This window comes from Shuttleworthella sp. (assembly GCF_057251025.1).
This window is the reverse complement of sequence record NZ_DBHIDN010000006.1, coordinates 1-57,671: the sequence shown is the minus strand read 5'-3', so window position 1 is coordinate 57,671 and position 57,671 is coordinate 1. Positions and strand designations below refer to the sequence as shown.

General features: G+C 56.2%; 50 protein-coding genes, 2 tRNA genes and 1 pseudogene (1 of these 53 running past the window's edge). 3 read left to right on the top strand and 50 right to left on the bottom strand.

What is annotated here, in order from left to right:
- The 37 genes from ACO5R6_RS02790 to ACO5R6_RS02610 all read right to left on the bottom strand — a co-directional run.
- A protein-coding gene (locus ACO5R6_RS02790) for an alpha-galactosidase (protein ID WP_485625666.1) crosses the window boundary here: on the bottom strand, window positions 1-1,592 show its 5' portion. The gene continues 847 nt to the left of window position 1, outside the view; 1,592 of the gene's 2,439 nt are visible here — the first part of the coding sequence; its start codon is at window positions 1,590-1,592; its stop codon lies off the left edge, out of view.
- Window positions 1,589-3,022 carry a glycoside-pentoside-hexuronide (GPH):cation symporter gene (locus ACO5R6_RS02785; protein WP_485625665.1) on the bottom strand — a complete coding sequence of 478 codons (1,434 nt, stop codon included), beginning with the start codon at window positions 3,020-3,022 and terminating at the stop codon, window positions 1,589-1,591. Before ACO5R6_RS02785 ends, ACO5R6_RS02790 begins: the two co-directional genes overlap by 4 nt.
- A 12-nt stretch (window positions 3,023-3,034) precedes the next feature.
- A complete protein-coding gene (locus ACO5R6_RS02780; RefSeq protein WP_485625688.1) occupies window positions 3,035-4,546 on the bottom strand; it encodes a DUF6937 domain-containing protein in 1,512 nt (503 codons plus the stop codon).
- The gene (locus ACO5R6_RS02775; RefSeq protein WP_485625664.1) at window positions 4,512-5,135 is read right to left on the bottom strand and encodes a TetR/AcrR family transcriptional regulator; all 624 of its coding nucleotides are present in this window, start codon (window positions 5,133-5,135) and stop codon (window positions 4,512-4,514) included. Before ACO5R6_RS02775 ends, ACO5R6_RS02780 begins: the two co-directional genes overlap by 35 nt.
- Window positions 5,136-5,569: 434 nt before the next feature.
- Entirely contained in the window at window positions 5,570-7,723 is a 2,154-nt protein-coding gene (locus ACO5R6_RS02770; RefSeq protein ID WP_485625663.1) for a hypothetical protein, read from the bottom strand.
- Window positions 7,695-8,600 (bottom strand): ABC transporter ATP-binding protein, encoded by a 906-nt coding sequence (locus ACO5R6_RS02765; RefSeq protein WP_485625662.1) that lies wholly within the window; start codon window positions 8,598-8,600, stop codon window positions 7,695-7,697. Before ACO5R6_RS02765 ends, ACO5R6_RS02770 begins: the two co-directional genes overlap by 29 nt.
- Entirely contained in the window at window positions 8,593-8,973 is a 381-nt protein-coding gene (locus tag ACO5R6_RS02760) for a GntR family transcriptional regulator (protein ID WP_485625661.1), read from the bottom strand. The genes ACO5R6_RS02765 and ACO5R6_RS02760 overlap by 8 nt, the downstream gene beginning before the upstream one ends.
- Before the next feature lie 194 nt (window positions 8,974-9,167).
- Window positions 9,168-9,317, bottom strand: a complete 150-nt coding sequence (locus tag ACO5R6_RS02755; RefSeq protein WP_485625660.1) for a hypothetical protein — start codon at window positions 9,315-9,317, stop codon at window positions 9,168-9,170.
- Entirely contained in the window at window positions 9,298-10,488 is a 1,191-nt protein-coding gene (gene dltD / locus ACO5R6_RS02750) for a D-alanyl-lipoteichoic acid biosynthesis protein DltD (protein WP_485625659.1), read from the bottom strand. The genes ACO5R6_RS02755 and dltD overlap by 20 nt, the downstream gene beginning before the upstream one ends.
- Complete coding sequence (dltC, locus tag ACO5R6_RS02745; RefSeq protein WP_485625658.1) at window positions 10,485-10,724, bottom strand: D-alanine--poly(phosphoribitol) ligase subunit DltC; 240 nt, start codon at window positions 10,722-10,724, stop codon at window positions 10,485-10,487. Before dltC ends, dltD begins: the two co-directional genes overlap by 4 nt.
- A 46-nt stretch (window positions 10,725-10,770) precedes the next feature.
- Window positions 10,771-11,937, bottom strand: coding sequence for a D-alanyl-lipoteichoic acid biosynthesis protein DltB (dltB, locus tag ACO5R6_RS02740; protein ID WP_485625657.1), 1,167 nt, complete (start codon window positions 11,935-11,937; stop codon window positions 10,771-10,773).
- Window positions 11,937-13,445, bottom strand: a complete 1,509-nt coding sequence (dltA, locus tag ACO5R6_RS02735; RefSeq protein ID WP_485625656.1) for a D-alanine--poly(phosphoribitol) ligase subunit DltA — start codon at window positions 13,443-13,445, stop codon at window positions 11,937-11,939. Before dltA ends, dltB begins: the two co-directional genes overlap by 1 nt.
- 259 nt (window positions 13,446-13,704) lie before the next feature.
- On the bottom strand, window positions 13,705-16,335 hold the full coding sequence (gene ppdK, locus ACO5R6_RS02730; RefSeq protein WP_485625655.1) for a pyruvate, phosphate dikinase: 2,631 nt from the start codon (window positions 16,333-16,335) through the stop codon (window positions 13,705-13,707).
- Between the two features lie 227 nt (window positions 16,336-16,562).
- The gene (locus ACO5R6_RS02725) at window positions 16,563-16,799 is read right to left on the bottom strand and encodes a PF20097 family protein (RefSeq protein ID WP_485625654.1); all 237 of its coding nucleotides are present in this window, start codon (window positions 16,797-16,799) and stop codon (window positions 16,563-16,565) included.
- A gap of 303 nt (window positions 16,800-17,102) precedes the next feature.
- Window positions 17,103-17,690, bottom strand: a complete 588-nt coding sequence (locus ACO5R6_RS02720) for a VanZ family protein (protein ID WP_485625653.1) — start codon at window positions 17,688-17,690, stop codon at window positions 17,103-17,105.
- Between the two features lie 106 nt (window positions 17,691-17,796).
- Entirely contained in the window at window positions 17,797-19,194 is a 1,398-nt protein-coding gene (locus tag ACO5R6_RS02715; protein WP_485625652.1) for a glycine--tRNA ligase, read from the bottom strand.
- A gap of 94 nt (window positions 19,195-19,288) precedes the next feature.
- Entirely contained in the window at window positions 19,289-20,020 is a 732-nt protein-coding gene (gene recO, locus ACO5R6_RS02710; RefSeq protein WP_485625651.1) for a DNA repair protein RecO, read from the bottom strand.
- Window positions 20,017-20,931, bottom strand: a complete 915-nt coding sequence (era, locus tag ACO5R6_RS02705) for a GTPase Era (RefSeq protein WP_485625650.1) — start codon at window positions 20,929-20,931, stop codon at window positions 20,017-20,019. Before era ends, recO begins: the two co-directional genes overlap by 4 nt.
- 11 nt (window positions 20,932-20,942) lie before the next feature.
- Window positions 20,943-23,855, bottom strand: a complete 2,913-nt coding sequence (locus tag ACO5R6_RS02700) for an insulinase family protein (RefSeq protein ID WP_485625649.1) — start codon at window positions 23,853-23,855, stop codon at window positions 20,943-20,945.
- 25 nt (window positions 23,856-23,880) lie between these two features.
- Window positions 23,881-24,729 (bottom strand): mechanosensitive ion channel family protein, encoded by an 849-nt coding sequence (locus tag ACO5R6_RS02695; protein ID WP_485625648.1) that lies wholly within the window; start codon window positions 24,727-24,729, stop codon window positions 23,881-23,883.
- A 186-nt stretch (window positions 24,730-24,915) separates the two neighbouring features.
- A complete protein-coding gene (locus tag ACO5R6_RS02690) occupies window positions 24,916-26,079 on the bottom strand; it encodes a phosphoglycerate dehydrogenase (RefSeq protein WP_485625647.1) in 1,164 nt (387 codons plus the stop codon).
- 51 nt (window positions 26,080-26,130) lie between these two features.
- Complete coding sequence (gene serC / locus ACO5R6_RS02685) at window positions 26,131-27,213, bottom strand: 3-phosphoserine/phosphohydroxythreonine transaminase (RefSeq protein WP_485625645.1); 1,083 nt, start codon at window positions 27,211-27,213, stop codon at window positions 26,131-26,133.
- Window positions 27,214-27,254: 41 nt separating this feature from the next.
- Entirely contained in the window at window positions 27,255-28,943 is a 1,689-nt protein-coding gene (gene ilvB / locus ACO5R6_RS02680) for a biosynthetic-type acetolactate synthase large subunit (protein ID WP_485625644.1), read from the bottom strand.
- Between the two features lie 94 nt (window positions 28,944-29,037).
- Window positions 29,038-30,723 (bottom strand): dihydroxy-acid dehydratase, encoded by a 1,686-nt coding sequence (gene ilvD, locus ACO5R6_RS02675; protein WP_485625643.1) that lies wholly within the window; start codon window positions 30,721-30,723, stop codon window positions 29,038-29,040.
- A 2-nt stretch (window positions 30,724-30,725) separates the two neighbouring features.
- Complete coding sequence (leuB, locus tag ACO5R6_RS02670; RefSeq protein ID WP_485625642.1) at window positions 30,726-31,835, bottom strand: 3-isopropylmalate dehydrogenase; 1,110 nt, start codon at window positions 31,833-31,835, stop codon at window positions 30,726-30,728.
- Window positions 31,836-32,009: 174 nt separating this feature from the next.
- The gene (locus tag ACO5R6_RS02665) at window positions 32,010-32,831 is read right to left on the bottom strand and encodes a Cof-type HAD-IIB family hydrolase (protein WP_485625641.1); all 822 of its coding nucleotides are present in this window, start codon (window positions 32,829-32,831) and stop codon (window positions 32,010-32,012) included.
- Window positions 32,832-33,010: 179 nt separating this feature from the next.
- On the bottom strand, window positions 33,011-33,301 hold the full coding sequence (locus ACO5R6_RS02660; protein ID WP_485625640.1) for a hypothetical protein: 291 nt from the start codon (window positions 33,299-33,301) through the stop codon (window positions 33,011-33,013).
- Window positions 33,302-33,433: 132 nt separating this feature from the next.
- Window positions 33,434-34,300, bottom strand: a complete 867-nt coding sequence (locus ACO5R6_RS02655) for an adaptor protein MecA (RefSeq protein ID WP_485625639.1) — start codon at window positions 34,298-34,300, stop codon at window positions 33,434-33,436.
- A 180-nt stretch (window positions 34,301-34,480) separates the two neighbouring features.
- A tRNA-Leu gene (locus tag ACO5R6_RS02650) sits at window positions 34,481-34,563 on the bottom strand.
- A gap of 123 nt (window positions 34,564-34,686) precedes the next feature.
- Window positions 34,687-35,970, bottom strand: coding sequence for a diaminopimelate decarboxylase (locus ACO5R6_RS02645; protein WP_485625637.1), 1,284 nt, complete (start codon window positions 35,968-35,970; stop codon window positions 34,687-34,689).
- 127 nt (window positions 35,971-36,097) lie between these two features.
- Window positions 36,098-36,170 (bottom strand) — tRNA-Thr (locus tag ACO5R6_RS02640).
- Between the two features lie 106 nt (window positions 36,171-36,276).
- Entirely contained in the window at window positions 36,277-36,834 is a 558-nt protein-coding gene (efp, locus tag ACO5R6_RS02635) for an elongation factor P (protein WP_485625636.1), read from the bottom strand.
- A 137-nt stretch (window positions 36,835-36,971) separates the two neighbouring features.
- Complete coding sequence (gene rpiB / locus ACO5R6_RS02630; RefSeq protein WP_485625687.1) at window positions 36,972-37,433, bottom strand: ribose 5-phosphate isomerase B; 462 nt, start codon at window positions 37,431-37,433, stop codon at window positions 36,972-36,974.
- Between the two features lie 40 nt (window positions 37,434-37,473).
- Entirely contained in the window at window positions 37,474-37,935 is a 462-nt protein-coding gene (gene nrdR, locus ACO5R6_RS02625; RefSeq protein ID WP_485625635.1) for a transcriptional regulator NrdR, read from the bottom strand.
- Between the two features lie 45 nt (window positions 37,936-37,980).
- Window positions 37,981-39,078 (bottom strand): redox-regulated ATPase YchF, encoded by a 1,098-nt coding sequence (ychF, locus tag ACO5R6_RS02620; protein ID WP_485625634.1) that lies wholly within the window; start codon window positions 39,076-39,078, stop codon window positions 37,981-37,983.
- Between the two features lie 277 nt (window positions 39,079-39,355).
- Entirely contained in the window at window positions 39,356-39,907 is a 552-nt protein-coding gene (locus ACO5R6_RS02615; RefSeq protein ID WP_485625633.1) for a DUF3793 family protein, read from the bottom strand.
- 168 nt (window positions 39,908-40,075) lie between these two features.
- Window positions 40,076-40,489: a hypothetical protein gene (locus ACO5R6_RS02610; RefSeq protein ID WP_485625632.1), complete on the bottom strand. Its 414-nt coding sequence runs from the start codon at window positions 40,487-40,489 to the stop codon at window positions 40,076-40,078.
- A 21-nt stretch (window positions 40,490-40,510) separates the two neighbouring features.
- Here ACO5R6_RS02610 and ACO5R6_RS02605 point away from each other — a divergent pair, with 21 nt between their 5' ends.
- From ACO5R6_RS02605 to ACO5R6_RS02595, 3 genes are all read left to right on the top strand, one after another.
- Entirely contained in the window at window positions 40,511-41,143 is a 633-nt protein-coding gene (locus tag ACO5R6_RS02605; protein WP_485625631.1) for a YdcF family protein, read from the top strand.
- 92 nt (window positions 41,144-41,235) lie between these two features.
- Window positions 41,236-41,571 carry a DUF6110 family protein gene (locus ACO5R6_RS02600; protein ID WP_485625630.1) on the top strand — a complete coding sequence of 112 codons (336 nt, stop codon included), beginning with the start codon at window positions 41,236-41,238 and terminating at the stop codon, window positions 41,569-41,571.
- 3 nt (window positions 41,572-41,574) lie between these two features.
- Window positions 41,575-43,662: a heavy metal translocating P-type ATPase gene (locus ACO5R6_RS02595; RefSeq protein ID WP_485625629.1), complete on the top strand. Its 2,088-nt coding sequence runs from the start codon at window positions 41,575-41,577 to the stop codon at window positions 43,660-43,662.
- Window positions 43,663-43,930: 268 nt separating this feature from the next.
- Here ACO5R6_RS02595 and ACO5R6_RS02590 read toward each other — a convergent pair whose 3' ends face one another.
- The 13 genes and pseudogenes from ACO5R6_RS02590 to ACO5R6_RS02530 form a co-directional block, all read right to left on the bottom strand.
- Window positions 43,931-44,770 carry a patatin-like phospholipase family protein gene (locus ACO5R6_RS02590; protein WP_485625628.1) on the bottom strand — a complete coding sequence of 280 codons (840 nt, stop codon included), beginning with the start codon at window positions 44,768-44,770 and terminating at the stop codon, window positions 43,931-43,933.
- 30 nt (window positions 44,771-44,800) lie between these two features.
- Window positions 44,801-45,586, bottom strand: a complete 786-nt coding sequence (locus ACO5R6_RS02585) for a thiamine diphosphokinase (RefSeq protein WP_485625627.1) — start codon at window positions 45,584-45,586, stop codon at window positions 44,801-44,803.
- A gap of 10 nt (window positions 45,587-45,596) precedes the next feature.
- Window positions 45,597-46,247 (bottom strand): ribulose-phosphate 3-epimerase, encoded by a 651-nt coding sequence (gene rpe / locus ACO5R6_RS02580; protein ID WP_485625626.1) that lies wholly within the window; start codon window positions 46,245-46,247, stop codon window positions 45,597-45,599.
- Window positions 46,248-46,274: 27 nt separating this feature from the next.
- Window positions 46,275-47,363 carry a ribosome small subunit-dependent GTPase A gene (rsgA, locus tag ACO5R6_RS02575; RefSeq protein ID WP_485625625.1) on the bottom strand — a complete coding sequence of 363 codons (1,089 nt, stop codon included), beginning with the start codon at window positions 47,361-47,363 and terminating at the stop codon, window positions 46,275-46,277.
- A 57-nt stretch (window positions 47,364-47,420) separates the two neighbouring features.
- The gene (gene pknB, locus ACO5R6_RS02570) at window positions 47,421-49,403 is read right to left on the bottom strand and encodes a Stk1 family PASTA domain-containing Ser/Thr kinase (RefSeq protein WP_485625624.1); all 1,983 of its coding nucleotides are present in this window, start codon (window positions 49,401-49,403) and stop codon (window positions 47,421-47,423) included.
- 3 nt (window positions 49,404-49,406) lie between these two features.
- On the bottom strand, window positions 49,407-50,150 hold the full coding sequence (locus tag ACO5R6_RS02565) for a Stp1/IreP family PP2C-type Ser/Thr phosphatase (protein WP_485625623.1): 744 nt from the start codon (window positions 50,148-50,150) through the stop codon (window positions 49,407-49,409).
- A gap of 43 nt (window positions 50,151-50,193) precedes the next feature.
- Window positions 50,194-51,234: a dual-specificity RNA methyltransferase RlmN gene (rlmN, locus tag ACO5R6_RS02560; RefSeq protein WP_485625622.1), complete on the bottom strand. Its 1,041-nt coding sequence runs from the start codon at window positions 51,232-51,234 to the stop codon at window positions 50,194-50,196.
- An 18-nt stretch (window positions 51,235-51,252) separates the two neighbouring features.
- A complete protein-coding gene (gene rsmB, locus ACO5R6_RS02555) occupies window positions 51,253-52,596 on the bottom strand; it encodes a 16S rRNA (cytosine(967)-C(5))-methyltransferase RsmB (protein WP_485625686.1) in 1,344 nt (447 codons plus the stop codon).
- Window positions 52,597-52,660: 64 nt separating this feature from the next.
- Complete coding sequence (gene fmt, locus ACO5R6_RS02550; RefSeq protein ID WP_485625621.1) at window positions 52,661-53,683, bottom strand: methionyl-tRNA formyltransferase; 1,023 nt, start codon at window positions 53,681-53,683, stop codon at window positions 52,661-52,663.
- On the bottom strand, window positions 53,680-54,162 hold the full coding sequence (gene def, locus ACO5R6_RS02545) for a peptide deformylase (RefSeq protein WP_485625620.1): 483 nt from the start codon (window positions 54,160-54,162) through the stop codon (window positions 53,680-53,682). Before def ends, fmt begins: the two co-directional genes overlap by 4 nt.
- Window positions 54,163-54,258: 96 nt before the next feature.
- On the bottom strand, window positions 54,259-56,505 hold the full coding sequence (gene priA, locus ACO5R6_RS02540) for a replication restart helicase PriA (RefSeq protein ID WP_485625619.1): 2,247 nt from the start codon (window positions 56,503-56,505) through the stop codon (window positions 54,259-54,261).
- A gap of 2 nt (window positions 56,506-56,507) precedes the next feature.
- A complete protein-coding gene (locus ACO5R6_RS02535) occupies window positions 56,508-56,948 on the bottom strand; it encodes an aspartate carbamoyltransferase regulatory subunit (RefSeq protein ID WP_485625618.1) in 441 nt (146 codons plus the stop codon).
- Window positions 56,949-57,150: 202 nt separating this feature from the next.
- Window positions 57,151-57,671: pseudogene (locus ACO5R6_RS02530) on the bottom strand (aspartate carbamoyltransferase); the annotation flags it as partial.

Below are 57,671 nucleotides of genomic sequence, written 5' to 3'. Positions count from 1 at the left end.
GCGCAGCCCTCGAAGAGAATGTCCGGAAAAGACTCCGTCAGCTCCCGCATCATCCGATAGAGGCCCAGGACATAGCGGTGAGCCGTCTCCTGCTGCCGCGCCGCCGGCAGGGAAGGAGAGTATACGTCCGAGAAGATCCGGTTCATATCCCACTTGACATAATTGATATCGGCAGAGGAGAAGACCTCCTTCATCCGCCGGATCATCTCCCCGACAAGCTCGGGGTTGGCAAGATCCAGGATACGCTGGTTCCTTCCCTCTGCCTGGCTCTCCTTATTCCAGGGCAGTTCCATGGTCCAGTCCGGATGGTCCCGGTAGAAGTCGGAGTTGACATTGACCATCTCCGGTTCCACCCAGATGCCGAAGGCAAGGCCCAGGCCATGAATCTTGTCGGCCAGGGACCTGAGTCCGCCCGGAAGCTTCTTTTGGTCAGCAACCCAGTCCCCCAGCGACCGGTGGTCATCGGTCCGGCCCTTGAACCAGCCGTCGTCCATCACCAGAAGCTCTATGCCGAGATCTGCCGCCTCCTTGCCCAGACGGACCAGTTTCTTCTCGGAGATGTCGAAATAATTAGCCTCCCAGCTATTGAGCAGAACCGGTCTGTCTTTCTTGGCCCAGCTGCCCCTTAGGATATGGTCCCGCACAAAAGTGTGCATATTGACGCTGATTCCGTTGAAGCCCCGGTCACTGTAGGTCATGACCGCCTCCGGACTCTCGAAGCGTTCCCCCGCCGACAGCTGCCAGGAGAAGTCCTCCGGGCTGATCCCCGCGACCACCCGCACCGATCCCGCCGGTGCCCGCTCGACTGCCGCATAGTGGTTGCCGGAATAGATCAGATTGAAGGCATAGGCCTCTCCCCGATCCTCTCCGCAGTCCGGGGTCGAGAGCATAAAGAAGGGATTGCAGCGGCTGGACGAAGTGCCTGTCCGGCTGGTCATAGACCATTTCCCCACGAGCAGGGCCTGGCGCTTCTTGTTCATCTCATGGGCCCATCCGCCGTCGAAGGATACCAGGTCCAGATCGCCCGCCCGCAGGTCCAGCCCATAGCTCATGAGGCGGCGGATGCGGACTTCCTCTGCCCCCTCATTGGTCAGAACCGCCCGGCGGCTGATGACATCCTCCTCGGGGAAAACACTGTAGAATAAGTCCAGCCGATTCCCGGACAGGCCGTCTCTTAGGACAATCCGAAGTTCCTCCTCGTCCCGGCCCAGGGCGCATGGCATGGTCTCCATGAGACTCTTCTCGGGGAGGATCTCATGGGACGCATAGACCCAGTCCCCGCTGCGGTTTCCCCTGGCATCCACAAGTTCTATGACAGGCTCTCTCGGATCCCCCTTGCCCGGGGAAGTCCACTCCAGGCAGACGGATTCCAGGGAGAATCCCGGTCTCTCATTGTCATAGAGGATCGTGTTGCCCGGCGCGAAGACCCGCCTGGGAATCAGGGGATAGAGGTCTGCTTCCTCCTCAATCCGAAGGCGCCTTCCATAGTAGAGGTGCTCCAGCTGGCCTGTCTCTAAGAGGCGGAAGATATAAGAGGTCCGTCTCCCCTCCAGGATAAAAAACGGCTTTTTATCTCCAATCACTCGGATCATAGCTGCTCCTTTGCTCGCAACTGCTCACTGATCTCATCCAGCTTGGCATCGGTCAGAATATACTTCCTGCGAAACCACAGGAAGGCCAGGATCAGGCCCGCCATGGGGATCAGGGTCATCACCATGCGAAGTCCCATCTTGGAGGCTGTGGCAACTTGCGCAGAGAAATCCACCGTCTGGTCTGTGGCGCTTGTAGCCGTGGAACTCAGGCCGAAGGCCTGCAGGGCCATCGAGGCAATGAAAGCAGCCAGGCCGGATGCCAGCTTCACGACGAAGGTCTGCATGGAGAAGATGACGGACTCATCTCTCCTCCCCCTGACCAGTTGCCCATAGTCAACCGTATTGGCCAGGAAAATGGTGGTCAGGACATTATTCATCCCGCTCGCGGCCATGATCAGGACCCCGGGAATCAAGAGGAGGGCCAGAGTATTCTTCCCCAGGCTTGCGATGCCAAAGAGAAGCAGGTAGCCGAGCATGGACATGGCCAGGCTGATATAGAAGATCCGGATGGAACTGACAAAACGGCGAAGCAGGGGGTAGAGGGCCATCATGGCCAGGATCTGCGTCGCGCCGGCCACCAGGTTAAAGCCGGTATAGGACTGATACCAGTTGCTGCCACCGAAATCGTATTTGAAGAAATAAATCACCAGATTGGACGTGATGTAGAGGGCGGAGTTGACCAGGACAATAGTGACGACCACGCACATGGCCTGATCATTTGAGATCAGGGTCCGGAACATCTGGCGCACCCCTGCGGTCTCCATGTCCACCGTGGACTTCTCCTTCACAGCCAGGCAGGTGATGGCAATAAAGACCACGAAGAGAATGGCGACGATGAGAGCGAATACCTGAAAGCCGATCCGCTCGATCTCTCTGGGACTGCTCCCGTGCCCCAGAGCACTGCCTATGGCATGCACCAGGATCATGGTGAAGATCGTGACAAGGGCGCTGCCGACTCCGGAGCAGGACCGGGCCAAGGTGGTCAGCCCCTCCCTCTCTCTCCCCCCCTTGGTAAAGGCGGGAATCATGGACCAGAAGGGAATATCCATCATCGTATAGGTCACGCCCCAGAGGATATAAGTGACTGCCGCATAGGCGACCAGGCCGGCTCCGTCCAGGGTCGGCGGAGCGGCAAACATCAGAAAGAGAACCACGGCATTGGTCAGGGTCCCCAGGAACATCCAGGGACGGAACTTGCCCCAGCGTGTCCTGGTCCTTGCCACAATCAACCCCATGACCGGATCATTGAAGGCGTCAAATACCCGGGCTGCCAGCAGAATTACTCCCATAGCCGCGGCGGAAACCCCCATAATGTCCTTAAAATAATAGAGGACGTAGGAGGCGGACAGCATGTAGACCATGTCCTTGCCGACAGCTCCCAGTCCATAGGAGGCCTTCTCCCGGCCGGTCAAATTCCTTGTGTTTTCCATTGTTTATCTCCCTTATCTTGCTTGCTGCTTATCTCTTAGCTGCATGGCCAGTTCGACCACCCGGTAGGCCCCGTCATACAGCCCGCTTGCCCGATTCCTCCGGATGCTTTCGCACATACCAAAGAGCTCCCGGCTGTCGTCCAAAAAGAGGTCTGTCATCTGGAGAATATGGGGAATATCGCGGCACTCCAGGCTCCCGTCTCCCATCTCGGCGGAGTGAATTGCCCCCCACATCTCGTGCTTTCCCACCCGGCGGATGAAGAGCTTGGGTACCGGGTAGAAGGCGAGTTCTGATGGTTTCGTCACCAGGACGTCACAGGACCGCATCAGGAGATTCGTGATATAGACCGCCTCGAAGATATTCTTGTGGCAGAAGGCGTGCACTCCCTCGACATGGGCCGTCAGAGCCCGGTCGGCAAATGCCGCCGCCCGGTCAAAGTCCTCAAAGTGCTCCTCGGCATGCTTCCTCAGCTCTGGAATATCGGCGGTCAGGTCCTCCCAGACATTCCGATAGTCCCCCACGTTGACATAGAGGGCCGCCCTCCTGTCCCGAATCGAGGGCAGGAGGTGGCGGATGATGGCGGCAAAGAGCTCTCTCTGGGCTCCGGCTCCTCCGAGCGAGAGAAGGAAGCGCATGGGCTCTCCCTTTTCCTTCCTCTTAAGTCTGGCCCTGCAGTCCTCATCCACATGCGCGACCAGTTCATGATCGATATAGTGGCCCGTGCAGCAGAGCTGGTCCGGCGGGATGGGCCTTAAGACCTTGCTCCCGGCGAAACCGTTTAGGATCCGGTAGCCCTGATAAGCGTACTTGCACTGGACGGTGTGAAGGCTTCCCTCCGCCAGATGCAGGGCCATGGGCCAGTTGTCAGGGATCGCGTTGACCACATACCGCATCCCCCCGTGCAGGGCCGCCTGTGCCGGCCAAACGTGAGTGGCAATCAGGGGGATGTCCTTTGGGATCTCCCGAAAGAGGGGCGCCATCAGCTCCGCGTTCTTCTGGTCTGTGGCATTGTAAGTCAGAGCCCGAAAGCCCTCGTAGTTCATGGGCTCCCAGACCAATTTATTGAAAATCCCGAAGCGGGACAGGCGAGAGCCCAGGGAGTAGAGCTCATTCTGAGCCTGAATGATCTTGGTCGCCGTCGTCTGCGGGTAAGAATTCAGATCCATCCAGTAGGGGCTGTAGCCCAGGGCATGGGCGGCAGAAGCCATGGCCATGGAGATGCGATAGTGGCCGAAGCCCATGCGGATATTGCCGACAATCAGTCCCCTGTCCCGGTCAAAGGCGACCTTCCCGGCTCCTTCCCCCATCCGTCCTCTCTCTCGGATTCCGGCAGCCGCTTCCAGGCGGATGTCTCTCACGCCAAAGCGCTGGCCGAGCACCGGATTTTCCTCCAACCGAACCTGATAGAGCGTCTTCCTGTCATCGCCGAATTTCCCCGCGAATTTCCTCTTGGACCGCAGGGCCCTCCTGTAATCCCGACCGGCAATCTCATTGCCGAAGATCCTTCTGGAACGATCCACCATTGCCTCCTCCCGCCTGTCTCTCTTCATTTCTGATTCCATGGATGATGACAGCTGCCATCTCCTCCAGCGCCTCATTGTAATCAAGATCTATCTCCGCCAGGTTTCGCCCGTAGAGCAGGCTCTCAATCGCCGACTCATAGATGATCTTGATCACATGCGGGTTGACAGGGCGAATGCTCCCCTCATTGATCCCCTCATGGATGAGCCTGAAGGTGGGCTCCCAGTTGCTCTCAATGCGGGCCTCGATCCGCTCATAGGGCTTGGGGTACTTGCCCCGGTAGCAGAAAAGGTCTGCAAAATTGATCCCTCTGGCCTCAGCCGGGAGTACGCAGAAGATCCCCTCGAGCTTCCCCAGCGTGGACAGGTTCCGGTCACATAGAATCATCTCCTGTTCCCTGGCCACCCGGTCGAAGACATCGTCGACTAAGTCCGCCAGAATCGACTCCTTGTCCGGGAAGATCCTGTAAATGGTCTTCTTGCTCATAGACAGGTATCGGGCCAGCTCATCCATCGTAAATCTGGCTCCCCTGGTCTTGAGCGTCACGAGGCTTCCCGCCAGAATCTTGCTTCTTACTTGCTCCGTGTTCATCCTTCCCGCCCTCGTTTTGGAAACAATCTTTGTTGTTTTCGTTTCCTCTATTGTATCATCAAAAGAACATCTGTCCCCTGTAATTTCATACAAAAAAAATGACAGCAAATTGTGAAATTTGCTGTCGAAAGGGGGGTATTCAAAGTTGGCTGCGGAAAAAGAACTTTATTGAAGGGGGGGTGTCATAAAGGAAGGGAAACTCCGCAACCGGGGGAATGTCTCTTTGATTCCGAAAGGTCCTTGCCCTTCGGAACAATTGCATCATACCCCCTTTTCCTGTCATTGTCAACAGTTTTGTTCGCGTATTTTTGTGAATATCTTACAGGAAATTTCCTTACTTAGGATTTATTCCTTTTTCTGCCTTTCTTGAACCCGAAATAATATACAATTTATGCTCTTTTGATTTGTGTATTATCCCGAGTCCCTCCCAGCTGTCACCTGTCTCTCTGTTCCATGGCCCGAAGCACACAGGCCGGGGCCCGGTCCCTCAGGAGATAGCGGTCGTTACTCTTATGGTCGGTCTCCCCTCCTTCCCGATAGATCAGCTGTACCGAGTAGACCTTATCGTCGCTGATCCTATGAATGCGGGACCAGAGGGATTCCATCCTCATACTCTCGGACCGGTCCAGGATCTCCTGGATCTCTTTCTGCGAATAGAACTCCGCGCTTCGCTCAATCCCATTCTCCCGGCCCTTCCGGTTGCTGCCGATGACGATCACTTTCTCAATCCGGTCCGCCTGGAGCCTCTCATTGGGATCAAACCCATGCTCCTTCAGCAGAGCCAGGCTCTTCTGGTAGGAGGCGTAGATGGGATAGGTATTGACCCATTCTCTTTCGCCTGTCTTGTCATAGATATGAACGGTTACTTCCGCGAGAATTCGATCCCGCAGGACCATACTGTAGTTATAAGACTTCAGGTCCTCCCGATAGGCCTGATAGAAGTCCCCGTAATTGAGCTGTGTCTCAATATTTGCGGACTCCGTATTCCCTGTCACATAGATGCCCACATTCCCCCTTCTTAGCAAAGAGTCCGGCTTCGGAAGAGGGAAGCTCGCCTCCTTGAACTCTTCTGAGCTTGTGATGGGATCTAAGAGAGAGGCTTTCATGTCATACGGAATATGAACCTTCCGCAGGCAAACCCTACCGCTCCTCAGGCGATACTTGATTCGCAGGGTCCAGGCATCGGAAGACAGGCGGTCCTTGTGGTCCGCCGCCCAGGCATTTGCCGCCTTAACCATGGCCAGAAGATCCTCCTTGTTGGTCAGTGCCATGGCCGGTCCGCCGACCTGACTCGGATCCCCCTCCCTAAGTCCCGAGTCCCCTTGATTACCGTAGAAGAAGCTCCCGCCGTAGGAGCTATTGAGCAGGATATCATCATCCCTGGGAAGGAGGCGTTCGTCATAGAGCGCATAGGAACGGATCCGGTCTGGTCCCGGCTGGCTCCTGTCGTATCCCAGAAGATCAAAGCGAAAGACCAGGAATACCAGAAGAACCAGACCCACGCTGATGGCTGCCTCCCAGGGCCGATGTCCCATCGCCTTGATATTCATGGAGAGAAGGGCCTCGGTCAGGGTTGCGATCAGGGTCGTCATCAGAAAGACAAAGAGGACATATAAAAGCTGATTGATCCCCGATCCTCTCACGAGCAGGATCTGATCCAGAACCACGGCCACCATGAGGCCGCAGAGACTGGTCCCTGTGATCTTAACGAGAACCCGGACCCAGTTGAAGACAACCGCGCATCCCGCCATCTCCGCTCCTCTTTTTCGGTAGGCCAGATAGGCCAGACCACCGGCGAGAATGGCCAGAACCAGATTGGCAACCAGTCCCCATCGAAGTCCCCAAAAGCACAAAGTAACTTCTCTTAGGTTCTCAAATGCATCGATTCGATATACGGTCCCCAGTCCCCTGATCCAGTAGGCGATGGGGGAGCTGAACATTCGCGTCTGCTGCCCGACATAGGTCATAAGATAGCGGCCCGCGAAGAAATTGAGAATGGCCCTGAGCAGAGGTTCGAAGGCGAAGAAATAGGCTGCCATCATGAGGCTGACCAGGATCCTTCCGGTCAAGATCTTGGCCAGGACCGTTATGCTGTAGACCGCCGCAAAGAGTCCGATCATGATCACCAATTCCAGGAGACTCTCAAGCACAAGCGTTCCCGTCATAGCCCCTGTTGCGCCGGCGATCAGAAGGCTGATTGCCAGGTTGACCAGATAGGAGACAAGCCAGATCAGAAGACTGCCCAGGTAGATATTTCGAAAGCGCCTGCCCCGGTATACCGGCTGACTCTCATAGAAGTCCAGCTTCCTCTTATCGTCCAGATAGGCGAAGCTCTCAAGTCCCATGAAGATCGCAAGCAAGATCGTGATCACGGCGAAACCGACCTGTCTGAAGCCCAGAATACGGCTGAACATCTCCGACAGATGAAGGTGGATATCTGCCGGACTTGCCCCGACGAATTCCATCCTCCCGGAGCTGACCATGAGCAGGCAAAGGACAGGGAAATAGAGAAAAGAAAGAATGGCGCAGATCACTGCAACCCAGAGTCTGCTTGAGCGCTTAAGCTTGGATAAACTTGCCGACATCATAGCCCACAACCTCCATTTCGCTGATGAATAATTCCTCCAGAGACAAATAGAGCCGCTCTACATAGATGGTCCGGCACTTGGACAGGGTTTCCTCCAATGCTTCTTTTGTCCCCTCTATGGTGTAGACCATCATATGTCCCTGCCGCCTTGCCAGAAGGACCTTGACCCCGGACTCAAAGCGCTTCCGGTCTTCCTCGGAGGCAAAGACAAGCTGAATCTTCTGCCGCTTCTGCCGCAGGAATTCCAGGTTCTCAGCCAGTAGAATTCCCCCCTCGTGGAGAATCCCGATCTGATCGCTCACATCCTCAAGCTCTCGCAGATTGTGGGATGAGATCACCACCGCAAGCCCCCTCTCTTCCATCTCTGCGGCAAAGATGGACTTGGCCAGCTGCCGGGCAGCCGGGTCCAGGCCGTCGAAGGCCTCATCACAGAAGAGATAGGGACTCTTGGCCGCAAGGCCCAGGATCAGGGCCAGCTGCTTCTTCATCCCCTTGGAGAGGGTCGATATCTTGCGGTTCTTCCCCAGGGAGAAAGACTCCATCAGTCTGCAGAAGAAACTCATATCGAAGTTCGGGTAGAGGCCCCGGTAGTAGAGAGCCATCTCCTCTCCCGTCGAATTCGGCAGGAAATAGAAATCATCCGAGACGAAGAAGATCTTCACCTTGGCAAGCGGATTGTCATAAATGTTCTCCTGGTCAATCCGGATGATCCCCCGGTCCGCCCGGAGGACCCCGCTCATCATGCGAAGAAGGGTTGATTTGCCGGCCCCATTGGTTCCGACCAGACCGAAGATGGTCTTCTCCTTGATATAGAGAGTCACATCTCGCACTGCCCTGATCGGGCCGAAGGACTTGCTGACACTTCGTATCTCAATCATACTTGCCTCCTCTGTTCTTCTGACCAAAACAGGTCTCCCGCCATATCTGTTCGGGGTCAAAGCCCAGGGTCTCCACCTCTTTCACCCAGAGCAAGAGTTCTCCCGCCAGTTCCTCCTTGCGCCGAAGAAGCAGGTCTTCTCTTGGACGGACGAAATTCCCCCGTCCCGGCACACTGTAGATATACCGGTCTCTCTCCAGCTGGGCATAGGCCTTCTGCACGGTATTGGGATTCGTGGCCAGGTCCACGGCCAGTTGTCGGACTGAGGGCATCTGCTCATCCCTCTGAAGAACCCCAAGGAGAATCAGCCTCTTGTACTTGTCCACGATCTGCTCGTAGATGGGCCTTGCGTCTTTTAGATCTAAACGGATCAAGCAGCCCCTCCTTTCCTCTCTTTCATCCGGTCAAGTGTCCCTTTTCTGACCTCTTAGGATGGATTGTTTTATTCGTACTAGTTCAACTAATACAGTTATTATACAAAGGAAGGAGACACCTGTCAACAGACGCCTCCTCTCCCATCTCTTTTGCTCTTCAGGCTCTCCGAGAATCAGAAAATCAGGAAATACGGTCAGAAGGCCGCATAGGTGAAGCCCGGCGTCGCCAGACCGCTCCCCAGGATCGCAAAGAGGTAGAGAATAATCATCAACGCCAGGTAACTTCCCGTGTACTTCCAGAATTTCCGGTCTCTAAGGACCTCTTTAAGTCTTGTAAAAATCATAAATCGCCTCATTGATATAAGTCCATCCCAGAGACCAGGGATGGTAGACATCCGCCATAAAGTAGGGCGTGTACTCATGCTGACTCAAGTCCATGCATCGGGCCCCATAGCTGGCCGCGCAGCTTGCGATTTCCCGGTAGACCCGGTCCCGGTTGGCTCGTGGCATGCCGGTCGCATCGTACCAGTAGCCGTTGACCGGGAGGATGATGACCTGGGTCTTGATCCCAAGCTCCTTGGCCACCCTGAGGAAGAGATCTAAGTCCTCCTTCTCATCGCTCGCGGTCCATTGCTCGTCCTTGTGCACCTGGTCCTTGTCCTGATAATTCTTCTGATAGCTCTTCTTCCAGGTCTCATTCATCACATAGAGCGGGTTGTCCGATTGCCCGACGGTATCCGCCCTTGCCTGTTCCCTCATTTTCTCCCAGTCTACGCTCTGGTCCTCTCTCAGATAAGATCGAATGGTCGCGTCAGACATCTCTACATTCCGGTCCGCCTTCCGGGCATTCTTCATCTTGAGAACAGCGGCCGCGAATTTCTCCTGGTCTCCCCGATTGGCCCCCAGAAGGTCTGCCGCAAGCCTCTCGGCTTCGGAGGAATCCTCCCCGGCATATGCCTTGTTGTAGATCCGCACCCGGGTCGCCAGGTCCGGATCCGAGGCCGAGAGGGCATTGACCCGGCGGATGATCTGATCCCTGGTCTCCCTCGAGAGCCTGCGGTTCTTGAGCAGGGCCAGATAGGCTGTATCGGAGAAGTGCTGCTTGAAAGCGGCCGCCGTTATCCCTGTCCCGGAGAACCACGTGGGGGAGGCAAGGAGGGTCACCTTCTTGGGAGACCGATCCCCGGAGAGCGCCGCAAGACTGATGGCATCCTGGAGCGACTGCACATTCGGATAGCCCACAGTCGTGGAGTTCACCTGCTGTCTGGTAAACATATGACTGATGTGATAAGGTTCATCGGCCCAGAAACCCAGTTCCGAAGACCCGAAAATCGGCATGGTGTCCTCATCCATGTTCTCGGTCAGAGCCGGCAGGCACTTGTTTCGAAAATCGCTGTAGAAGAAACGAAAGCCATCGCCCCCCCGCAAGTCGACCCTCTGCATCAATAGATGAAAGCTGCCCAGAAAGACGATAAAGAGCACCAGAGCCATCAAGAAAGCCTGTATTCGTCTCATGCCTGCTCCATCTTTGACTTGACTATGGCTATAATCTTGGCCGGTGTATTCATCTCCTCCCTGCGATACTCCGCAGGGGCAATCACAATGCCGAAGGTCTCCTCGATATCAACCAGGAGCTCCATATAGCCCAGGGAGTCAATCAGACCCTCCTCGTCGATATTGATGTCGGGGTCCTCCATGACCACCTCATCCTCACAGATTTCCGCTAAAATCTTCAATAACTTCTCTTCCATCTTATTCCTGCTTTCTTATTCCTGCCTTTGTATTCCTGTCACTTGTTTAATAGATCCCAAGCAGGTTCAAGAACCTGCCCGAGAAGATGAAGAAACCGAAGAAGACCAGATTGAATGTGATCCCCCAGGAGATCAGGCGAAACCAGGTCTCCTTCTTGTGCTTCTTATAGAATTTTGACTTCTTGTGGAAGATCTCCGTCAGTGTCAGAAGCAGACCGTGATAGAGCCCGTAGACCAGATACTGCAGATCGGTCCCATGCCAGATCCCCATAATTCCCATATTGATGAAGAAGGCGATTCCGGCCACAGTCAGGCGATTCTTGAACTTCTTGGTCTTCATCAGGCCCATAGAGACGCGGGAGAAGACAAAATCCCGGAACCAGTGCGAGAGGCTGATATGCCAGCGGTCCCAGAACTCGATGATGTCCAGACTTCGGAAGGGAGCCCGGAAATTGTCCGGGGTCTCAATGCCAAAGAGATAGGAGGCCCCCACCGCCATCAGAGAGTAGCCGGCAAAGTCGAAGAAGAGGTAGAAGCCATAGCCGTAGAAATAGACCAGGATGTGCTTTAAGTCCGCCTTCATCCCGAAATTGGTGTAGAGATGGTAGAAGCAGGCACCCAGGGCAAATTTGTAGACGGCTCCCAGGAGAATCTTCTGCAGGCCCCGCCCGGCCAGGTCCATATAGTCTTCTCTGGGCAGAATCCGGTGCATATCTCCCTCGAAGCGCCGGCTCCTGTCAATGGGACCTGACGTCAGAACCGGAAAGAAGAGGTCCATGTAGAGGAAGTCCCAGAGCCTCAACTTGTCTATGGACCCGTCATAGGTCTCGATAATGATCTGCGTCGACTTGAAGGTCATGTAGGACAGACCCAGAAAGCCGAAGAGATGCAGTTGCCAGTTGGCTGCCAGCGAGAACTTATAGAGGGCAAGAGGCAGGATTGAGCCGATCAGAAAGATACGGTAAATCCAGGTCTTTCTCCCCCACCGTTTTCGGACCGCCAGATAGCCCCGGTCAAGGGCATAGCTGACTGCCAGAAAGAGGGTCAAATAGGCCAGTGCCGTCGGATTCTTCCCCATGGCCCAATAGACATAGAGCAAGGAGACCAGGCTCCCATAGGGGGCGAGGGGCTTCTCCAGATAGCCCAGAAGCAGGGCCGGAATCGCCAGGAGACCCAGAGAGAGGAAGAAGCTTTGATCAACAAATAATGACATCAGATCAGCCCCTCCAGCGCCTTCTTATCCACTTTCCCGTTCAACGTCACGGGAAAGCTGTTTAAGAGGACAATCTTCTTGGGAACCATGTAGGCGGGAATCCGCGCTCCCAGGCTCTGCCGGATGTACTTGCGCCGGGCGTAGGAGTCATCTGTTCCCTCCTTCTGCAGGATGACGGCCGCCAGACTGTGCACGCGTCCCTCCCGCATCTTGGGCAGAACCACCGCCGCTTCTACCCCGTCCAGGGCCAGGAGGTTCTTCTCGATGTCTCCGAGTTCAATCCGATAGCCATGCAGCTTGATCTGCTGGTCTGCGCGGCCGCAGCAGTAGACCATCCCATCCTCTCTCACATAGCCCAGATCTCCCGTCCGGTAGGAAGCCTTCCCGTCCCGGTCCGTGAAGAAATGCCTGGCCGTCTGCTCTTTATTGCCATAGTAGCCGGCGGCGACCGTATCTCCGTTGATGATCAGTTCCCCCGTCCGGCCAAAGCCCAGCCGCCTGCCCTCCCGGTCCGCAGCGTATATTTCTGTTCCCGCCTTGACATAGCCGACCGGAAGCAGGCTCTCCGTCCTTAAAATCTCATCCGTGATCTCCACCGCAGTCACGCAGACCGTCGTCTCCGTGGGCCCATAGGTATTGATGATATGGGCCTTGGGAAAACGGTCCCTGAGCCCCCGGACCGTCTTCGGTGTGAGGGGCTCTCCGCAGAAGAGGAAGTGGCTGAGTTCCGGGAGATTTGCGGCGCAGAAATTCCTGTCTCCCATGGCCAGATCCGCAAACGATGGTGTAGAGACCCAGTAATTGACCCCATGCCGGCGGATGAAGTCCACGGCAGAGGGCACATCCCTGAGCAGGTCGTGGTCAAGGCTCACAATCGTAGATCCTGTGGCAAGACCCGTGTAGGTGTCCATGACGGACAGGTCGAAGGAGAAGGGGGCCTGATTTAAGAAGACACCCCTCCTGTCACCGACCAACTTCACAGACCAGTCCAGATACGCGTTCAGGTTGGCCCAGGTCACCTGGACCCCCTTGGGCTTTCCGGTAGACCCGGACGTGAAAATCATATAGTAGATATCATCCGCCGCCCTCTTTTCCCTGCGGATGATTGGGGACAGGTCCGCCTCTCTTCTGCAGATCTCCTCCAGGCGGTCCGGGCCGATCCCCCGGACCCCGTCCGGCCCCTCAAATTCCTCTGCGGCGAGAACAAGGGGACTTGCCACAGCGTCCACGATATCCGCGATCCTTGAGGCCGGCATATTCACATCCATAGGCACATAGGCGTGCCCGGACAGGGCGCATGCCAAGAAGCAGACCGGCATCCAGATATTCTTGTGCCCGTAGACCGGGATCGCCTGCCTCTCGTCCGGGAGTTCCTCAGAGATCCGGACGGCAAGCCGGCCGGCTCTCTGAAAGAGCTCTCCATAGCTGATCCGGCCGGTCCGAAAGAGGAAGGCCGTCCGATCCGGGTCCTCTTCCGCAATTCTTTGTATCTTTGCAATAATATCCATATATCACACCTTTTTCTAACACACAAGTGTACAAGTTTTTAGTTAAAAGATACAGACCTCTTTTCGAAATTTTTTCGAAACAAAATGAACAATAACGATCCGAGCGGACTAACCCCCTGACACAAGAAAAGAAGGCCGATCCCCATGGTCTGTGGCGCAAACGCGGTCACAAAATATGAGAATCAGCCTTCCTCGTATGGAAGCTTCTAGCCGGTCAGAAAGCGGTCGCCTCTGACAGCTTTGCTATATTTCCTTTCGATCAGTCCTTCAGCGCGGCCTGGGCTGCTGCCAGACGGGCAATGGGCACACGGAAGGGTGAGCATGAAACATAGTCAAGACCAATCTTGTGGCAGAACTCGATGGATGAGGGATCACCGCCGTGCTCGCCGCAGATGCCGGTGTGGAGCTGAGGTCTGGACTGCTTACCCAGATCAACGGCCATCTCCATCAGCTTGCCGACGCCGACCTGATCCAGCTTGGCGAAGGGATCAGACTCGAAGATCTTGTTGCTGTAGTAGGCATCCAGGAACTTACCGGCATCATCACGGGAGAAGCCGTAGGTCATCTGGGTCAGGTCGTTGGTTCCGAAGCAGAAGAACTCTGCCTGGTTGGCGATCTTATCCGCCGTCAGGGCAGCCCTGGGGATCTCGATCATGGTACCGACCTCGTACTTAAGGTCAGCATTTTCTGCCGCGATCTCCTTGTCAGCAGTCTCAACGACAATATCGCGGACGAAAGCCAGCTCCTTCTCATCGCATGAGAGGGGGATCATGATCTCAGGAACAAGATTCCAATCGGGATGCGCCTTGGACACCTTGATTGCAGCGCGGATGACTGCCGTCGTCTGCATGCGGGCGATCTCGGGATAGGTGATTGCCAGGCGAAGTCCTCTGTGGCCCATCATGGGGTTGAACTCCTTGAGTCCGGCGATGATATCCTTGATCTGCTGGACGGTCTTGCCCTGGGTGTCGGCCAGCTTCTGAATCTCTTCTTCCGTATTGGGAACGAACTCATGCAGGGGGGGATCCAGGAAACGGATGGTAACCGGGTTGCCCTCCATCGCCTCATAGAGCTTCTCGAAGTCTCCCTGCTGATAGGGCTCAATCTTCTCCAGAGCCTTCTCTCTCTCCTCCACGGTGTCGGAGCAGATCATCTCACGGAAGGCTGCAATTCTGTCCTCAGCGAAGAACATATGCTCGGTACGGCAGAGGCCGATGCCCTCGGCACCCAGCTCACGAGCCTTGGCGGCGTCTGCGGGAGTGTCGGCATTGGTGCGGACCTTCAGCTTGCGGTACTTGTCGGCCCAGGCCATAACGCGGCCGAAGTCTCCGCCGATCTCAGCCTCCTTGGTCGCAATGTCGCCCTTGTAGATGTTACCGGTTGTACCGTCAAGAGAGATGTAATCTCCCTCATGGAAGGTCTCTCCGCCGAGGGTGAAGACCTTGGCCTCCTCATCGATGACAATGTCACCGCAGCCGGATACGCAGCAGGTGCCCATGCCGCGAGCTACGACAGCTGCGTGAGAGGTCATTCCGCCGCGAACCGTCAGGATACCCTGAGCGGCATGCATACCCTCAATGTCCTCGGGAGATGTCTCCAGGCGAACCAGGATGACTCTCTCACCGGCGCCGCCGATTCCCTGTGCCTTGGCCTCATCTGCGTCGAAGACAACCTTACCGGCTGCGGCGCCCGGAGATGCGGGAAGTGCGGATCCGATGATCTGTCCTGCCTTCAGTGCCTCTGCGTCGAAGGATGGGTGCAGGAGCTGGTCCAAAGACTTGGCGTCGATACGCTTTACAGCGGTCTGCTCGTCAATCTGTCCCTCGTCCACCAGATCGCAGGCGATCTTGATGGCTGCGGGAGCGGTTCTCTTTCCGTCACGGGTCTGGAGGAAGTAGAGCTTGCCCTCCTCAATGGTGAACTCCATATCCTGCATGTCATGGAAGTGGTTCTCCAGCTTGGTGGCCAGCTCCATGAACTGCTTATAGACTGCGGGCATGGCGTTCTCAAGTGTGGAGATGGGCTGGGGTGTGCGAACACCTGCAACGACGTCCTCACCCTGGGCATTGAGCAGGTACTCGCCGAAAATGCCCTTGGCGCCGGTAGAGGGATTGCGGGTGAAGGCAACGCCGGTACCGGAGGTCTCACCCTTGTTACCGAATACCATGGTCTGCACATTCACGGCAGTACCCCAGGATCCGGGGATGTCGTTCATGCGGCGATATACGATGGCTCTTGGATTATCCCATGAGCGGAATACGGCCAGGACTGCGCCGATCAGCTGCTGCTTGGCCTCCTGGGGGAAGTCCTCTCCCAGAGCATTCTTGTAGATGGCCTTGAAGCGGCGAACCAGCTCCTTCAGATCATCGACATCCATGTCGATGTCATAGGTGATGCCCTTCTTGGCCTTGACGTCGTCAATCTCCTTCTCGAAGAGGGACTTGGAGACTTCCATAACGACATCCGAATACATCTGGATGAAGCGGCGATAGGAATCATAGGCGAAGCGCTCATTGTTGGTCTTCTTTGCGAAGCCGTCAACTGCGATGTCATTTAAGCCCAGGTTCAGGATGGTGTCCATCATTCCGGGCATGGATGCGCGGGCGCCGGAGCGGACGGATACAAGCAGGGGATCAGTCGGATCTCCGAACTTCTTCCCGTTGATCTTCTCCAGCCAGGCGATGTTCTCATCGATCTGATCCAGGACCTCCTGAGGAAGGCCCTTGCCGTTCTCATAGTAAGCGGTGCAAGCCTCAGTGGTGATGGTGAATCCCTGCGGGATGGGCATGCCCATGTAAGTCATCTCTGCCAGATTACAGCCCTTGCCGCCCAGCAGGTTCCGCATGGATGCGCGGCCCTCGGTAAACTTGTAGACCCATTTGTTTGCCATTCAATTTTCCTCCTACAACTCAACTTATGAAGTACTCTCTCCTATCGTCAAAGAGCCTCTTGTGTTCATGAGGTTCCCCCTCCGAGCACTGCTAAAATAATAACATACTGGCCAGAAAGGTCAATTACTTGTATGGGGATCTGTACAAAATGAGGGCAAAAACAGGAGTTATTTCTCCCATTTTTGCCCTCACTGTCAATCTTGTACCTGTAAAAATACACTTTTGCTTATCTGGCCCGATAGTCATGGCTCCCCTTGGGAAGGATCAGCATCTCGCAGTCCGGGCAGTAGTAGCCCTTGCAATTCTCCTTATCTCCAAGCGGATAATTCACATCCCCATATACATGAAGCCGTACAGTCTCTGTACTCCTCTCCTTCTGCCACCAGACACTACCTAAACACCATGCGCCTGTATAGTTCATGGTTCCGGACTCCATCTCCTTGCCACATGCAGGACATTTCATGGAATCACCTCAATAGATAAATAACTTTCAACACGTTTCATATAACCTGCACAACACTTCTTTTTCTCTAATCAGCTATGTGGATTATAACATATAAATTGTATTTTTTTAAGAACATATTTCAAAGATATTGACAATCAAAAAGCTTCCAAGCTTCTTTCCGCAATTGACCCAAATAATCATGTCCTGTCTATGGTAGTTTTCTCGTATTCAACCATGTTGGAAGGACACGTTGAACGGTTGAATCAAACGCTGCAGTCACGCCCGCCAGTGGAACTCCGCCTGGCGGGCATAATCGCCAAATCAATCATAGAAGAGAGAGTCAAGTGATGCTTTAAAGTGTTCGTGGTTTCGAAGCATCTTTCGAAAGAGAACAAGAATCACAAGGGTCAATACCGCTCCGGAAGTATTCAGGAAAAAATCATCAATATCGGCTGTTCTGGCCGGAAAACCGCTTACGACATTAAGTAAGAGCTGAAGAGCTTCAATCATAACAGACACGAATGCGAGCAAAGCTATCTTCTTGCCTGTTTTCCATTTTCCCCGCGTAAAAATTTCAGTATAGACAGAGAGAGGCGATAAAAGCAGAAAATTCCCAATCAGCTGAACCAAAGCCCCCTCGTGCAGATAATTTCGTATGGACGCAAGAGGAATCAGCTGGTAGAAAGCAAAATAGGAATCAACCCCCTCCTTCATCTGGCGCAAGTCCTCATCGCTAAAGAAATAAACAGGAAACAAAGTAACTTTTGCCAGACAAATCACATACACAAGAAAACTAAGAATAACCCAGAATCTTGTCTGTAATTGCAGTCTCTTTTTCAAGAACCAGCTGAGTAGAAGACCAAGGATAAATATAAGAACAAATAATTCTTTCGTGATATCAATGATCATGGTCTACCAACTCACTGTAAAATTCCCAATCCATCTCTTTTCAAAAGCTCCTGCGAGCCATGGGGCCAACGCAGGAGCTAAACATTCATCATATCAGGCATCAATTTCAGAAAGCCATTTTCTCTTCCAGATACTTCTCAAGTTCTTCGATGGGCAGACGAACCTGCTCCATGCTGTCGCGGTCACGGACGGTGACAGCCCCGTCCGTCTCAGAATCGAAGTCATAGGTAACGCAGAAGGGAGTTCCGATCTCATCCTGGCGGCGGTAGCGCTTCCCGATATTTCCCCTGTCGTCATACTCACAGTTGAACTTCTTAGAAAGCTGCTTGTAGATCTTAGTCGCACCCTCCGCCAGCTTCTTGGAGAGGGGAAGGACGCCTACCTTCACCGGAGCCAGAGCCGGGTGGAAGTGGAGGACCGTGCGCATGTCCGGCTTCTCCTCCGTTCCGATATTCTCCTCGTCATAGGCCTCGCAGAGGAAGGCCAGGACCACGCGGTCCGCCCCCAGTGATGGCTCGACCACATAGGGGATATACTTCTCATTCTTGCTGTCGTCGAAGTAGGACATGTCGACGCCCGATACCTTCTGGTGCTGCGTCAGATCGTAGTCGGTCCGGTCGGCAATCCCCCAGAGTTCTCCCCAGCCAAAGGGGAAGGTGTACTCGATATCCGTGGTTCCCTTGGAATAGAAGGACAGTTCCTCCGGATCATGATCGCGCAGGCGGATGTGGTCTGCGTTCATGCCGAGAGACAGGAGCCAGTCACGGCAGAAGCCTCTCCAGTAGTGAAACCACTCCATATCTGTCCCGGGCTCACAGAAGAACTCCAGCTCCATCTGCTCGAATTCGCGGGTCCGGAAGGTGAAGTTGCCGGGCGTGATCTCATTGCGGAAGGACTTGCCGATCTGGCCGATTCCGAAGGGGATCTTCTTGCGGGAGGTCCGCTGTACGTTCTTGAAATTCACGAAGATACCCTGCGCTGTCTCCGGGCGCAGATAGACCGTGTTCTTGGCATCCTCCGTGACGCCCTGGAAGGTCTTGAACATGAGATTGAACTGGCGGATCTCTGTGAAGTTATGCTTGCCGCAGGAAGGGCAGGGGACATGGTGTTCCTCGACCCAGGCCTCCATCTCCCGGTTAGACCATCCGTCCACCGAGGAGCTGAGGGTTATGCCCTGCTCCTTGGCAAAATCCTCAATGATCTTGTCTGCCCGGAAGCGCTCGTGGCACTCCTTGCAGTCCATGAGGGGGTCAGAGAAGGAGCCCAGATGTCCGGAGGCCACCCAGGTCTGCGGATTCATGAGGATCGCCCCGTCGATGCCGACATTCTGCGGGCTCTCCTGGATGAATTTCTGCCACCAGGCCCGCTTCACATTGTTCTTGAGCTCAACGCCCAGATTCCCGTAGTCCCAGGTATTGGCGAGGCCCCCGTAGATCTCGGAGCCGGGATAGACGAACCCTCTCGCCTTGGCCAGAGCAACAATCTTCTCCATTGTCTTTTCCATGCTAAATTCCTCTTACTCTTCTCTTGGTCTGATGGGCGCTAAGAGCCTGTGCTCCCGGCCACATAGTCTTTCACATTATAGGAAGAAAGCCCCCTTATTGCAAGAAAGCTTCCGACTTAAACGCGTGGTCCAGATACCTCCCCCGGTAGTCTCTTAGGATTCCCCAGACCTCCTCCTCCACCGCCTCTGTCAGGCGAAAGGAGAAGAGCTTCTTCATCGGAGCGGTCAGGATATACTGGAGGGCATAGAGGGCAGACCCGGAGATAAGTCGTCCCCCCTCCCCGGGCTCACAGTTACGGCAGATCACCGCCCTCCTTCCCATGTGAAAGTAAGCAAGGTCCTCTTTCCCGCCGCAGACGGCGCAAGAGAAGACATCCGGATACTCACCGTTGATCCCCATCGTCCGGATCTCATAGATGATCCGAAGAAGCCGGTGGGTGAACCTGCCGCTCTCCATTGCCCTTAGGGTCAGGTAGAGCAGGGTCAGGCGCTGGGACTCATCGTCATTCTCCAGCCCATAGTACTCGGCTACTTCCAGAAAGTAGGCAGACAGGCAGACCTTGTCATAGTCTCTCGCAAGGTCCATAAAATAGGCGTCAATATTGGCTCCGGACAGGGTATAGGAATTTCGGCCCGGGTAGATCTCGAAGGTCCCGAAAGCCATCGGCCCTGTGGCAGCCAGAAGCTGGCTGCGCGGTCTTCTTGCCCCCCGGGCAAAGGCAGCAATCTTCCCCTGCTCCCGGGTCAGCATCACGACTCTCCTGTCGAACTCGCCCACGGGCATGGCGGAGAGGACCATACCCGTCACAATCATGCTCCGACTCATGCGTCGTCTTCTCTTCGCCAGCCGAAATTCTTGATGAGGAAGTCACTGTCTCTCCAGTTCTCCTTGACCTTGACGAAGAGGCGCAGATTCACCCCGCTCTCCAGCATCCGCTCGAGCTCAAATCTGGCGTCCGACCCGATCCGCTTCAACATAGCCCCCCTCTTTCCGATAATGATTCCCTTGTGGGACTCCCGCTCGCAGATGATGGTCGCCTCTATGTCGTAGAATTTCCTGCCGCTTCGCTTCTTCATGACCTCAATGGCGACGGCAATGCCGTGGGGGACCTCCTTGTCGAGGACATAGAGGGCCTTCTCTCGAATGATCTCTGCCGCGATCTGCCGCATGGGCTGATCTGTGATGGTGTCTTCGTCATAGAAGAGCGGGCCCTCAGGCAGGTAAGAGAAAATACTTGTGATCAGGTCGTCTGTGCCGTCACCGCTCCTGGCGCAGACCGGAAGAATCTCCTCGAAATCATACTCCCTCCGATAGGTGTCAATCACCTCCAGGATCTTCTCCCGCTCCACCATGTCGATCTTGTTGATCACCAGGAAAACCGGGACCTTGCTCTTTCTTAACTCCTCCAGAATATGACGGTCGCCGCCCCCTACCCGGGTGTCGGGTTCAATCAGCCAGAGAATCAGATCCACATCCCTCATGCTGCGCTCCGCAAGGCCCACCATGTACTCTCCCAGCTTATTCTTGGCCCGGTGAATCCCCGGCGTATCCAGAAAGACGATCTGCCCCCTGTCCGGATCGGTGTAGACCGTCTGAATCCGGTTTCTTGTCGTCTGGGGCTTGTTGGATGTGATGGCGATCTTCTGTCCGATCAACCGGTTCATCAGGGTTGATTTGCCCACATTGGGGCGGCCGATCATGGCGACAAAGCCGCTCTTTTTGCTAGAAATGTCCATTTCCTCTCCCTCTACAGCAGGGGCTCGAGCCTGTGGAAGAGGTCTCTCTCCTCCTCAATGGCATCCTCATTGCCGATGACACAGATATAGTCCTGCTCTACAGCCGACGCAACCAGGTCGGCAAGGCCGCGGATATCCTCCACTTCTGCACGGATGATCTCATCTCTCTCCTCCTGCAGGATATCGTCCGAGATCCCGCTCATATAGGCGGCAAGCCCCCGGCTTCCCCGCATCGAAGGAGTAAGAGGAGTGTCCATGCCGGAGAGAGTTCCGATGATGAACTTGGTCATCGTGCGCTCATCCGCGTCAAAATCCCGAAGGAAGTCGGCCGTCCGGGCAAAGACCTCCCTGGTCTCCCTGATCTTTGGGTCTCGGTAGGACATAAAGGACAGTTTTCCGCTTCTGCTGAATCTTGACATACAGCCATAGGCCCCGCCCTTGACGCGAATGTTCATCCAGAAGTACTCGTATGCCAGTATCGTCTCAAGGATACGGAGAGCCCCCCGGTAGGAGAAGCCCTCCCGTCCGAAGTCTCCGCTCATGGCCAGGTAGTTGACCTGAGAGGCAGACTTGAAGGCCTCGTTCGGCTCGGTCAGGACCATCTCATCCGCCGCCGGCAGTTGGTAGCAGTCCCGGTATAGGCGACTCGCAATCTGAGGCAGGCAGCCTTCCAGCCGGACAAGTCCTTCATTGTCAGAGACAGAAGAGACCAGCATATTCTCCGGGCGGAAGACGGCGTGCTTTAGGTTGATCAGCTTGTCCTTGATCTCCTCCTCCATCTCCCGGAAATGCCCTGCCGTCTTCTTCAGGAAGCGGTAATAACCGATCCCGCTGATCTCATCGGTCAGCTTCCCGAGGGGGGAGAAATAGGAGTTGGCGCGATTTGCGGCGACCGTATGGCCGGCAGTCATGAGCTTGGTCTCCATCCGCAGGATCTCCTCATCCAGGAGATCCTTGAGTCGCTTTCCATCAGCGAAGGAACTGGTCAGCATGACCTCCTCCATCAGACGGGCGGCGGATTCTATGTCCGGACTGAGGAACTTGGCGTGAACCTCCAGAGTCAGCCGATACCCCCTCTCTCCTCCGGGATAGGTCTGCAGGCCGGTCGAGATGCCGCCGGTCGCCAGGTGAATCGCATTGGCCAGGTCGGTATAGGTGTACCGCTCCGTATCCACCAGTCCCAGGAGCTTGGCCAAAAAGGCCAGAGAGCCCAGATCCTCCTGGGCAATATGATCGGCATGGAAGACCAGGTTCAGATAGTGGATGCCGTTGGTCGCCACATTGTGGTGGAGGACTGTGAAATCTCCCACCCTCTTCACATCACAGTCAATCGAATGAATCTCCCGGCGCAAGTCCTCCCTTTGGAGCATGGGAATCTTCTCGAGATCCTGTGGACTGTCCTCGTCCTCCTGATAGGCCGTCAGGCGCAGGGTCTGATCGATCAGGGTCCGGATCTCCTCCCCCGTGAGCCTGTTCTTATAGGAAGCCATCGTTTGATCCAGTTTCCTGTTCCTCTTGCTCGCCAGACCCTTCTTGGGAAGAAGCATAACAAGAGAGGCATGGGTATTTCCCAGCAGCTGGCGGCGGATCAGGTCCTCGAAATATCCCTCTGCGACCTTCTGCTTGAGCTCACCTAAGATCCCGCTCCCCTGCAGGTGCATAAAGGGCTCTCTCTCATCATAGAGCCAGGAATCCAGGAGTCGGAGTCCCCAGATCAGTCCCCTGGGATAGCGGTCGTAATCGGCCTCTCTGAGCTGGAACTGAGCCGTATTGATCGCTGCGTAGAGGGCCTTATGATCCACCCCATCGCGAACTTGGTCCTCTAGCGTCTGCCGGATGATCTGAAGGAAGCGGTCGGCATCCTCGGGATCCGCCCCCTTGGCCGTGATAGAGAAGACCGGCTGGAGGATGCCGGCGTCATAGCCGCCATAGATGTCCCTGCCGATGCCGGCGTCAATCAGGGCCTTCTTTATGGGGGCGCCCGGAGAATCCAAGAGCGCATAGTCCAGGATCTTGAAGGCCTGATAGAGGACAGGATTTAATGCCGTGTCGACAACCAGATTATAGGAGAGATAGCCGGCATCCTCCTGGTCTTCTGCCGCGGAGACGGGATAGGACTCCTCCACACGGCGCATCTGTCCAAAGGGCGACTGAAGGGGGATTCGGCTGTCGACCCCGATCGCCTCGTAATGACTCAAATACTCCCGGTCCAGATAGGCCAGCTTGGCCTCCATGTCGAAGTCCCCATAGAGGTAGATATAGGCGTTGCAGGGGTGATAGTACTTCCTGTGAAAATCAAGGAAGTCCTCATAGGTCAGGTCCGGGATTGAGGCCGGATCGCCGCCGGATTCCACCCCGTAGGGGGTGTCCGGAAAGAGAGACTCCATGACCTTCCTCTCCAGGACATCGTCCGGAGAGGAGAAGGCCCCCTTCATCTCGTTATAGACAACACCGTTGATCCTGATGGGATCTTCCGGGCTCTTGAGCTCATAGTGCCAGCCCTCCTGCATGAAGATCTCCGGCCTGCTGTAAATGCGGGGATGAAAGACGGCGTCCATGTAGACATCCACCAGATTGTCGAAGTCCCTGTCATTGCAGGAGGCCACCGGATAGACCGTCTTGTCCGGATAGGTCATGGCATTCAGGAAGGTGTTCAGAGACCCCTTGACAAGCTCCACGAAGGGATCCTTGACAGGATACTTATCTGAGCCGCAGAGGACGGAGTGCTCTATGATATGGGCTACTCCGGTGGAATCCTTCGGCGGGGTCCGAAAGCCGATGTAGAATACCTTGTTCTCGTCCTCATTTTGAATCAGGACCAGGTGCGCTCCGGATTTCCTGTGGCGCAAGAGCAGCCCGTCTGAGGAGATGTCCCCAAGGTGTTCCTCTCTTATGACCTCATAGGCATCATTGACCTTCGCCATGAATAACCTCCATCCTTCTCATCCTCTATGACCGATCCATATGGACATCCAGCTGCTGAAAGGGAATGCAGATCCCCTCCTCATCGAAGGTCAATTTGATCTTCTCAAGCATACTCCAGTGGACATTCCAGTAGTCTCCTGTCGAGACCCAGAAGCGCAGGCCCAGTTTCACGGAGGACGCGGCCAGGTCTGATACAAAGACCTGATAGGGCTGCGTGTCCAGGGCCCTCGGCTCCTCTTTGACCAGGCGCATGAGCAGGTCCTTGGCCTTTCGGATGTCGTCCTCATAGGAGATTCCGACCGACAGGTTGATCATCCTGATATCCGCATGGGTCACGTTGGTCATCGAGGTGTTGGCCAGTGTTCCGTTGGGAATGATGATAATTTTATTGTCAAAGGATTTGAGCTTGGTGTAGAAGACCGTGATCTCAATGACCGTCCCCTCGTTGGCGTGCGTGTCCTCGACGATATAGTCTCCCACCCGAAAGGGATGGAGGAGGAGGATCAGGACGCCTCCTGCAAAGTTGGCCAGAGACCCCTGCAGGGCCAGACCCGCCGTCACGCCCAAGGAGGCAATCGCGGCGGCAGCGGAGACCGTCTGTACACCGAAGACCCGAAGAATCACAAGGACCAGTCCCAGATAGACCAGCCACTTGAGGAGGGAGTCGATGAACTGAATGGCTCCGGTGTCGATGTCTTGCCTCTTCATTCCCTTCCGAATCAGTTTGCGGACCAGGCCGGACAGCTTGACCCCCAGCCCCCAGACCAGGAGGGAGATCAGGACCGACCAGAAGAAGGACAAGAGGTTCGGAATCTGCCCGTTGATCCAGTTCTGCGGATGAAAATTACCTGTCAAGACTTCACTGATATTCATGTCCGATCCTTCTCCCAAAGCTGCAGAATCAACTCCCCTGTGAAGACAACGAGGACAATGACGAAACTCGCCACAAGAGACAACTTCTGTTTTTTCTTTCTCATGATTTACCTCCATAGCAGAGACAAAACGCGTCGATTTGTTCCCATCTGCCGGACAGAGTTTAGAGCAGGGTCAATCTCTCGACTACTTGACCACCCTTACCTTGATCACAGTCTCAAGCCCGTTCAGCTGTTCAATCACCTCCAGGGGCATGGCAGAATCCAGATCCATCAAGGTATAGGCGTAATCCCCCTTGGACTTGTTAGTCATGTCCGACACATTGACGTCCGCGTCGCCGACAATACTCGTGATGGCGGCCAGGGTCCCCTTGGAGTTCTTGTGGAGGATAGCAAGCCTGCTGGAACTAGCGCACTCCCCCATGTCACAGCGGGGAAAATTGACGGAGTTGATGATATTGCCGTTCTCGATATAATTGCGGATCTCCTCGACGGCCATCACAGCGCAGTTGTCCTCTGCCTCTTCCGTGGAGGCTCCCAGATGAGGCAGCACAATCACGCCCTCTGCGCCTGCCACGGTCGGATTGGCGAAATCCGTCACATAGCGGTGAATCTTGCCCGCGGCGATCCCGTTTACAAGGGCCGCCTCATCAACCAGGACATCTCTTGCAAAATTCAAGATGACGACATCCCGCTTCATCTGCTGGACCGCCGCCTTGGAGATCATCCCCTTCGTGGCGTCCGAGGCAGGCACATGCAGACTGATGTAGTCGCAGTCCCTGTAGATGTCCTCCGCGCTTGATACATGCCGGACATTTCTGGACAGGTTCCAGGCGGCGCCGACAGAGATGTAGGGGTCATAGCCCAGGACTTCCATCCCCAGGTGGAGGGCCGTATTGGCCACCTTCTGACCAATGGCGCCCAGACCGATGACGCCCAGTTTCTTGCCCGCCAGTTCCCGGCCGGCGAACTGCTTCTTGGCCTTCTCCGCCGCCTTTGCGATGTTCTCATCCGAGGCATTGGCCCGGACCCAGTCGATCCCGCCCACAATATCGCGGGAGGCCAGGAGCATCCCCGCGATGACCAGCTCCTTGACCGCATTGGCATTGGCCCCGGGAGTGTTGAAGACCACGATCCCCTCCCTGGCGCACCGGTCCAGCGGAATGTTGTTGACTCCGGCGCCCGCCCTGGCAATGGCCAGGAGCCGGTCGGAGAAGTTCATCTCATGCATCTTGGAGGACCGGACCAGAATCGCTTCCGCGCTCTCCACCTCCTCGACATGCTTGTAGTCTGTACTGAAAAGGTCCGTTCCGACCTTTGCAATATTGTCCAAAGTCGCATACTGATACATAACAATCTCTCCATTTCCGATAAAGGCCGCCTTCTGCTGACAGGGCAGGACTCAGCGGTTCTTCTTCTCAAAGTCCTCCATGAAATCAACCAGTTTCTCAACTCCTGCCTTCGGCATGGCATTGTAGATGGAAGCCCTCATTCCGCCCACCGTCCTGTGGCCCTTGAGATTCTCAAGGCCGCAGGCCTTAGCCTCGGCGACGAATTTGGCATCCAAGTCCTTGTCTCCTGTCACAAATGGCACATTCATCAGGGACCGGTCTTTCTTCTCGACCGTTCCATGAAAGAGGTCTGACCGGTCCAGGAAGTCATAGAGGATCGCGGCCTTTTCCTCATTTTTCTCCTTCATCACGCCAAGACCGCCCATATTCTTAAGCCACTTGAAGACCTTGCCGCAGATGTAGATCGACCAGCAGTTGGGTGTATTGTAGAGGGACCCGGCCTCCGCCTGCGTGTCGAAGCGGAGCATCGTCGGGACGGATGGATCCAGGTCATCTCTGATCAGGTCCTGACGGATGACATCGATGACAAGGCCGGCCGGACCGACATTCTTCTGGACCCCGCCATAGAGGACAGCGTACTTGGAGATGTCCATGGGCTCGGACAGGAACATGGAGGAGACATCACTGACCAGGTCGACCCCCTTGGTGTCCGGGAGCTCCGTGAATCGGGTCCCGTAAATGGTATTGTTCTGACAGATATAGACATAGTCCATATCCTCGGTGACCGGAAGGTCTGACAGGTCAGGGATATAGGAGAAGGTGCGGTCGGCGGAGGAGGCCAGTTCAACTACCTGCCCGTACTTTCTCGCCTCGGCGGCCGCCTTCTTGGCCCACTGGCCCGTGATGATATAGCCGGCCTTTTTCTTTTGCATCAGATTCATGGGGATTGCCGCAAACTGCTGGGAGGCCCCTCCCTGCAGGAAGAGAACCTTGTAATTGTCGGGAATGCCGATCAGGGAGCGAAAATCCGCCTCGGCCTCCCGGATGATCTCCTGAAACATGGAGGACCTGTGGGACATCTCCATGACGGACATGCCGCATCCCCGGTAATCCATCATCTCTTCCTGTGCCTCTCTCAGCACTTCCTCCGGCAAGACCGCCGGGCCGGCGGAGAAGTTATAGACTCTGCTCATCATACATTCCTTTCCATTCATCCATCAGATTCCCGATCCGACTATTTCTTCACTCCCTCGTCCAGGTCTCTCTGGTCAAATGCCTCCGCAATGGACTTGCCCGGGGCGACCATGGGCCATACCTTGAGATCCGGATCAATGTGGGCGTCAATGAGAACCGGCCCCTCAGCGGCCAGGGCCGCGTCGAGAGCCCGATTGAACTCCTCCTTGTCAGAGACGGAATAAGCCGTCGCCCCCATGGCCTCAGCCAGCTTGACGTAGTCGATATTGTCAGCTAAGACCGTCTGGGAATAGCGTTTTCCGTAGAAGAGATCCTGCCACTGGCGGACCATGCCGAGGACCCGGTTGTCGACCAGAACCTCGATCAGGGGAAGCCGCTCTCTCACGGCTGTTGCGATTTCGTTCATGTTCATGCGAAAGCAGCCGTCGCCGGCGATATTGATGACCTGCTTGTCCGGGCAGCCGATCTGGGCCCCGATGGCCGCTCCGAGTCCATATCCCATGGTCCCGAGCCCGCCGGAAGTCAGGAACTGGCGGGGTCGGCGAAAGCGGTAGTACTGGGCCGTCCACATCTGGTGCTGGCCAACCTCGGTCACAATCACCGCATCTCCTCCGGTCTTCTCCCAGATCTTCTCGACCAGGTAAGGACCGCTGAGCCGGCTGTGATCGTAGAGGAGGGGAAAGCGCTCCTTGGCCCTGGCCACTTCCCTCTTCCAATCGCTGTGATCCTGCTGGTCGATCATGGGATTCAGTTTGCGGAGGACCTCCTTGACATCCCCGATGACATCCGCGTTGACCACGATATTCTTGTTGATCTCCGCCGGGTCGATGTCAATATGAAGAATCTTGGCATCCTTGGCGAAGGCCTTGGGGTTGCCGATGACCCGGTCGGAGAAGCGGGTCCCGATGGCGATCAGAAGGTCACAGCGGCTGACGCCGAAATTGGAGGCCTTGGTCCCGTGCATGCCGAGCATGCCGGAGTAGGCGGGGTCATTGCCGTCGAAAGCCCCCTTGCCCATCAGGGAGTCGCAGACCGGGGCATCCACCAGTTTGACAAAGGTCGCCAGTTCCTCCTCTGCCCCCGAGATCACGGCGCCGCCCCCCACAAAGATATAGGGGCGGCTTGCGGACCGAATCATCCGCACTGCTCGCTCCAGGCTCTCCTGACCGGTCTGCTCTCTGACCTTGCGCAGGGGAACCGGACTCTTGTTCTCGAACGAAGCGGACGCCGCCGTCACATCCTTGGTGATATCCACAAGGACCGGCCCCGGGCGTCCGCTTTTGGCAATGGCGAAGGCCCTGCGCAGGGTGTCTGCCAGATGACGTACATCCTTTACGATAAAGTTGTGCTTGGTGATCGGCATGGTAATACCGGCGATATCCACTTCCTGGAAAGAGTCCTTGCCCAGAAGAGAGACCCCCACATTACAGGTAATGGCCACGACAGGCACGGAGTCCATATAGGCGGTTGCGATTCCTGTGACCAGGTTGGTCGCCCCCGGTCCGGAGGTAGCGAAGCAGACCCCCACCTTGCCGGTCGCTCTGGCGTAACCGTCCGCGGCGTGCGAGGCTCCCTGCTCATGGCTGGTCAAGACATGGCGGATCTCATCGCTGTGGCGATAGAGTTCATCGTAGACATTTAAAATTGCGCCGCCCGGGTAGCCGAATACCGTGTCAACCCCCTGCTCCTTCAGACACTCGATGAGTATCTGTGATCCTGTCATATGCATATCCTGCTCTCTTCCATAACATAGGTCTTGGCCGTGCCTGCCGGCCCTTAGTCCTGCCGTCTCTTAACACGCTCTGTCTTCCCGGCCGGCCCCGTCACCCGGATACCTTCCCGGCTCCGGGGACCTCCAGGACAGCGCCCCGGTTGCCGGACGTAACCATCGCAGCATAGCGGGCCAGGTATCCGGTGGTCACGGAGGCCTCTCTGGGCTTCCATTTGGCCCTTCTCTCCTCCAGTTCCCAGTCAGACAGCTTGACATCAAGGCGCATCCCGGGAATGTCAATCTCTATAATATCGCCCTCCTCAATCAGGGCGATGGGACCGCCGACCGCCGCCTCCGGGGAGACATGGCCGATCGAGGCTCCTCTGGAGGCGCCGGAGAAGCGGCCGTCCGTAATCAGGGCGACGGATTCGCCCAAACCCATGCCGGCAATCGCCGAGGTCGGGTTGAGCATCTCTCTCATGCCGGGCCCGCCCTTGGGGCCCTCATAGCGGATGACAACGACATCGCCGGGCAGGATCCTGCCTCCCTGGATCGCATCGATCGCATCCTCCTCGCAGTCAAAGACTCTGGCCGGTCCCTCATGGCGCATCATCTCGGGGGCCACCGCAGACCGCTTGACCACCGACCCGTCCGGGGCGATATTCCCGGACAGAACGGCAAGCCCACCCTGATTGGAGTAGGGCCTGTCAATGGGCCGGATGACCTCGGGATTCCGGTTGAGAGCGCCCGCAATGGCTTGTCCTATGGTCTGTCCCGATACCGTCAGGCAGTCCTCGTGGATCAGTCCCTTCTTGGCCAGCTCATTCATGACCGCATAGACGCCGCCCGCCTCATTGAGCTCCTCGATGTAGTGGTGGCCGGCCGGCGCAAGATGGCAGAGATTTGGTGTCCGCTCGGAGATGGGATTGGCAAAGCTGATGTCGAAGTCAAATCCGATCTCATGCGCAATAGCGGGCAGGTGGAGCATGGAATTGGTGGAGCAGCCGAGGGCCATATCGACGGTCAGGGCATTCAGGATGGAGTCCCTGGTCATGATATCTCTGGGGCGGATGTTCTTTGCGACCAGGTCCATGACTGTGTAGCCGGCCCTCTTGGCCAGCTTGCGCCGGTCGGAATAGACCGCCGGGATGGTCCCGTTCCCCCGCAGGCCCATTCCGAGGGCTTCTGTCAGGCAGTTCATGGAATTGGCCGTGTACATGCCGGAGCAGGATCCGCAGGTGGGACAGGCGTTATTCTCATAACACTGTAAGGTGTCATCGTCCATCTTCCCCGCCGCATTGGCTCCCACCGCCTCAAACATGGAGGACAGAGATGTCTTCTCTCCCCCGACATGACCCGCCAGCATGGGTCCGCCGGACACGAACACCGTGGGGATATTGATCCGGGCAGCCGCCATCAGCATCCCCGGAACCGTCTTGTCGCAGTTGGGGATCATGACCAGGCCGTCGAACTGGTGGGCGAGGGCCATGACCTCCGTGGAGTCCGCGATAAGATCCCTGGACACCAGAGAGTATTTCATTCCGATATGCCCCATGGCCAGGCCGTCGCAGACGGCAATCGCGGGGAAGACCACAGGTGTTCCCCCTGCCTCGGCGACGCCCAGCTTGACTGCGTCGGATATCTTGTCCAAGTCCATATGGCCCGGTACGATTTCATTGAAGCCGCTGACAATTCCGATCAGAGGTTTTCTGACCTCCTCCGGGGTAAAACCCAGCGCATTTAAGAGCGAGCGGGCCGGAGCCTGCCGCTTTCCTGATTTCATCTTGTCACTGATCATATCTATCTCCTACATAGTTTCCGGCAGATCAGGTCCCCCATCTGCGCGGTTGAGAGCTGGCGGATTCCTGCGGCTTCCTCCTTCGACCGGGGCATGATATCGGCGGTGCGGTAGCCCTCCTCCAGGGCTCCGGCCACAGCCGCCTCGATCGAGTCCGCCGCCTGATCCTGATCCAGGGAGAAGCGCAGCATCATCGCAGCCGACAGGATGGTCGCAATCGGATTGGCAATCCCCTTGCCCGCGATATCGGGAGCAGACCCGCCGGATGGCTCGTAGAGACCGAACCTGGTCTCATTGAGGCTGGCGGATGCCAGCATGCCGATGGATCCGGTCACCATAGAGGCCTCATCGGAGAGAATGTCCCCGAACATGTTCTCCGTCAGAATCACATCGAACTGCCCCGGGTTCCTGACCAGCTGCATGGCGGCATTGTCCACCAGCATATGCTCGCAGACCACCTGGGGATAGTCCCCGGCCACTTCTTCCACCAGCTTCCTCCAGAGCCTGGACGAGTCGAGGACGTTGGCCTTGTCGACCGAAGTGACTTTCCTCCTCCTCTTGAGGGCGACATCGAAGGCCCGCCTTGCAATGCGGCGGATCTCCTCCTCGTTATAGGTCAGGCAGTCTGTCGCCGTGACCAAGCCGTCCACTTCCCGGGTCTCTCTCCTGCCGAAATAGAGGCCGCCGGTCAACTCGCGGACAATGATCATATCGAAGCCTTCCCCGATGATCTCGTCGCGCAGAGGGCAGGCTGCCTTCAGCTGCGGATAGAGGATGGCCGGCCGCAGGTTTGCGAAGAGATTCAGCGCCTTGCGCAGGGCCAGAAGGCCGGCCTCGGGCCGAAGCTCCGGAGGCAGCTTATACCAGGGACTGGTCTGCGTATTGCCCCCGATGGAACCCATGAGGACGGCCTCGGAAGCCTTGGCCTGAGTAATAGCCTCGTCCGTCAGGGGCCGGCCGGTTCGATCGATGGAGGCTCCTCCCATCAGAATCTCCGAGTAGTCGAATCGGATGCCATAGAGTTCTCCCACCGCATCCAGAACCTTCCTTGCCTCTCTGACAATCTCGGGGCCGATTCCGTCCCCGGGAATCAGGCCGATTTTATATGCCATGGGCGCTCTCCTCTCTCTGTACCGACCGGGCCCGCCGAAGATTTTTTGCCCGGTCGGAAGGCAGGCCTTGTTATTGCTTCATATCTTAGTGTTTTTGACGCCTCTATGCAATAAATTGTCCCTGCCGGGCCCATAGCAATCCCTTATAGATCCTATAACCCGCCCGGTCTTTCCCTAGATCAGGGCCAGTCCCTCCAGAGCCTTTAGAATCCCGTCCCGATCGATGTGGTCAGTCACATAATCGGCCGCCTCCTTGACTTCTTCTCTGGCGTTGCCCATGGCCACACCGATCCCGGCGTACTCCATCATCTCCAGGTCATTATAGGCGTCCCCGAAGCTCACGGAGTCCTTGCGGTCGATCCCGTAATAGGCAAGCGCCTGCTTCATGCCTCCCGCCTTGGTGATGCCCCGGATTGTAATTTCTCCCGAGTACCGGTCCATGATGTCCCCGAAGGAAGCGGGCAGGACGGAGAAGTAGTCGCTGGTTTTCGCCGCCAGCTCCTCAACCGTCAGGTCGGCCCAGTTGTAGAAGAGCTTCTCAACCCCCTTGACATGATCGAAATTATCTACCAGGTGAATTCCTCCCAGAACCGAGTCCATATTCTCCCGGGGAACGCCGAGTCTTTCGAATCCCTCCCTGATCTGCGCAAGCCCCCGCGGAGTGATATAGGATCCGTCCTCCACCTGCAGGCCCACCATAATATCATGCGCCAGGAAGAAGTCCGTCAGCTTCTTTAGCTCCTCCTCCTTCATCGTCACATGGTAGACGATCTTCCCGTCACATCTGACATAGGCCCCGGCGGCGCAGACGAAGCCATCGAATCCGAAGTCGATCAGCTTCGGATAGATCTGGGCGAAATTGCGGCCCGTGGACAGGAAGAGCTTGTGTCCCCTCGCCCTGGCCCTCGTCAGAGCCCTTCTGGCCGAATCCGGGAAAACTCCGTCCTGGTTCACCAGCGTCCCGTCAATATCGAAAAATAAAGCCTTGCCTGTCATGCTCATCTCCTCGTGCCTTTCGGCTGACATACAGCCCACATTCTAAGAGATTGTCCCCCTCTTGTCACGGCCCCGCAAGTCCTACAGACAAAAAGAGAGAGCCTCCCCTCTTGGCCGCATCCGATATGCGCCCGCGATCATGCGTGGTCGGCTCTCTTATATTGGTAAATATATGCGCTTTAGATTACATTCAACTGCAATCTCCTGCGATAGATGGGATCAATGCGGTCCAGGCTTCTCCTGGCCCGGTGATAGAGATTCCGGTTGATGGAAATCACGCACACCGTCGCCGCCCCGTGGTACTCCCTGCGGCGATAGAAGGGAACTCTCTTTACATTCAGAGAATAAGAAATCGAGTCCTCATTCAAGACCTCTATGGTGGAAGTGGAAGCCCTGTGGTTGGTTGACACGCACAGGACGACATCCTTGTTCATATGCTTGTCGAAGCGCAGCTCTCTTGTTCCTAACATGAATATCACCCCTGTTAGGACTATTTTACACAAGATCTAGCGAATCTTCCAGGAGATCCTCCACTAAATCTATGATTTCGGCAACTTTATCAAAATTGCAGGCTGTCACTAGATCTGGTATGTTCAATCTGCTCAATCCACAAGAGAGGTCAGCCGGCGGAGGGTGGCCACCGCAGGGTCGGCGACAAGCAACTTGGCATGCTCCCGGAAGGTCAGGAAACCCTCCTCCTCCGCGTACATAAAGTCGGCATACTCACAGATAGACAGGGCACACCTGGCCACATCGTCCACCTTATCCGCGAAGAAGAGGCGCAGGTAGTAGACCCCATCCCTTTGATAGAGCTCAGAGGGCAGATCCTTGGGCAGATCGGTATAGGTCAGCATGCGAAGCAGGTTCCCAAAGCAGGAAAACTCCGCCCAGAGGGGCTTGTCCAGCTGGGCCAGAAGGCTCTTGCGCTCAGCGGACTGGCGGGCGATCTCCTCTCCCATCCTGGCCATGGCAATGTCTGTCGCCGTAGGGGGCTGCTGGTTGAGATCAACTTCTGCAGAGGCAATCGCCGGCGCCTTGGCCGCATCCTTGCCATGGCTGACCCCCTGCTTCCGGCCCACAGCTGCCGGATCAGATGAAGAGATCGTGGAAGCGGACGGCTCCGATCCGGTCTTGCTCTCGCCCGAGTGGTCGGCTGCGTCCGGCTGCAGGCCCAGTTCATCCAACGTATCCTTGAGCTGATCGAGCATATCGTGCAGGCTCTCCGCCCTGCCGTCCGAAATCATCATAGAGACATCGCCGCCCGGCATGACAGACAGCTGGACAGAAAGGGCTTCTTCACTGGCTGTGAAGTCGACCTCCTCCTTGGCCTCCTCCAGGATGTGGCGGAGGAAAATCTCCGCCTTCTTGCGATCCTCCAGGAGGTCGTCCAGTTGAATGTCATAGCTGGACATCTCATCGGCCGTAATGGTACAGCGTATTGCGCTGTCACTGATTTTCTTGAACTTCAAATGGACTCACCTCCTCAATATGGATTTCTTACTTCTATTGTCCGCCAGCTAAGACCTGATGTCAAACCTGCCCGATCCACAGATATAAGAAGGAAGGCCGACCACTGTCAACCGCGCCGCAAATCAGCCGTCTGCGCGATCGATAGTAGCAAGCCTTCTTCTCACTGCCTCTTTGGCTTATGCAGGAGATGGGACTTGAACCCACACGATATTGCTACCGGCAGATTTTGAGTCTGCTGCGTCTGCCATTCCGCCACTCCTGCGAATGCCTCCGCTGAGGGCGGAACCATCAGCTGCTATACTATCACAGACCAAAAAGAAATTGCAAGGCGAAATCCGGGTGGGAGAAACCCAGCCGGTCGAGTCGCCTTACAGGGCCGGCCCTCTTACTTGCCGGCATCCCAGTTCATATGATCCAGGATATCGAAACAATCAAAGGTCGCGAAATAGTCCCTCGGAGTCTGGGCGCGCCGAATCAATTCGAAGCTCCCGTCCTCCCTTAGCAGGATCTCCGAGCTCCAGAGACGGCCATTATAGTTGTAACCCATAGAGAAGCCGTGCGCCCCTGTGTCATGAATGAAGAGGAGGTCTCCGGTCTCAATTGCGGGCAGCTTTCGGTCTATGGCGAACTTGTCATTGTTCTCACAGAGGGCCCCGGTCAGGTCATAGGTCTCGGTCAGAGGGGCGTCCTCCTTGCCCAGGACCGTGACGTGATGATAGGCCCCATACATGGCCGGCCGCATGAGGTTGGCCGCGCAGGCGTCCAAACCGATATAGTTCTTATAGGTGTGCTTGGCGTGAATGGCCCGGGTTACCAGACCTCCGTGGGGGCCCATCATAAAGCGGCCCATCTCTGTGTAGATCGAGACCTGATCCATGCCTGCCGGAACCAAGATCTGGTCATAGACCTTCTGAACCCCACGGCCGATTTGCTCGATATCATTGGAAGTCTGGTCCGGCCTATAGGGAATGCCCACGCCCCCGGACAGATTGATGAAATCGAAGTGAATCCCCACCTCCCGGGAGATCTCTACAACCAGCCGAAAGAGGGTCCCGGCCAGGGTCGGGTAGTAATCATTGGTCACCGTATTGGAGCAGAGGAAGGCGTGGATGCCGAAATGTCTGACCCCCTTTGCCTTCAGGATCTTATAGGCCTCAATGATCTGCGCATGAGTCATGCCGTACTTGGCGTCCCCGGGATGGTCCATAATCCCGTTGGCGAGTTCATAGGTGCCGCCGGGATTGTATCGGCAGCAGACCGTGTCCGGCAGAGGTCCCACATTCCTCTCATAGAAATCAATGTGGCTGATGTCATCGAAGTTAATGATTGCTCCGATCTCAGCGGCATACCGAAACTCCTCCGCCGGCGTGTCGTTGGAGGTGAACATAATCTCCTCCCCCTTCATCCCGAGGGCGTCCGAGAGCATAAGCTCGCTTAAGGAAGAGCAGTCCGTCCCGCAGCCGTATTCCCGCAGGATTCGGATCAGAAAGGGGTTGGGGGTCGCCTTTACGGCAAAGTACTCGCGGAAGCCCGGGTTCCAGGCAAACGCCTTCTTGACGGCGAGCGCCTTCTGCCGGATCCCTCTCTCGTCATAGACATGAAAGGGGGTGGGATACTTGGCCGCAATCTCCTCCGCCTTATCCCTGCTCAAAAATGGAATCTTGTCCATACCTTCACCTCCTGCGATGAAATCTAAGGGGCCTTCTTACAATGTGACAGCATGAGGAGAAAAAAGAAGGAACCGCCCACAGTCTCCTGTGGGACAGCCCCTTCTCTCCTCTCCTGAGGAATCTCAAAGCTAGCGACGGGAATCGGACCCGTGACCTCCTCACTACCAATGAGGTGCGCTACCATCTGTGCCACGCCAGCTTGTTGGCTCTATCGCCGACCTTGATAATATACTATAAGGCCAAGTTGCGTGTCAAGCAGCATTTTCCGGCTTCCGTCAAGCCCTTAGCAAAAGTCCCGATCGGGATTATACGCGCTTTAAGTACTCTCCGGTCCTGGTGTCAATCTGGATGACGTCATTCGTCGACACAAAGAGGGGAACCTGAACCTGGGCTCCGGTCTCAACCGTTGCCGGCTTGGTCGCTCCCTGGGCCGTATTGCCGGCGAATCCGGGCTCGGTCTCAGTGACGGCAAGCTCGACGAAGAGAGGGGGCTCGACGGCAAATACTTCTCCCTGGTAGGAGATCACCTTGCACATCTCATTCTCCTTGACGAACTTGAGGGCATCGCCGATGGCTTCCTTGGACAGAGCCACCTGATCGTAGGTCTCAACATCCATGAAATAGTAGAGGTCACCATCGCTGTAGAGATACTGCATATCCTTGCGGTCAATATGCGCGGCCTGGAACTTCTCGGTCGGGCGGAAGGAAGTCTCTACGACGCCTCCGTTCTTGATATCCTTGAGCTTGGTGCGGACGAAGGCAGCGCCCTTGCCCGGCTTTACATGCTGGAACTCAATGACCTGGCAGACCTTGCCGTCGTACTCGATTGTAACACCATTTCTGAAATCGCCTGCTGTTACCATTGTGATGATCCTCCTCTATAATCCTCTCGCATAAGCCTGCAGAGACGCATCATTCTGCCTCTTGATAAATCTACAGATTGCTCCTTATTATAGCGAAAACCCATCGGGCACGCAAGCCCGCAGGGCCTCTGCCCAAGTCACAGCTCTTGCCCCGCCTTCGTCCGCTGCTCAATCTCCCGGATCAGCTTTACCCGCTCTGCATGGCGCCCTCCCAGGAAGCCCGCTCCCAGATAGGCGTCTAAGATGGCCCTGGCCATCTCCGCTCCCACGATCCGGGCTCCCAGACAAAGAATATTGGCGTCGTTGTGCTCTCTGGCCAGGCGGGCGGAGACTGGGTCGGAGACGCTGGCCGCCCGGATCCCCTCGACCTTATTGGCCGCAAGAGACATACCGATGCCGGTGCCGCAGATCAGGACCCCGCAGGAGACTTCTTTTCCTGCGACCGCCCTGGCCACTGCTTCTGCGTAGTCCGGATAGTTGACGCTTTCCTCTTCGTCCGTGCCGAAATTCACAACTTCATGGCCCAGCCCCTCCAGATATTCCTTCATCTCGAACTTTAAGGCCGTAGCCGCGTGATCATTGCCGATTGCAATCTTCATCTTCTCTCCCTCATCTGACAGGTCGACTGCGCTTTGTCTCTCACTTCTTGTCATTCTTGAGCATCTTGGTCAGTTCCTGCATGAAGGTGTCCACATCCTTGAACTCCCGGTAGACAGAGGCGAAACGGACATAGGCGACCGGGTCAAGCTCGGAGAGCTTGTCCATGACAATCTGGCCGATCCTGGTCGACTCGATCTCCTTGCTCTCTCCGGTGAAAATCAAGGCTTCGACCTCATCAGCCAACCGGTTGATCTGATCCACGGAGACCGGGCGCTTGTGGCAGGCGCGGATGATTCCTCCGACCACCTTGTTGCGGTCATACTGTTCCCTGGTGTTGTCCTTCTTGATGACGATCAGGGGGATGGTCTCCACCTTCTCGTAAGTTGTAAAGCGCTTCTTGCAGTCATCGCAGACTCTTCTCCTGCGAATGGACGTATTGTCGTCCGCCGGCCTGGAGTCAATCACCCTGGTGTTGTCACTGCCGCAAAATGGACATTTCATAGCCGTATCCTTCCCTTTGATCCTCTCTGATCGCTTGATACACCTTTATACATTGAAGCGGAAATTGATGATATCTCCGTCCTCAACCACATATTCTTTGCCCTGCAGGCCGACCAATCCGGCCTCCTTCGCCGCGTGCATACTGCCCTGTTCGATCAGGTCAGTGTACTTCACCACTTCTGCCGCGATAAATCCTCGCTCGAAATCCGTGTGGATCTTGCCGGCCGCCTGGGGCGCCTTGGTCCCCTTTGTAATGGTCCAGGCCCGGGTCTCATCCTCCCCGGTAGTCAGATAGGAGATGAGTCCGAGAAGCTCATAGGAGGCCCGGACCAACTTATCCAGTCCTGACTCCTTTAAGCCCAGGTCCTCCAAAAAGGCCTGCCGCTCATCATCCTCAAGCTCGGAGATCTCCGCCTCCATCTGGGCACAGACGACGAAGACCTGTGCCTTGTGCTCCCCGGCATAGTCGCGGACCTTCCTGACATAGGCATTGTCCGCCCCGTCATCAGCCATGTCCTCCTCAGAGACATTGGCCGCGTAGATCACCGGCTTGCCCGTCAGAAGGTCATACTGGCTCAGGTATTTGTCCTCATCCTCATCCGCTGTCCGAAAGGAAGAGGCCATATTGCCCTCCTCCAGGAAGGCGTAGAGGCGGCTCAGCATTTCCGCCTCCTTGCGGGCGGTCTTATCATTTCTGGCCTGCCTTTCCACCTTAGACCGGCGGCGCTCTATGATCTCCATATCGGAGAAGAGCAGTTCCAGGTTGATGGTCTCAATATCCCGGATGGGATCCACCTGTCCGTCGACATGGATCACGTTGCTGTCATCGAAGCACCGTCCCACATGGACGATGGCATCGCACTCCCGGATATTGCCCAGGAACTGATTGCCCAGGCCCTCTCCCTTAGAGGCCCCCTTGACCAGTCCGGCGATATCGACAAATTCAATCACAGCCGGAATGGTCTTCCTGGAGTGATTCATCTGTGAGAGAACACTAAGACGCTCGTCCGGAACAGACACCACGCCCACATTGGGGTCAATGGTACAAAAGGGATAGTTGGCCATCTCTGCTCCGGCCTTGGTCAAAGAGTTGAATAAGGTGCTCTTCCCCACATTGGGCAGGCCCACGATTCCGAGCTTCATGCTGCTTTATCTCCTTATTATAAAAACGATCGTTTCATCGCGCTGCTGATGCTGTGGCAGTCCTTTCTGCCGGCCTCTATTCGGCAGCCGGAGGGAAAGCCCTTGCTATGATACCATGTTTCTTCTTATTATCAAAGTTATGAGGGGGATCCGCGCAAGGCGCAGAATCCCCCTCGAATACCGTATTCAACTCATAGATACAGATTTTCTCTTGCAGGCCTCTTAATACAGGTCTTTCGATCCAGGTTTTTCGATCCAGACCTTTTAATACAGGATGTCAGACGCAGACGGTCAGTTGCTCTATGGTCTTCCCCTTTTTGTACTCTCGTTTATAGCAATCCAGACACCGCCTGTATCTCTGAAAGATCTCCTCTGCCCGGTCCCGGTTCTCATAGACCTTCCAATAGCCAACGCACTGTACGCCCCGGCTGGAACTCTTGATAAAGCCCCTGACATCCGCCGGCGGATATCCGAGAAAGAGGCCGATCTCATGGGGGAACTCTTCATCCGCCACAAGATGCTGCAGGAGCTTTACCAGACAGGACTTGGCATTCCCCGGACAGTATCCTCTCTTTTTCAAGATCTCTATGGCATCCGGATCCAGAAGATCCCGCTTGAGAAAATCCGGCCGATAGAGATAGATCAGGGCCCGTCTTCCCTCTCTCTGAACCGGGACGGCTCTCACTCCGCATTTCTTTAGAATCCGGTTAATCTCCCTGGCCTCTCGGTAGAGGTCTTCCTTGGATCCGGCCGGAATGGAGAAGAGACTTCCGGTCTTAATCGCGGCCAGGGTAGGAGCGCAGTGTTCAATCAGATATTCTTCCGGCATCAAGATCTCCAATCCAATGCTTTTCCAAGCGGTTCCTGTCCGAATTCCTCAATCGGTTGATATCCCCTTGGTCTCTCATGTTTGCTCTCATATGTGATTATTTGTTAGATATAGCTAACTTATATCATATCCCCTTTCTTTCTCCTGTCAAGAGATGAACCGGATGTGCTATGATGGACCTGCTATGTCGATTGATTCTTTCCCTGGAGGTATCCCATGTATATCCTGGCTGTCATTCCGGTTCTCCTCTTCCTTTTTTTCTTCCTGAGGGATAACCGCAGTCTCTGGAATCCTCCCCTCTTTATCTTTGCTCTGGCCTCTGTCTATCTGTCCCTTGCCGCTGCCCTCGGCCAATTCAACTCCACAGCTCCCTCTGTCTTTCTCCTGGCTCCCTTTGCTCTTTTCCCTCTTCTTGTCTTCTTGAGCGCCTTCTTTCTTATTTATAACGGAATCGTCCTTATCAAGAAGGAGGGCCGGTCTAAGGCCAATTTCCTGTCCATCGGCCTGGGTCTTCTCATCCTCCTCTTCTTCCTCCTGGTCTTCTTTTATTTCTCCGACTCCTCCCGCACCATTCGCACCCATCCGTGGCTCTGCATTCCTTTTATGTTCTTCTTCTACAGCTGCTTCATCTTCGGCTTTGCCTTCTTCAGCTACATGCTCTACTCCGCCCTCTATCTCATCGTTCCCAAGCGAAAGCACTATGACTTCATCATCATCCACGGGGCCGGTCTCCTGGGCGGAGAACGCGTGACCCCCCTCTTAAAGCGGAGAATTGATAAGGCCGTAGAGGCCTTTCACAGGTCCTCCAACCCCGATGTCATGCTGATCGCCAGCGGAGGCCGCGGTCCCGATGAGAAGATCAGCGAGGCAGAAGCCATCTGCCAGTATCTGGTCACAGAGACCGATGTGCCAGCCGACCGGATTCTCCTGGAAGACCGGTCCAAAAACACCTATGAGAACCTCCTCTTCTCTAAGAAAATCGGACAGACCTACATCGCCTATCCCCGCTTTCTCTTTGTGACCAATGACTATCATCTCTATCGGACCGGCACCTACGCCCGTCAGCTCGGGATGAAGGCAGATGGCCTTGGATGCAAGACCGCCGGCTACTATATCCCCTCTGCTTTCATCCGTGAGTTCATCGCCATCTGCCTTCGGATCAAGTGGGTCTTCGTCCTCTTGTATGCCCTGTTTATCATCTTAATCCTCAATGCCTATCGGGGTATCCTCTGGTAGAATCGGTTTTCTTATCCGATCTCTCGTGCTACAATAGGTCCGTTATTATTGGATTGAGCGTAACGCTCGTTTATCATTCAAGGAGGAAACCTATGTTTCACTGGAATCGAATCGGACTCTTTGTTGGCGGCGTAATCTTCGGCACTGCCGGTATCAGTATATTAAAGAGCGATGATCTGAAGAAGGCCTACACCCACTGCACCGCGGCTGTGCTCAGGGGCAAGGAGAGCGTGATGAAGACCGCTACTACGCTCCGGGAGAACTGCGACGACATCTACGCTGATGCCCAGGACATCAATGAGAAGCGTGCCAGGGAGGCTGAGAAGAAGGCGATCATCGACGCCAAGGCCAAGATTGAAGAGGCGACGGCCCATCTCAAGGAGCTTGAGGCTGCGCAGAGGGATGCCGCAGCTGATGCTGAGGAATAAGACATGAATTGTCAGATTCTGCACGAGTCTTCCGGCCGCATGCGCGTCCACATTGACGGCTTTCGCATGACCCTGGACCAGGCAGATTTGGTCGAGTACGGCCTGGTCCACCGGGACTTCATCCGGTCGATCAAGGTCTATGACCGCACCGGTGACGCCATCATCTCCTATCGGAGGGGCTGCCGGAAGAAGGTCATAGAAGCCCTGGCCGCCCTTGACTATGAGGACCCCAAGATCCGTTCTCTGATCCCGGAACATTCCAGCCGGGCCATGCAGCGCAGGTATGAGGAGAAGCTTCTCTTCGGAATCCTTTTCAAGGCCTTCCGCAGTCTCTTCTTCCCTGTCGGAATGAGATCGGCCTTCACTATTTTTTGCGCCTTCCCCTACTTTATCAAGGGGCTTCGATCCCTCATATCCGGGAAGATTGAGGTATCCGTCTTAGATGCGGCTGCCATCGGGACCTCCCTTCTGCGGAGAGACTTCAAGACCGCCGGAAGCATTATTTTCCTCCAGCATATTGGCGATATTCTGGAGGACTGGACCCATGAGAAGTCCGTCGATGATCTGGCTGAGATGATGAGCCTGCATGTGGACCGTGTCTGGGTTCAGACCGAGACTGGCGATGAAGTTCTGATGGCGGTACACGACATCCACCCGGGTGACCGGATTGTTCTTAGGACTTCCAATGTCATCCCCCTCGATGCCACTGTCCTCTCGGGACAAGCCAGTGTCAACCAGGCCTCCATGACCGGAGAGCCTGCCGCTGTCTTCAAGAGAAAAGGGTCTTCTGTATTTGCGGGTACCGTCGTCGAGGAAGGCGAACTGGTCTGCTCTGTGACCAAGGAGGTCGGCAGCGGCAAATACGACCAGATCGTCAAGATGATCGAGGACTCGGAGAAGCTAAAGAGCAACACGGTCAACAACGCCTTTCATCTGGCGGACGGTCTGGTCCCCTGGGCCTTCGCCGGTCTGGGACTGACCTATGCTCTGACCCGCAATGTCACAAGAGCCCTGGCCTTTCTCATGGTGGACTTCTCCTGCGCCCTCAAGCTCTCTATGCCCCTGGCGGTCATGAGTGCCATGCGGGATGCGGGACGACATAATATTTCGATTAAGGGCGGCAAGTACCTGGAGGCCGTAGCTACGGCCGAGACCATTGTCTTCGACAAGACAGGGACCCTGACCCACGCCAGCCCCCAGCTCGCCGACATCGTTACCTTCGGCGCCTGGGATGAGACCGAGGCCCTCCGCCTTGCGGCCTGCATGGAGGAGCATTTCCCTCATTCCATCGCCAACGCGGTTGTCCAGGCAGCCAAAAAGCGGCATATCATTCATGAAGAGACACACGCCAAGGTCGAGTACATCGTAGCCCACGGCATTGCGACCAGCATTGACGGAAAGCGCGCGGTCATCGGGAGCCATCATTTCATCATGGAGGATGAACATATCCGGCTGTCTGATGAAGACCGGGAGAAGCTGGGCCGGATTCCGCCGGAGTACTCTCCCCTCTATCTGGCTGTCGACGGCCGCTTGGCCGCAGTTCTCTGCATCAACGACCCCATCCGCCTGGAGGCCGCTGAAGTCATTGACCGCCTGCATGCCCTTGGGATCAACAAGGTCTGCATGATGACCGGGGACAACCGGAACACGGCGGCCTCCGTCGCGAGCAAGCTCCATATTGATGAGTTCTACGCGGAAGTTCTGCCCGAGGACAAGGCGGCCTTCATCCGTCGAGAGCATGAGAAGGGCCGCAAGGTTCTCATGGTCGGGGACGGTATCAACGACACGCCGGCCCTGTCTGAGGCGGATGCCGGCTTCGCGGTCGCCAACGGCGCTGCCATTGCAAGGGAAGTTGCGGATATCGTTATTTCGGACGGGTCTCTTGAGAACCTGGTCACGGTCCGCCGGATTGCTGTCCTGCTCTTTGACCGAATTCACACCAACTATCGGACCATCATGGGCTTCAACGGGAGCCTGATCGCCCTGGGCGCCCTGGGTCTTCTCTCTCCGGCGACGGCGTCTCTGCTCCACAATATGTCCACGATCGCAATCGGCCTCTACAGCATGACTCCGGTCATCAAGGAGGACTGATCCGGCAGAATCAGAGAAAGGAGGACTTTCCGTGAATTACTACAAGTACCATAAGTACAGCGCCATCATCATGATGATTGCCGCGCTTGTCTGCCTCTGGAGCGGTCACAAGATGACCGCAAGGCACAAGGCCTAAGCTCCTGTGCAAGACAAGAGAGCAACAAAAGAAGAGGAGTTCTCTGACCGCCCCATCGGCCAGGCGGAGAACTCCTCTTCTTTCGCTTTTCTTTTCAAATCCGCTGTGACTTTTCCGGATCGCAAGCTCTTTTCAGGCCCGCAGGAAAGCTGCCGCGCTCTCCCCCATGGCATAGCCCTCTTGGTAGAGGGCATCCAGTTTCTCAAGATCTCGCGTCAGTGTCTTGAGCCCGCTGATATTGCCGGGGGCGGCAATCATAGCTCTCCCCTCCTCCTCCAGCCTCTTGACCTGCTTCAGCTGATAATTATAGAGGTAGCTCCTGTCGGCCAGCTTCCGGGCCGATGCCGGGTAGGCAAAGCGCAGAAATGCGGCATAATTGCGGTCCGTCTTTCCTTCCCGCATCAGGGTCTTCGGCCTGGTCAGGATGACGAGGAGGCGGTCGCAACCCTGTGCCAGCGCCCGCTTAAAGGGAATCGGATCGGAAATACCACCGTCGAAATAGCTGTAATTTCCGATTCGGTAAGGCCTGCAGACAAGAGGGACACAGGAGGATGCCTTCAGGACATCATAGTTATCCTGGCAGATATGATCCCGGTTGAAATAGACCGGTCTACCGGTCACGGCATCTGTTGCCACCAGCTCAAAGATCGTCGGATCCCTGGAGAAAGCCGGATAATCGATCGGATACTCCCCGCCCCGGTTGGAGAGCTTGCCGTAGCCATAGTCCAGGTTAATGACCGACCCGGTTCGAAACAGCTGGCCCATTCCCATGTAGTCCTTGCGGAAGACATAGTCCTCGTAGAATTTATAGTTGCGCCCCCTCTGCCCCGCCAGATAGGAAATGCCATTGGCGCTGCCGGCGGAGACGCCGATGAAGTAGTCCACATGCAGGTCCGCATCCATGAAATAGTCCAGGATACCGGCCCCGAAGATATCTCTTGTTCCTCCCCCGACATCTACAATTCCCAGCACTTCTCTCCTCTTTTCTCTGCAATCGCAAGTCTAGTCCTGACTCTCGATCAACAGCAGACATCCCTCCCGCAGAGAGAGGGAGGCCCTGCTTACAATCTCGTTGCTCACTCCCCTGGATGAATAGAGGTCCAGGTCCGCATCCTCCAGAGGATAGGCCGTACCCCTGAGGGTTACTCCCCTGCAGGGACCTCCGAAGGGGATGAGAGACAGGTATGTGCCCCACTGGTCCTCTCGCGCAAGCGTCAGAGGATGATCCGGATCCACAAGCCGAATTCGATTCCGGGGATCCAGGATACAGGAGGGAATCCCCCTGCCGGCCCGCGCCCCAAGAGCCTGTCCCAAGACGGCAATCGATCCCAGGACGTGGTCCAGGCGACTTCCCGTAGCGCCCAGGATCACGATAGAGTCGATCTGATGGCTTCCCAGCTCTACAGGCAGTTCCTTCAGGTCTTGCATCTTTCGCTCCTGCGGGGGAAGACTCTGATAGTGGTCTCGGTCTAAGAGCAGGGCCAGGTTCAGGGCGGCCTCCGTGTCCGTGTCATCCTTTCTGGTCGGTAGGACGATGAGGGGAAGCTTCTCCTCCTCCAGTTTCCGCCGGTCCTCCTTCCCTGTTGAGTCGAAATCCCCGATGAGATAATCCGGTCGGAATCCCAGGCGATATAAGAGGCAGCCACCCCGGTCAGCCCCGATCAGGATCGGACCTCCCGGAGCAGCTGACAGCTTCTTGTCCTTATCCCGGCGCAAGCCCGCCCGGATCAGAATATCCGCCGCAAAGTTATCATCCAGCGCTCCCCCGCTGACAATCCATACTTGCATAAAAAGGCCTTCACTCCATAATTTCTAAAAACTTCTGGACATTCTCGGCCGCATCTCCCCGGTAGACGGCAGACCCGGCCACAATGATATTGGCACCGGCATCCAGGACATCCGAGACATTGCCCAGATGTATGCCCCCATCGACCTCAATATCGATGTCCAGGCCCTTCCTGTCCATAAGGAGGCGGAGCTGCTGGATCTTGTCAAGGCTATAGGGGATGAACTTCTGTCCACCGAACCCCGGATTGACCGTCATAAGGAGGACCATATCCAGCTGAGGCAGGATGTAATCGAGGACGGAAAGGGGCGTGGCCGGATTGAGTGCCAGACCGGCCATGACCTTCTGCTCCTTGATGGCGGCAATGGTCCGATCCAGGTGCCCGGTCGCCTCGGCGTGGACCGTGATAATATCCGCCCCCGCTTCGGCCATATCCGGGATGAAGCGAATGGGTTCATACACCATCATATGGACGTCGAGGATTCTCTCTGTGTAATTGCGGATCGACCTGACCACCGGGGCACCGATGGTAATATTGGGCACGAAACGGCCATCCATGACGTCCACATGGATATACTGAGCTCCGGCTTCATCGACCAGGGCGATATCATCTGCCAGATGACCGTAGTCAGCGGACAGGATGGAGGGGGACAGACAATTCATAGCTTTCCTCTCTTGCTGGGTGCAAAGTCAATATCTCCTTCTCTCGGCCAACTCCGTGTACATCTGCAAATAGGAGTCGTAGCGGCTCTGAGAGATCTTACCGTCCGAGAGCGCGCTCTGCACGGCACAGCCCGGCTCATGTATATGGGTGCAGGGCTGGAATTTGCAGGCGCTCATATAGGGTAGAAATTCCGGGAAGAAGAAGGCCAGGTCTTCTTTCTCAAAATCCGGCACATAGAGGCTTGAGAAGCCGGGCGTATCCACAATGAAGCCCCCGGCTCCCTGATACATGTCCCGGATCTCCTCCCTCATGGCCGCAGGGGAAATCTCTGCCAAAACTCTGGACGCGTCCTCAATGAAATGCGTATTGACCGGAAAATCTTCTCTCTTCTCCTTCTCCCTCTGCCCCGTCTGGCCCTGACTTCCGTCACAAGTCCCGCTGCTTGCGCTTGCCCCGGTCTTTGGATCTCCCCTGTGATAAGGGGACTCTCTCAGGGGGATCAGTTCGCTGTGCCTGGTCGTATGCCGGCCCCTGCCCAATTTGACGGAAATCCTCCCCGTCTGCATATGGGCCGCGGACTGCAGGCAGTTGATCAGAGAGGACTTGCCCACGCCGGAGGGGCCCGCCACCGTCGTTGTCTTGCCTGACAGCTGACGGCGAATCTCATCGATCCCGATGTCTTCCTTGGCTGACATGAAGTGGAGGGGGTATCCGCTGGCCGCGTAGATGCCCCGGATACGCTCGAGCGCCTCCTCATCGACCAGGTCCACCTTGTTGACCAGGATGGTCGTCGGGAGCTGGGCCTGCTCCATCATCACCAGAAATCGGTCCAGAAGGTTGAAGTTGGGCTTGGGCTGACTGGCGGAAAAGATCACCAGGGCCTGGTCTACATTGGCTACGGCGGGGCGGATCAGCCGGCTCTTGCGATCCATAATGGCCCTGATATTACCCTCAGCGTCAAGTGGGTCTGTGATCTCGATGTCCACGGCATCTCCCACCATGGGCCTGATCTTCTTTCTCCGAAAGGCCCCCCTTGCCTTGCACTCATAGATGCCCCTTCCCCTGACATAGACATAGTAGAAGCCGGCGATCCCCTTGATGATTTTCCCTTGCATCCGATTCCTCCGCTGGCACAACAAAGACGTCCGGGGAAACCGGACGCCTGAATCTTGCTACTGCTTGACGAAAGAGACCGCCGTAGATCCGGTCGTCCCCCCCGACCAGGAGAGGGTTCCGCTCGATGTCTGGATATTCTCCACAGACAGGGTCTCGGTCTTTCCTGCGGCGACCTTCCAGGTCCGAAGGGTCTTGCCGGCTGTGTCCTTCAGGACATAGGTCACCTCGCTGCCCGTGCTGTTGGTGACAGACTGGGAGAAGCGATAAGCGGCCGTCTCCTTGCCCTTGGAGAGAACGATGTTCACTGCCGTCCCCTGGTCTGTGTACTGACCGGCGCTCGGGTTCTGGGATATCACCTTGCCGGCCTCCACACTGTCGCTGTAGCTGGAAGTCACATTGCCCAGGGTTAACTTGGCGGAAGTGAGGGCGCTGACCGCCTCCTCCTTGGTCTTGCCGCTAAGGCTTGGGATCTGGACTGCCTTGGCCCCCTGACTGACAAGCAGGGTCACCTGGCTGTTCTTGGCCAGCTTGCTCCCGGCGACGGGGTCCGTGCTGATGACGACGCCCTTCGCCGCCGAGGAGGAGTACTGGTATTGGACATTCACGGTCAGTCCCGCCCCCTTCATGGTCTTCGTGGCGGCGTCCTCGGTCTGCCCGGTCACATCGGGCACCTTGATCTTGTCAGATCCCGTGGAAATAGACAGGATAACGGTAGACCCCTTGTCCACCTTCTTTCCGGCTGTCGGATCCTGCTCGGCCACAAGACCCTTGTCATAATCATCCGATTGAGTGCTCACGGTATCCACCTTAAGGCCCATTTTGGTCAGGGTGTTTCTCGCATCCTCCTCACTTTTGCCGGTCACATCCGGTATCCGGATCTGACTGGTCTGTTCCGTAGTGTTGCCGAATCCCTTGAACCAGCCGAAGAGAGAGCCGAATACATAGACCATAATAACAACAATAATAATCGCCGCGACCACACCGCCGATGGTGATAGCCTTCTCGATTTTCTTGCGGTTCTTCTTGTCCTCAGGGACAATTGCGGCAGCCTCAGCCTCACGCTTGGCCGGCAGGCTCTCATCTGCCCCGGCTTCCTGCTTCTCCCCGTCATCTTCCTCGTAGGCGCCGGCCTCTCTCTTGATCTCTTTCAACTCGGCCTCGGTAATAACCTTGGTCTTGTCGTCATCAACGATCGGCGCAATGCTGATGAAGTCCTCATTGGGTGTAACCAGGGCCTTGCGCAGGTCTAAGAGCAATTCCTCCATATTCTGGTAGCGGCGATCCGGACTCTTCATCGTCGCCTTCTCTATGATATGCTCCAGACTGATCGGCAGGTCCTCCGCAAGGTCCGAGGCCTTGGGCATCTCGGACTGGAGGTGCTGCAGAGCCACGGCAACCGTGGAGTCTCCGTCGAAGGGCACCCGACCGGTGGCCATCTCATACATCACAATTCCGAGGGAGTAGATGTCGGACCGGTAAGTTACATAGCCGTTCCTGGCCTGCTCCGGCGAGGTATAGTGGACCGACCCCATCATATCCGCATGGACCGTATTCGATGAGACCGCCTTGGCGATGCCGAAATCCGTCACCTTCACCTTGCCGTCCTTGGAGATCATGATGTTCTGGGGCTTGATGTCCCGGTGAATGATCCCCTTGTTGTGGGCAGCCTCAATGCCGCGCGCCACCTGGATGGCAATGGAGATGACCTCCTTGTAGTTGAGCCGGCCCTTCTTCTCGATATAGGTCTTAAGGGTCACGCCCTCGACGATCTCCATCACGATATAGTAGAGTCCGTTCTCAGATCCAACATCATAGATATTGACGATATTAGGATGTTCCAGGCCGGCCGCTGACTGGGCCTCCTGCCGGAACTTGGTGACGAAGGTCATGTCATGAGAGAAGTCCTCCTTTAAGACCTTGACTCCCACATCTCTTCCCAGAAGATGATCCTTGGCCTTGTAGACATCTGACATGCCGCCCGTTCCGATATTGGCGATAATCTCATACCGATTCGCAAGAAATGTTCCATTCGCTAACATAGACTATATCCTCTCCGGGTCAACCACAGGATCAATGACGATAACGGAGATATTATCCTTTCCCCCGTTGAAATTCGCCAGTTCAACCAGCCGCTCAACCCTGGCAGAGGGGTCCGGCTCCGCGTTCACTATTCGAAGGATCTCCTCCTCGGCCACCATATTGGTCAGACCGTCGGTACATATGAGAATCTGCTCCTTGGGCTGCAGGAAGAGGTCGAAGTAGTCCGGATGGACCTCGGACTCCACGCCGACCGCCCGCGTGATGATATTCTTGTTGGGGTTGTGCATGGCCTCATCCCTGGTCATCTCCCCCTTGCGCCTCATCTCCTCTACCAGAGAGTGGTCGCGGGTCACCTGACACAGGCCGCTCGGATCCACCAGATAGAGGCGGGAATCTCCCACATTGGCCACATAGAGGTGCTGTCCGCATATCGTCGCCGCCACCAGGGTTGTCCCCATCCCTCTTTTGCTCTCATCGGAGGCGGCCATCTCATAGATGATGCTGTTGGCGTCCGTGATCGCCTGGTTTAATACGGCGACCGGCTCCTTGAATGCGGAGGCTTCGACGGTGGCGACGACCTGGGCGACCGCCTTGGAAGAAGCGTATTCTCCAGCCTTATGTCCGCCCATTCCATCCGCAATCACAAAGAGGTTGGACAGAGGTCCGACAGGTTCCGAAGTCGCATAGACATAATCCTGATTGCTACTTCTGACCTGCCCGACGTCGGTTTTTGAAGCAATTAACATATCGCATCCTTACTGCGTCAAGTAAAAAGGGATTTCCCGGGAGCTAATCCGCCTCGTGCATCTTCCTGCGCCGAAGCTGGCCGCAGGCCCCATCGATATCCCTGCCCATTTCTCTCCTAATAGTAACATTTACGCCATATTTTTCAAGTTTCTGCCGGAAGGCCTCAATGGCCCTTCTCCCTGACTGGCGGAAATTGCGCTCCTGAATCGGGTTGACCGGAATCAGGTTGACATGGGAGGGGATCCCTTTGAGAAGTCCCGCCAGACGGGCGGCGTCCTCCCCTGAGTCATTGACTCCGGCCACCAGGGAGTACTCGAAGGTCAACCGCCGGCCGGTCTTATGAAAATAATACCTGCAGGCGTCTAAGACCTCTTCCATCCCATAGCGGTCAGCGATGGGCATGAGCTGTCTTCTCACTTCCTGGGAGGATGCGTGCAGGGAAATCGCCAGGGTGATGGACATCTGAAGGTCGGCCAGGTCTCTGATCCGGGGAACCAGCCCGCAGGTGGAGACGGTGATATTCCGCCCGCTGATATGAAGTCCTCTCTCATGGCAGATCAGTTCAATGAATCGAACGACATTGCAGAAATTATCAAGGGGCTCACCGGTCCCCATCAGAACAATGTTCGAGACCCGCTCTCCTGTAGCCCTTTGAATGCGATAGACCTGGTCCAGCATCTCCGCCGGGGTCAGGTTCCTGACCCATCCGTCAAGGGTGGAGGCGCAGAACCTGCACCCCATCTTACAGCCCACCTGGGTGGAAATGCACACGCTGTTTCCATGGTGGTAGGGCATGAGCACGCTCTCCACCATATTCCCGTCCGCCAGAGCAAAGAGGTACTTGCGCGTCCCGTCCAGACGGGAGATCTGGCAGTCCTCCTGCCTCAGGACGGTCAAGTCGGCCTCCTGCGCCAGATACTGACGCAGTTTCCCGGGGAGATTGGTCATCTCGTCCCAGCCTGCCGCCTGTCTCTGGTGGATCCAGGCATAGATCTGGTCTGCCCTGAATTTTTTCTCCCCCAGGGACTCGATATATGCTCTTAGCCGGTCCAAAGTCATGGACTTGATATCGACCTTTGCCATGGTTCTCCTCTCTGCGGATCAGGCCCTGCGAAAGACTGCGATGAAGAAACCGTCAACCCCCGATTCGTCCGGCAGAATCTGTTCCTGAGACAGCCTGTGAAAATCCCGGTTTTGGGCCAGAAAGTAGTCCGCATTGTCCTCATTTTCCTGCCTGGAAATCGTACAGGTGGAATAGATCAGGGTCCCCCCCGGCTTGACGTAATTTTTGACCACAGAGAGGATCTCCCTCTGCAGACCGGCCAGAGAGGCCAGGTCCTCCTCCTGCAGGCGGTAGCGAATCTCCGGTTTCCTTCCGATGACGCCAAGGCCTGAGCATGGCAGGTCTGCCAGGACGATGTCATAGGCCCCATGGCTGGACGGATCATCTACCCTTGCGTCATAGACCTGGGCCGAGATATTGTCCAGATGAGAGCGGGCGATATTCTCCCGGATCCTCTCCAGCTTGCGCTCCGTCAAGTCGCGAGCCAGAACGGTCCCCTCGGGCCCGGCTTTTGGCACAACTTTTGGCCCGGCCCCCGGGTCCGAGATTCCTCGCTCTGCCTCCAAGTGCGCCAGTCGTTCCGCCATGTGCAGGCTCTTTCCCCCGGGAGCAGCACAGACGTCTAAGACCCGGTCTCCCCTGCGAACGGGCGCCCGGTCAGCTACCAGCATAGAGGAGATATCCTGTACATAGAAGAGCCCCTCCTGATATGTCGCAAGACCTTGAAGGCTGTCATAGCCGCTGATATAGAGGGCATACTCCGGTTTCTCTGCCTGGATGACCGCAAGCCCCTCCTCTTTCAGTCTCCTGATCAGATTCTCAGTGCTTGTTTTGGCAAGATTGGTCCGAATACAGGTCCTCTTGGGCGCAAGAAAGGCCCGGAAGATCCGCTCGCACTCCTCTCTTCCGAAGCGGTCCAGCCAGGCTTCCGTGAGCCAGGCCGGCATGGAATAGCGGATGTCAAGCGGCGCCCCCTCCAGAAGAGACAGGGCCTCCTGCCTGTGGCGGGCAATATTGCGGAGGAGGCCGTTGACAAAGCCCTTGAGAGGCGAGTATCGGCGGGAAATCAGCTTGACCGACTCATTGCAGGCCGCGGAGTCCGGGACCGCCTCCATGTAGAGAAGCTGATAGAGGCCCATCCGCAGACTGTTGCGGATCATTGGCTTCATCTTCCGGACCGGGGTTCTGGAGTAGTGATTCAAGACATAGTCCAGGCTGATTTTCCGCTCCAGCACACCCTCTGTGAGCCGGCTGATGAAGGCCCTCTGCCGCTTGTCCAAATAGGCGTATTTATCAAGAACTGCCTGCAGGAGGAGGTGGGAGTACTCTCCCCTCTCCAGAACCGCAGACAGTATCTCCAGTACAATTTCTCTCTCGTTCATATGCAGCAATGCGCTCCATCCCTCTCTCATTCCCGGGATCATTTTCAGGATCATTCTCAGCTTTTCATGAACCCAGGATATCCCCGACCTCAACCTTGTGACCGCGAAGGAAGTCAGCGGCAGACATCTGTCTCTTGCCCGCCTTCTGCAGCTCCTCTAAGCGCAGGAGACCCCTCCCGCACTTGACATAGATGGCATCGTCCGTCACCGCAAAGATGCTGCCGGGCGAGACGGTCGAGGACCCGATGCTGCTGATCGGCCCCGGCACAGAGTGATCGCCGGAAGCAGTCCGGTCTCCCGCATCGCGAGGATCTTCCGCCTGTTCACACTCATCCTCCAGGACACCGGCCCGCCAGATTTTAAGGCTTGTCCCCCGGTAGGATGTGAAGGCAGAGGGCCAGGAATTGAGTCCCCGTACCATCCGCTCCAGCTCCTCCGCCGGACGGCTGAAGTTGAGACGGCCCATATCCTTCTGGATCATGCCGACATGACTGACCTGACTCTCCTCCTGAGGTCTCGGCCGGATCTCTCCCGCATCCAGGCCCTTGAGCGTCCTGACAATCAGGCTGCGGCCCAGAAAGGCCAGGCGGTTGAAGAGAGACTCCCCCGTCTCGTGCGGATCCAGGATAATCTCCTCCTGCTCCAGAATATCGCCGTCGTCCAGGCCCGGCCCCATCTGCATGGTGGTGATCCCGGACGTCCGGTCCCCATTTAGAATCGCCCACTGGATGGGAGATGCTCCCCGATACTTTGGCAAGAGAGAGGCGTGCACGTTGACGCAGCCCAGGCGGGGCAGCTCCAGCACTTCTTCCGGCAGGATCTGCCCGAAGGCGGCCACAACCGCCACATCCGCAGGATACTGCCTCAGCCTGTCGATTGCCCGGGGATCCCGAATCCTGTCGGGCTGAAAGACCTCGATGCCCCGGTCCGCCGCATAGCGCTTGACCTCCGGCGGACACAAGATCCCCTTCCTGCCTCTTGGCTTGTCGGGCTGTGTCACCGCCAGGACTATCTCATACCCCGCCGCAACAAGCGCGTCTAAGATCTGGACAGCAAAGTCCGGGGTCCCCATAAAGATGATCTTCATTCGGTCTCCTCTTCCACATCGTATTTGACGTCCATCAGGGGTCCCTCAGCGATCTCTGTGTACATGTGTCCGTCCAGGTGGTCCAGCTCATGGCAGATGGCTCTTGCCAGAAGGCCGGTCCCCTCGACGGTAAATTCCTTCATGTCCCGGTCCAGGGCCCTTGCAATCACATGGTCGGGCCGGGTGACGATGGCGGCCTTGCCCGGAAGAGACAGGCAGCCCTCCTCCCCGGTCTGCCGGCCGTCCCTTGCTGTAATCCGGGGGTTGATCATGACCAGGGGCCCTTCTCCCACATCAATGACGACAATCCGGCGCAGAACCCCCACCTGGGGCGCCGCAAGACCGACTCCGTTGGCCTCATACATGGTATCAAGCATATCTTCAATCAGATTTCTCTGACGATCGGACAGTTTGGTCACCGGTCTGCATACCTTCTTTAAGATGGGGTCTCCATCCACACGAATTTCACGAGTTGCCATTATTTCCTCTCCCGGATGAAAAGGGATTTTTCTCAAAAGCCCTGTCATCACAGCTTTTCACAACAATACATAGACGGACCCTGCCTCCGGCAAGTCTCAAAAGGCGTTCATAGGGTCAAAATCAAACCAGACCCGGACCTTCTGCAGGGACCGGTCTTCTAACAGGAGCTTCTCCACCCGCTTCTTGTCCTCGATCAACAGATCATAGCTCTCATCCCTGAGATAAATGGCCCACCGATAGACATCCGCAAGCTTTGGGATCTGTGCCTTGACCGGCCCGTCGATCTTGCCGTCGGGCCTGGCCCTGCGCAAGAATTCCGCCAGAAGGGCGGCCGCCCTCTCTGCCTCCGGCTCAAAATCCGACAGGACCTGAACCAGCAGCATATGGCAGGCAGGTGGATAAGCCATCAGAGTCCGATAGGCGATCTCCCGGGCATAGAAGCTCTCGTAATCCTGCCCGGCCGCGCACCGGATGGCAAAATGCCCGGGCTGGTAGGTCTGAATGACCATCTGACCCGGCTTGTCTCCCCTGCCGGCCCTCCCTGCCGCCTGACAGAGCAGCTGAAAGGTCCGCTCCGCCCCCCGGAAGTCGCTGGAATTCAGGGAGAGATCCGCCGCCAGAGCGGCCACCAGAGTGACATTGGGAAAGTCGTGTCCCTTGACAATCATCTGCGTTCCGATCAGGATGTCTGCCTCCCGGTTGGCGAAGGCCGCGAGAATCCTCCTGTGCCCCTCCTTGGACCTGGTGGTGTCCGCGTCCATCCGGAGGACTCTGGCCCGGGGGAAGGCCTTTCGGACAAGTTCCTCGAACTTCTCGGTTCCGGCCCGCATACCGCCGATATACCCGGATCCGCAGGAAGGACACACTGCCGGACGGACCGTCGAGTAGCCGCAGTAGTGACAGCTCATTCGCCCGTTTTTGTGCAGGGTCAAGGAGACGTCACAGTGGGGGCATTTTATCACAGACCCGCAGGACCGACAAGAAACAAAGCCAGCCATCCCCCTGCGGTTGACAAAGAGCATGGTCTGCTCTCCCCGGCTGAGCCGGTCCCGGATCAATTCTCCCAGGCGGCGACTGATAACGGACCGGTTTCCCTCCCTAAGTTCCTCCCGCAGGTCCACGATCTGACAGGTCGAAAGAGCGCGATTCCCGATGCGAGAGGGCAGGGTGAGGAGAGTGTACTCTCCCCTCTTCGCCCTTGAGAAGGCCTCCAGGGATGGCGTCGCGGACCCCAGGACCACCGAGGCTCCTGCCAGTCGCGCCCGCTCGATCGCCGTCTCTCTGGCGTGATACTTGGGCACGGTCTCCGACTTGTAGGAATTCTCATGTTCCTCGTCAATGACAATCAGTCCCAGCTTCTGAAAGGGACTGAAGAGGGCAGACCTGGGGCCGACCATGATCCTGACCTCCCCGGACTTGGCCCTCTCAAACTGCTCATAGCGCTCTCCCGCCGACATGCGGGAGTTCAAGATGGAGACGCCCTTCCCAAAGCGGCGGACAAAGCGCATGACGGTCTGATAGGTCAGGGCGATCTCCGGGACGAGGACAATCGCCTCCTTGCCCCGGTCCAGAACCCGCGCGATCATCTCCATGTAGACCTCGGTCTTTCCGCTTCCGGTGACCCCATAGAGGAGGTAGGTCCCGCGCCTGCCCATATCCCAGTCGGCGGCGAAGCGGTTATAGGCCTGCTCCTGCCACTTGTTCAGGCAAATCTCACCGGAAGACCTCTCTTTATCCTTCTCTTTGTCCGCCATCGGCTTCCGGGACGCAGAAGACTCGGTGACTGAGATCCAGCCCCTCTTCTCCAGGTCCCGAATATCGGAAGAGGGAATTTCCAGTTCCTTCCTGGCCAGGTCCCAGGACAAGCGCCCCTCCCGGACCAGGGCCTCCACCAGGCGCTCTTTGGAGGAAGAATGCCTCTTTCTTGATCTCATGGCGCAAAGCTCTTCCCGAGCCCGGTCTGCAGATAAGACCAGGGCAAGCTGCCTCTTCTTTTGGGCAGCTGTCCTTGCCTTGACCGGGAGGACGGTCTTGAGCGCCTGGTTTAGGGTGGACCCATAGTGGTCCTTCATCCAGACGGCCAGAGCAATCAACTCAGATTCAATGACAACCGACCCTCGCACGAGCCCATCCAGAGGACGGATCCGCTCCGGATCCAACTTAGCTTCCTCCGAGATGCCGACCACATAGCCCCGAATTTTGCGCCGGGTCGAGCCGAATGAGACCTCCACCCGACTTCCGATCGCAAGCGATGCCTCTAATTCCTCCGGAATCCGATATTGAAAGCTCTTATCCAGTTGTCCCCGGGAGATGTCAACGATGACATCGGCATACTTGGTCATAATTATCTCTTGTGATCTCCCCGCTTGTACTGCTCCTCACAATACTTGCAGCGATAGACCTCATTCTCTTCATCCGTCAGGATAAAGATCTGATCCAGTTCCTGCTCAATGGAGGAGATACAGCGGGGATTCTTGCAGCGGATGACATTCTTGATTTGCTTGGGAAGACGGAGCTTGCGCTTCTCACAGATCTGATTGTCCTGGATGACATTGACCGTGATATTGTGATCAATAAAGCCCAGAACATCCAGATCAATGGCATCGATCGGGCACTCCACCTTGAGCATATCCTTGCGTCCCATCTTGTTGGACCTGGCATTCATGATCATGGCCACCGTGCAGTCCTTGTCCCTAAGCCCCAGGTCATTGTAGATCCGCATGCTGGTTCCGGCCTTGATGTGGTCGAGCACAAAGCCCTCCCGGATTCCACTGATATTAAGCATTGACCGCCTCCTTTCTGCTCCCTGTGTCATCGGCTCGCTCAGATCCCGGGCAAGCCTCCCCGGCACATCCCCGGCCTGTCTGACCCTCAAAAGGCCTGTCCGCGGCGGTACTGCCGGCCGAATCAGAAGCGACCGGCTCCGTCCCTCCAAGGACATCTGACTTTCCCAGGCGCTCTGTCTGTCCGAGGACATCTGACTTTCCCAGCAGAGAGAGAATCAGTGCCTGGCGAATATAGCGCCCACACTCGACCTGGCGGAAGTAGGCCGCTCTCGGATCCTGATCCACTTCAACAGAGATCTCGTTGACACGGGGCAGGGGATGGAGAACGAACATATCCTTTCTGGCCCTTTTCATCTTCTCCGGGGTCAGAATGTAAAAGTCCTTCATGCGCAGGTAATCCTCCTCATTGAAGAAGCGCTCCTTCTGCACTCTGGTCATGTAGAGAATATCCAGTTCCGGCATGAGTTCATCCAGGCTAACCACCTCCCGATAGGGAATGTGATTGGCCTCCAGGACATCCTCTCGAATGTAGCCGGGCACGCGCAGCTCCGGCGGGGAGATAAGCACAAAGGAGATGCCCTCGTAGCGGGACATGGCCGTGATCAGAGAGTGGACCGTGCGGCCGAACTTGAGGTCCCCGCAGAGGCCGACCACAAGATGATCGATACTGCCCCTGAGCGTATGGATGGTAAAGAGATCTGTCAAAGTCTGGGTGGGGTGCT

What these genes read in the sequence shown, in the direction of transcription:
- ACO5R6_RS02785 (WP_485625665.1), bottom strand. Translation starts at nt 3,022, where the DNA reads ATGGAAAACACAAGGAATTTGACCGGCCGGGAGAAGGCCTCCTATGGA.
- ACO5R6_RS02780 (WP_485625688.1), bottom strand. Translation starts at nt 4,546, where the DNA reads ATGGTGGATCGTTCCAGAAGGATCTTCGGCAATGAGATTGCCGGTCGG.
- ACO5R6_RS02775 (WP_485625664.1), bottom strand. Translation starts at nt 5,135, where the DNA reads ATGAACACGGAGCAAGTAAGAAGCAAGATTCTGGCGGGAAGCCTCGTG.
- ACO5R6_RS02770 (WP_485625663.1), bottom strand. Translation starts at nt 7,723, where the DNA reads ATGATGTCGGCAAGTTTATCCAAGCTTAAGCGCTCAAGCAGACTCTGG.
- ACO5R6_RS02765 (WP_485625662.1), bottom strand. Translation starts at nt 8,600, where the DNA reads ATGATTGAGATACGAAGTGTCAGCAAGTCCTTCGGCCCGATCAGGGCA.
- ACO5R6_RS02755 (WP_485625660.1), bottom strand. Translation starts at nt 9,317, where the DNA reads ATGATTTTTACAAGACTTAAAGAGGTCCTTAGAGACCGGAAATTCTGG.
- dltD (WP_485625659.1), bottom strand. Translation starts at nt 10,488, where the DNA reads ATGAGACGAATACAGGCTTTCTTGATGGCTCTGGTGCTCTTTATCGTC.
- dltC (WP_485625658.1), bottom strand. Translation starts at nt 10,724, where the DNA reads ATGGAAGAGAAGTTATTGAAGATTTTAGCGGAAATCTGTGAGGATGAG.
- dltB (WP_485625657.1), bottom strand. Translation starts at nt 11,937, where the DNA reads ATGTCATTATTTGTTGATCAAAGCTTCTTCCTCTCTCTGGGTCTCCTG.
- dltA (WP_485625656.1), bottom strand. Translation starts at nt 13,445, where the DNA reads ATGGATATTATTGCAAAGATACAAAGAATTGCGGAAGAGGACCCGGAT.
- ppdK (WP_485625655.1), bottom strand. Translation starts at nt 16,335, where the DNA reads ATGGCAAACAAATGGGTCTACAAGTTTACCGAGGGCCGCGCATCCATG.
- ACO5R6_RS02725 (WP_485625654.1), bottom strand. Translation starts at nt 16,799, where the DNA reads ATGAAATGTCCTGCATGTGGCAAGGAGATGGAGTCCGGAACCATGAAC.
- ACO5R6_RS02720 (WP_485625653.1), bottom strand. Translation starts at nt 17,690, where the DNA reads ATGATCATTGATATCACGAAAGAATTATTTGTTCTTATATTTATCCTT.
- ACO5R6_RS02715 (WP_485625652.1), bottom strand. Translation starts at nt 19,194, where the DNA reads ATGGAAAAGACAATGGAGAAGATTGTTGCTCTGGCCAAGGCGAGAGGG.
- recO (WP_485625651.1), bottom strand. Translation starts at nt 20,020, where the DNA reads ATGAGTCGGAGCATGATTGTGACGGGTATGGTCCTCTCCGCCATGCCC.
- era (WP_485625650.1), bottom strand. Translation starts at nt 20,931, where the DNA reads ATGGACATTTCTAGCAAAAAGAGCGGCTTTGTCGCCATGATCGGCCGC.
- ACO5R6_RS02700 (WP_485625649.1), bottom strand. Translation starts at nt 23,855, where the DNA reads ATGGCGAAGGTCAATGATGCCTATGAGGTCATAAGAGAGGAACACCTT.
- ACO5R6_RS02695 (WP_485625648.1), bottom strand. Translation starts at nt 24,729, where the DNA reads ATGAATATCAGTGAAGTCTTGACAGGTAATTTTCATCCGCAGAACTGG.
- ACO5R6_RS02690 (WP_485625647.1), bottom strand. Translation starts at nt 26,079, where the DNA reads ATGTATCAGTATGCGACTTTGGACAATATTGCAAAGGTCGGAACGGAC.
- serC (WP_485625645.1), bottom strand. Translation starts at nt 27,213, where the DNA reads ATGAGCAGAGTCTATAACTTCTCCGCCGGCCCGGCGGTCTTGCCGGAG.
- ilvB (WP_485625644.1), bottom strand. Translation starts at nt 28,943, where the DNA reads ATGCATATGACAGGATCACAGATACTCATCGAGTGTCTGAAGGAGCAG.
- ilvD (WP_485625643.1), bottom strand. Translation starts at nt 30,723, where the DNA reads ATGATCAGTGACAAGATGAAATCAGGAAAGCGGCAGGCTCCGGCCCGC.
- leuB (WP_485625642.1), bottom strand. Translation starts at nt 31,835, where the DNA reads ATGGCATATAAAATCGGCCTGATTCCCGGGGACGGAATCGGCCCCGAG.
- ACO5R6_RS02665 (WP_485625641.1), bottom strand. Translation starts at nt 32,831, where the DNA reads ATGACAGGCAAGGCTTTATTTTTCGATATTGACGGGACGCTGGTGAAC.
- ACO5R6_RS02660 (WP_485625640.1), bottom strand. Translation starts at nt 33,301, where the DNA reads ATGTTAGGAACAAGAGAGCTGCGCTTCGACAAGCATATGAACAAGGAT.
- ACO5R6_RS02645 (WP_485625637.1), bottom strand. Translation starts at nt 35,970, where the DNA reads ATGGACAAGATTCCATTTTTGAGCAGGGATAAGGCGGAGGAGATTGCG.
- efp (WP_485625636.1), bottom strand. Translation starts at nt 36,834, where the DNA reads ATGGTAACAGCAGGCGATTTCAGAAATGGTGTTACAATCGAGTACGAC.
- rpiB (WP_485625687.1), bottom strand. Translation starts at nt 37,433, where the DNA reads ATGAAGATTGCAATCGGCAATGATCACGCGGCTACGGCCTTAAAGTTC.
- nrdR (WP_485625635.1), bottom strand. Translation starts at nt 37,935, where the DNA reads ATGAAATGTCCATTTTGCGGCAGTGACAACACCAGGGTGATTGACTCC.
- ychF (WP_485625634.1), bottom strand. Translation starts at nt 39,078, where the DNA reads ATGAAGCTCGGAATCGTGGGCCTGCCCAATGTGGGGAAGAGCACCTTA.
- ACO5R6_RS02615 (WP_485625633.1), bottom strand. Translation starts at nt 39,907, where the DNA reads ATGCCGGAAGAATATCTGATTGAACACTGCGCTCCTACCCTGGCCGCG.
- ACO5R6_RS02610 (WP_485625632.1), bottom strand. Translation starts at nt 40,489, where the DNA reads ATGGGTGCGAATGGTGCGGGAGGAGTCGGAGAAATAAAAGAAGACCAG.
- ACO5R6_RS02605 (WP_485625631.1), top strand. Translation starts at nt 40,511, where the DNA reads ATGTTCTTCTTCTACAGCTGCTTCATCTTCGGCTTTGCCTTCTTCAGC.
- ACO5R6_RS02600 (WP_485625630.1), top strand. Translation starts at nt 41,236, where the DNA reads ATGTTTCACTGGAATCGAATCGGACTCTTTGTTGGCGGCGTAATCTTC.
- ACO5R6_RS02595 (WP_485625629.1), top strand. Translation starts at nt 41,575, where the DNA reads ATGAATTGTCAGATTCTGCACGAGTCTTCCGGCCGCATGCGCGTCCAC.
- ACO5R6_RS02585 (WP_485625627.1), bottom strand. Translation starts at nt 45,586, where the DNA reads ATGCAAGTATGGATTGTCAGCGGGGGAGCGCTGGATGATAACTTTGCG.
- rpe (WP_485625626.1), bottom strand. Translation starts at nt 46,247, where the DNA reads ATGAATTGTCTGTCCCCCTCCATCCTGTCCGCTGACTACGGTCATCTG.
- rsgA (WP_485625625.1), bottom strand. Translation starts at nt 47,363, where the DNA reads ATGCAAGGGAAAATCATCAAGGGGATCGCCGGCTTCTACTATGTCTAT.
- pknB (WP_485625624.1), bottom strand. Translation starts at nt 49,403, where the DNA reads ATGTTAGCGAATGGAACATTTCTTGCGAATCGGTATGAGATTATCGCC.
- ACO5R6_RS02565 (WP_485625623.1), bottom strand. Translation starts at nt 50,150, where the DNA reads ATGTTAATTGCTTCAAAAACCGACGTCGGGCAGGTCAGAAGTAGCAAT.
- rlmN (WP_485625622.1), bottom strand. Translation starts at nt 51,234, where the DNA reads ATGGCAAAGGTCGATATCAAGTCCATGACTTTGGACCGGCTAAGAGCA.
- rsmB (WP_485625686.1), bottom strand. Translation starts at nt 52,596, where the DNA reads ATGAACGAGAGAGAAATTGTACTGGAGATACTGTCTGCGGTTCTGGAG.
- fmt (WP_485625621.1), bottom strand. Translation starts at nt 53,683, where the DNA reads ATGAAGATCATCTTTATGGGGACCCCGGACTTTGCTGTCCAGATCTTA.
- def (WP_485625620.1), bottom strand. Translation starts at nt 54,162, where the DNA reads ATGGCAACTCGTGAAATTCGTGTGGATGGAGACCCCATCTTAAAGAAG.
- priA (WP_485625619.1), bottom strand. Translation starts at nt 56,505, where the DNA reads ATGACCAAGTATGCCGATGTCATCGTTGACATCTCCCGGGGACAACTG.
- ACO5R6_RS02535 (WP_485625618.1), bottom strand. Translation starts at nt 56,948, where the DNA reads ATGCTTAATATCAGTGGAATCCGGGAGGGCTTTGTGCTCGACCACATC.